Genomic DNA, 51,430 nt, shown 5'->3' on the forward strand with positions numbered 1-51,430 from the left:
TTTTGGCACGCTGTTGAGTTCTCAAGGAACGGACGCTTCCTTTGTACTCACCCTCTCGGGCTTTCCTCCGGGCGCTTCCCTTCGGTCCTGCTGTTCTACTGTTGTGCTTGTCTCGCTGTCTTGCGTTTCCCACTCTATCAGACCGTTTCCGGTTCCGATTTCCTCGGTGCTTTCCAGGTTTTCGCTTTCGCGTTTTCCTTTCCGGCGAGTCCGACTCTACCAGACCCTTTCAGGCCCGATTCCCAGTCGAAGTGGGGGTTGTCTTCCCGGCTGTTGGGCCGTTCCGACGAGTGAGACTTTAGCGGAATCCCGGCCCCCGAGCTAATCGGGGTTGCGCTCTCTCGAACGCGGATTCCTCATTTCGCAAACACGCATGAAAACGAGCCGACGACGGATCGTCGATCGCTGTGTGCTTGTTGCGGAATGGCTGTCCGGGGACCAACCAAGGTCGGCGCTCACGTCGGACAACTCGGAGAACACTACGGAGCGGGCAGGGGCCTGTCAACTCGGGTACGGGGACCACCCCTGAGGCGTAGCCTCGGTCCCATGACTACGCACGCGTGCACCCAGCTGTGGTGGGCCGCCTGACGGCGGCCGTACATACGCGTGTACTCAACGGCCGCCTCCCCGGCGGCCGTTTTTGTGTCTCCTACCTGGAGCGCCGGCCGGCGGTGGTGGCGGCCTCCACCAGGAGGTAGCGGGATGAAGCGGGTCTTCAGCGGGATCAAGCCGACCGGGCATCTGACGTTGGGCAACTACCTGGGGGCGATGCGGCGCTGGAGCGAGGTCGACCAGCACGAGGCCGACGCGTTGTTCTGTGTCGTCGACCTGCACGCGCTGACCGTGGACCACGATCCGGGCCGGGTGCGCAGGCTGAGTCGGCAGGCGGCCACCCTGCTGCTGGCCGCGGGGCTCGATCCCCGGCTGTGCACCGTCTTCGTACAGAGTCATGTGGATGAACACGCGCGGCTGTCGTATCTGCTGGAGTGCGTGGCCACGGACGGCGAGATGCGCCGGATGATCCAGTACAAGGAGAAGGCGGCGGCCGAGCGGGCGCGGGGCGGGAGTGTGCGGCTGTCGCTGCTCACGTATCCCGTGCTGATGGCGGCGGACATCCTTGCGTACGGGACCGACGAGGTGCCGGTGGGGGACGACCAGACCCAGCACGTGGAGCTGACGCGGGATGTCGCGGTGCGGTTCAACCAGCGGTACGGGCGGACGTTCGTCGTACCGCGGACCACGCATCCGGAGGTGGCGGCCCGGGTCATGAACCTGCAAGATCCCACGTCGAAGATGGGGAAGTCCGACGACGTGGGGCCGGGGGTCGTCTATCTGCTCGACGAGCCCGAGGCCGTGCGGAAGAAGATCATGCGGGCCGTGACGGACAGCGGGAGCGAGGTCGTCCACGACCGGGAGGCCCGGCCCGGCGTCTCGAATCTGCTGGAGATCCTCGCGGCCTGTGAAGGTGGGAACCCAAAGGACCTGGCCGGTGTATATGAGACGTACGGATCTTTGAAGAAGGACACCGCCGAGGCCGTGGTCGAACTCCTCAGGCCCGTACAGCAGAAGCACAAGGAGTTGTGCGCCGATCCTGCGTACGTGGAAGGGGTGTTGCGTGAGGGTGCGGAGAAGGCCAGGGAGATGGCGCGGCCGAGGGTGGACGCGGCGTACCGGGCGATCGGGCTGCTGCCTGCCGGGTGACTCTGGGCGGTAGCGGAGCCGTGGGGGCCGGTGGTGGGACCGGCCCCGGGGTTCCTGCGGGGTGCGGCTAGCTGTTGCCGGAGGCCAGTGCGCGGCTGCGGTCGCGGGCTGCTTCGAGGGCCGCGATGAGGGCGGCCCGTACGCCGTGGTTCTCCAGTTCGCGGATGGCGTTGATCGTGGTGCCCGCGGGGGACGTGACGTTCTCGCGGAGCTTCACGGGGTGCTCGCCGCTGTCGCGGAGCATCACGGCAGCGCCGATCGCGGACTGGACGATGAGGTCGTGCGCCTTGTCGCGGGGCAGGCCGAGCAGGATGCCGGCGTCCGTCATGGCCTCGACCAGGTAGAAGAAGTACGCCGGGCCCGAGCCGGAGAGGGCGGTGCAGGCGTCCTGCTGGGACTCGGGGACGCGGAGCGTCTTGCCGACGGCGCCGAAGATCTCCTCGGCGTGCGCGAGGTGGGCGGCGGTGGCGTGGCTGCCGGCGGAGATGACGGACATGGCCTCGTCGACGAGGGCGGGGGTGTTCGTCATGACACGGACGACGGGGGTGCGCTGGGCCAGGCGCTCCTCGAAGAAGGAGGTGGGGATGCCCGCGGCGCCGCTGATGACCAGGCGGTCGGCGGGGACGTGCGGGGCGAGTTCGTCGAGGAGGGTGCCCATGTCCTGGGGCTTGACCGTGAGGATCAGCGTGTCCGCCGTCTTGGCGGCCTCCTGGTTGGTGACCGGGGTGACGCCGTGGCGTTCCTGGAGTTCCTGGGCGCGCTCGGGGCGGCGGGCCGTGACCAGGAGGTCGGCGGGGGCCCAGCCGGCTCGGATCATTCCGCTGAGCAGGGCCTCGCCGATCTTGCCGGTGCCGAGCACTGCGACTTTCTGGGTCATGTTCGGTTGCCCTCCGGGGGTGCGTCGTCCGGGGCCCATCCTCGCACCGGGGGCCCGGGTGCGGGCCGCGCCGTCCGCTGGGCGGGACGCGGTCAGGGGGTGCGGCGGCGGAGGGTCGCCGCGCCGAGTGTCAGTACGAGGAGGGCGCAGGCCGCGACGATCAGGGCGTCGCGGACGAAGGCGGCGGTGACGTCGGTGTGCTTCAGGACTTCGTTCATGCCGTCGACCGCGTAGGACATGGGGAGGACGTCGGAGATTCCTTCCAGTACGGGGTGCATGTCGGAGCGCGGGGTGAACAGGCCGCAGAGGAGGAGCTGGGGGAAGATCACGGCCGGCATGAACTGGACGGCCTGGAACTCGGAGGACGCGAACGCCGAGACGAAGAGGCCGAGAGCGGTGCCGAGCAGCGCGTCGAGGAGGGCGACCAGGAGAAGCAGCCAGGCCGAGCCGGTGACGTCGAGACCGAGGGCCCAGACGGCGAGGCCGGTGGCGAGGACGGACTGGGCGACGGCGACCGCCCCGAAGGCGAGGGCGTAGCCGGCGATGAGGTCGCCTTTGCCGAGGGGCATGGCGAGGAGGCGTTCGAGGGTGCCGGAGGTGCGTTCGCGGAGGGTGGCGATGGAGGTCACCAGGAACATCGTGATGAGGGGGAAGATGCCGAGCAGTGAGGCGCCGATGGAGTCGAAGGTGCGCGGGCTGCCGTCGAAGACATAGCGGAGCAGCAGAAGCATCAGGCACGGGATGAGGATCATCAGCGCGATCGTGCGCGGGTCGTGGCGGAGCTGGCGCAGGACCCGGGTCGCGGTGGCGGTGGTGCGGGCGAGGTTGATCGCGCGCGGCTCGGGGAGCGCGGTCGGGCTCGTGCGCGGGGCGGCGGTCGTGGTCATCGGACGGACTCCTTGCGGGGCTGGCCGGGCTGGCGGGGCTGGTTGCCGGCGGCGGCGATCGTCTCGTCGACCAGGTGGAGGAAGGCCTCCTCGACGGTGTCGGTGCCGGTCCGGGTGCGCAGGGCGTCCGGAGTGTCGTCGGCGAGGATCTCGCCCTCGCGCATCAGGAGCAGGCGGTGACAGCGCTCCGCCTCGTCCATGACGTGGGAGGAGACGAGGAGGGTGGCGCCCCGGTCGGCGGCGATGGTGTGGAAGAGCTGCCACAGGTCGCGGCGGAGTACGGGGTCGAGGCCGACCGTGGGTTCGTCGAGGACGAGGAGTTCCGGGGTGCCGAGGAGGGCCACGGCGAGGGAGACGCGGCTGCGCTGGCCGCCGGAGAGGTTGCCCGCGAGGGCGTCGGCGTGGGAGGCGAGGTCCACGTCGGAGATGGCGTGCTCGACGTTCTCGCGGCGGCGGTCGGCGGCGGCGCGGCCGGGGTCGAGGATCGCGGCGAAGTAGTCCAGGTTCTGGCGGACCGACAGGTCGTCGTAGACGGAGGGGGCTTGGGTGACGTAACCGATACGGGAGCGGAGGGCGGCGTGGCCCGCGGGGAGGCCGAGGACGTCCAGGGTGCCGGTGACCTTGGCCTGGGTACCGGCGATCGACCTCATCAGGGTGGACTTGCCGCACCCTGACGGGCCGAGCAGACCGGTGATGCGGCCGCGGGGGACGTCGAAGTCGAGTCCGCGCAGGACCTGGCGGGGGCCTCGGACGACGGTGAGGCCGGCGGCGTGGACCGCCGGGTGGTCGGGAGGTGGGGGCGTGGGGCCAGGGGCGTCGGACGCATTATTCATCATGTGATGAATAATGCGCCTGTGCGGGGACCTCGTCAAGCAGCCGGGGCGACGATCAGGACGACCTCGTAGCTCTCCTCCACCTGGCCGCCCGGGAAGGTCTTCAGGACGTGGGCGCGCTCTTCGGTCAAGAAAGCGGCCTTCTCCTCGTCCCTCAGCACCAGGAAGACCGAATGGCTGCTGATGTTGGCCAGGTGGGTGTCCAGGGGGACGGTTCGGCTCCAGCGGATTTCATGACGGGTGCACGCGGGGAGGTACGGGGCGCGGGCGAAGACGTCCTCCGTGCGGGCCCGGCGGCCGGAGCCGCGCTTCTCGGCGACGTCACCGCCGATGAACTCCTCCACGCGCCGGTTCTGCTCCGCCTGCCAGGGGACGTCCAGGGCGGGGTTGTTCCACCAGAGGGCCAGGGCTCCGGAGGGGCGCAGGACGCGCATGGCTTCGGGGAAGGAGCGGGCGGGGTTCGTCCAGTGCCAGGACTGGGCGTAGGTGAGGAAGTCGACGGAGGCGGTGGCCAGGGGCAGTGCGTCGCCGTCACCCCGGACGACCGGGGTGACGGGGAGGGAGCGGCGGAACTGGGACGCCATGCCGTCGCCCGGTTCGACCGCGATCACGTCGGCGCCGCGGGCTCGTAGGAGGGCCGTGGCTATGCCCGTGCCTGCGCCCACGTCCGCGATGCGGGCGCCCTTGAGCGGGCGGGCGGCTGTCTGCTCGATCGTGTCGAGGACGGTGGGGGGATAGGAGGGGCGGTTCGCTGCGTACTGGGGTGCGGCGGTGTTGAAGGAGAGGGCGTAGTTGGGGGTCATGGGTACATCGTGGGTGGGGTGGTGCGCCGCCGGGCCGGTTCGGTTGTCGGGTGCGGGTCCGGTGGGGGCCGTTCGCGCAGTTCCCCGCGCCCCTGACAGACGGGGCTGCGCCCCAGCCCGCCACTCGTCCGCGGGCCCGGTGGGGGTGAGCGGCGCAGTTCCCCGCGCCCCTGACAAGCGGGGCTACGCCCCTGCCCGATGCCTGTCTGCGGGTTCGGTGGGGGTTGGCCGCGCCGTTCCTCGGGCCCCTGACACGCGGGGCTGCGCCCCTGCCCGCCACTCGTCCGCGGGCCCGGTGGGGGTTGGCCGCGCAGTTCCCCGCGCCCCCGAAGAGCGGGGCTGCGCCCCGGCTCGACACTCGTCCGCGCGCCCCTGACCGGGCAAAAGCTGGGGCGTAGCCCCGTTTTTAGGGGCGCGGGGAACTGCGCGAACGGGCCCCACCGGGGCCGCAGACGGGCGTGGTCCTAGTTGCGGTTGTTGGGGGATGTCGTTTCGTACTCCGTGCGGTGGAGGGTTTCGCCCGGGGCTTCCGTCAGGGAGCGGAAGAAGTACGCGGCGAGCGTGCCGACGAAGCCGATCGTCAGCAGACCCCGCAGCGCGGACTGGCTGTCCGGGGCCTGACGTTCCGTATAGCCCGCCCAGGCATGGCGGAACGCCAGAGCGCTGCAGACGGTGAACATCACCACGACCAGGCCGGTGACGAAGCCGCCCACGGCCGCGATCTCCAACCCCTCGTACGCGAACCGCAGGACCAGGCAGCTGACCGCGATCGCGACGAGCGAGCCGACGGTCACGGCCGCACGGCGGAGCGCGTAACCGCCGTCGTGGTCCACCCAGGTCAGCCCGAAGAAGCGGATCGGTTCGGGACGGGGGCCTGCGCGGCCTGCGGAAGTCGTGCCTGGTTTGTCGCTCACCGCTCGATTATCGCCTCGGCCGGCCGGTCGGCGGGCCGAGGCGGTACTCGGCGGCGAAGGCGTCAGGCGCAGCGCGATGCCACGTACCCGTCGCTCCCCGTGTGCACGTACGCGTCGGACACGTACTCCCCGACCTCGATGTTGTCCCAGATCTTCGTCGTCCCGTAGGGGCCGCTGATCGTCTCCCCCGGGCGCTGGCAGAAGATCGGGACCCTGGAGCCCGGCGCCAGCGTGCGGATCAGGCGGTACTGGGTGCCGGGGCCGCTGCGGACGTTCAGGGTGTAGCCGGGTGCGATGGAGTAGAGCGTCTGTGCGGCGACCGCCGCCGCTGCCTCGGCGCCGGCCGACGCGCTCGCGGTCACCGCGGCCCCGTCGGCCACTTCTGCGGCTTCGGCAGCTTCGGCCACCTCTGCCGTTTCGACCGCTTCGGCTTCTCTGACCTCTTCAACAGCCATGTGTGTCTCCCCGTTGGATGTGGTGCACGCGTTGTCTCGAATGTGGTGTCTCGAAACGCTGTCTTTGTTTTGGCACGCGGAGGCTAGCAAGCCGCGTGGGACTCGCACGAACCATCGACTAGGCTCCGTGCGTCGCGCGTGCGTACGCAATTCACGGGGGTGGACGATGCCGCCAAGACGCATCGCCGGATCGGATGCCGAAGCGGAACTTCCCGAGTACGCAGGGCAGTACCGCCTTGAGTCACGTCTCGGCTCCGGTGGCATGGGCGTGGTCCATCTGGCCCGCTCGACGTCGGGGCTGCGGCTCGCGGTGAAGGTCATCAACGTCGAGTTCGCCAGGGACCCCGAGTTCAGGGGGCGTTTCAAGCAGGAGGTGGCGGCCGCACGGCGGGTCAGCGGTGCGTTCACCGCGCCGGTGGTGGACGCCGACCCCGAGGCGGACCGGCCCTGGATGGCCACCCTGTTCATCCCGGGGCCGACGCTCGCGGAGCATGTGAAGCGGAACGGTTCGCTGTCGTCCGCGCAGTTGCGTCAGGTGATGGCCGGGCTCGCCGAGGCGCTGCGCGACATCCACCGTGCCGGTGTGGTGCACCGCGACCTCAAGCCCAGCAACGTCCTGCTCGCCGAGGACGGTCCCAAGGTCATCGACTTCGGTATCTCGCGGCCGTCGGACAGCGAACTGCGCACGGAGACGGGCAAATTGATCGGCACTCCGCCCTTCATGGCCCCCGAGCAGTTCCGCCGCCCGCGCGAGGTGGGACCGGCCGCCGACATCTTCGCGCTCGGGTCCGTGCTGGTGCACGCCGCGACCGGGCGTGGCCCCTTCGACTCCGACAGCCCCTATGTCGTGGCCTACCAGGTCGTGCATGACGAACCCGACCTGACGGACGTACCCGACGACCTGGCTCCGCTGATCGCCCGCTGCCTCGCCAAGGAACCCGACGAACGGCCCACACCCGACGAGTTGATGGCCGAGCTCCGGCATGTCTCGTCCCTCTACGACACGCAGTTGTTCATACCGGCGCAGCGCGCGGCGGAGGCGGCGGATCCGTCGGCGGGAGCACCGACGGGATCGGCGGGAGCCGTGGCCGACTCGCGCGACCGTACGACTCACGTGCGCGGCAAGCGGCGTACGCCCGCGGGGTCCGACGGCGATGCCGGCTCCCACGACTCGGAATCAGACGCAGGTGCAGGCGCAGGCGCAGATGCGGATGTAGTTGCGGATGCGGGTGCTCGTGCGGGTTCTTCCTCCGTGCGTTCGCGGCGCCGGGGGCTGCTCACCGTCGCGCTCGGTGGCGTGGCCGTGCTCGCGGTCGGCGGTGCGTTGCTGGCCGGGCTGCCGGGCGACGACGGTTCCGGACGGCGGCCGGGCTCAGGATCGGGTGGCGCACGCGGGTCCGCCGGTGAGGCGTTCCGGCCGTGGGTCACGAAGGTGGGCACGGGCGGGGAGGGCATGGCCAAGTGCGCGTACGGCGGTGGAGCCCTGCTCTGTGCCGGTCCCGGTGTGCTCGCCGGCGCCCTCGGCCCGCGCGACGGAAAGGTGCGGTGGACGCGCTCGGCGAAGAGCGGGGAGGACGGTTCGGTCTCCGCGCCCGTCCTGTCCGGGGGCCTGGTGCACACGGTCACCGCGGCCGGCGGGCAGCTGGTCGCACTCGATCCGGACACGGGCAGGACCCGCTGGAAGCTGGACACCTCGGTGTACGGGGGCGGTGCGCGGTACGCGGGCGACACCGTTCTGCTGACCTCGGGCGACGGCACGGTCACCGGCATCGACGGGAGGACCGGGAAGCGGCTCTGGCAGGGCCGCCCGGCCGGCGGGGCCCAGCCGGCCTTCGCGTACTTCGGCGGCGAACTCGCGTACGCGACGACGCTGACGTCGGACGGTACGGGCACGCAGGTGATCGCGGTGGACCCGCGGACCGGGGACGTGCGCTGGCGGCACCGCCTCGACGGGCTGCTCACTCCGGTCGGCACCCGGAAGGGCACTCTCTGGCTCACCGCCGAGAACGCGTCCCAGGAGACCCGGAGCATCGTCGGCTACACGCCGGGCGGTGCGTCCGGCCGTGCATCAGGCAGCGCATCCGGGAGTGCGTCGGACGGGGACAAGGAGCAGCGGATCGCGCTCGACCTCCCGCTGCCGTCCGCCACGGCCGCCCTGCACGGCGACGCGGTCTATTTACTGGCCGCGGGAGGTGCGCTGGTGGCCGTCGACATCGAGGCCGGCAAGCAGCGCTGGCATCGTGAGACCTCGGTCAGCAGGGCCTCGGCGCCCACCGCCGACGACCGGTACGTGTACGTCAGCGCCCCCGACGGCCGGCTGCTCGCGGCCGACGTCCGCACCGGCAAGCTCGTGGGCCAGACGCCCACGCGGCTCGGCGAGGACGGCGAACGGGTCGTGGCCGAGGTGCTGCCGCCCATGGTCGTGGGCGACCGGGTCTACGCGAGCGCGCCCGACGGCAGTGTCTTCGGCGTGGACGCCCGCGAGCCCGCCGACTGGTGAGTCCCAGGGACGAGGAACCAGCCCGGTGAACGGCGAACCCGCCCGGTCATGAGGACCGGGCGGGTTCGGGTGCGTCCGGAGACGGAGAACCAGAGACGGCGTCGGACAGGCCCTAGCCGAGCAGCGTGACGTCCCGGACGGCGCCCCTGTCCGCGCTGGTCGCCATCGCGGCGTACGCGCGCAGGGCGGCCGAGACCTTGCGCTCACGGGCGACCGGGGCGTACACGCCCTTGAGGGCCTCGCGGCGCTCGGCCAACTCCTCGTCGGGGACCAGGAGTTCGATGCTGCGGTTCGGGATGTCGATGCGGATGCGGTCGCCGTCGCGGACGAGGGCGATCGTGCCGCCGGACGCCGCCTCGGGCGAGGCGTGGCCGATGGACAGGCCCGAGGTGCCGCCGGAGAAGCGGCCGTCGGTGATCAGGGCGCAGGTCTTGCCGAGGCCGCGGCCCTTCAGGAACGACGTCGGGTAGAGCATCTCCTGCATGCCGGGGCCGCCCTTGGGACCCTCGTAGCGGATGACGACGACGTCGCCGTGCGTGATCTCCTTCTTGAGGATCTTGTCGACGGCCTCCTCCTGCGACTCGCAGACGACCGCCGGGCCCTCGAAGGTCCAGATCGACTCGTCCACGCCGGCCGTCTTCACGACGCAGCCGTCGACGGCGAGGTTGCCCTTGAGGACCGCGAGGCCGCCGTCCTTGGAGTACGCGTGCTCGGCGGAGCGGATGCAGCCGCCCTCCGCGTCCTCGTCGAGGGCCGCCCACCGCTCGGACTGGGAGAAGGCCGTGGACGAGCGGACGCCGCCGGGCGCCGCGAACCACAGTTCCAGTGCCTCCGGGGAGGGGGAGCCGCCGCGGACGTCCCAGGTCTTGAGCCAGTCCGCGAGGGACGGGCTGTGCACCGAGTGGACGTCCTCGTTCAGGAGGCCGGCGCGGTGGAGTTCGCCGAGCAGGGCGGGGATGCCGCCGGCCCGGTGCACGTCCTCCATGTAGTACGTGCGGTCCTTCGCCACGTTCGGGGCGACCTTGGCGAGGCACGGCACGCGGCGCGAGACCGCGTTGATCTCGTCCAGGCCGAACGGGACGCCCGCCTCCTCGGCGGCGGCCAGCAGGTGCAGGATCGTGTTGGTCGAGCCGCCCATGGCGATGTCGAGGGCCATGGCGTTCTCGAAGGCGGCCATGGTGGCGACGTTGCGGGGCAGGACCGACTCGTCGTCCTGCTCGTAGTAGCGCCGGGTGACGTCCATGACCGTGCGCGCCGCGTCCTCGTACAGGCCCTTGCGGGCCGTGTGCGTGGCGAGGACCGAGCCGTTGCCGGGGAGGGAGAGGCCGATGGCCTCGGTCAGGCAGTTCATGGAGTTGGCCGTGAACATGCCGGAACACGAGCCGCAGGTCGGACAGGCGTTCTCCTCGATACGGAGGATGTCCTCGTCCGAGATCTTGTCGTTCACGGCGTCGGAGATCGCGTCGACCAGGTCGAGCGTACGGACCGAGCCGTCGACCAGCGTGGCGCGGCCGGACTCCATGGGGCCGCCGGAGACGAAGACCGTCGGGATGTTGAGGCGCAGGGCCGCCATCAGCATGCCGGGCGTGATCTTGTCGCAGTTCGAGATGCAGATCAGGGCGTCGGCGCAGTGGGCCTCGACCATGTACTCCACGCTGTCCGCGATCAGGTCGCGGGAGGGGAGGCTGTAGAGCATGCCTCCGTGGCCCATCGCGATGCCGTCGTCGACGGCGATCGTGTTGAACTCGCGCGGGATGCCTCCGGCGGCGGTGATGGCCTCGCTCACGATGCGGCCGACCGGCTGGAGGTGGGTGTGGCCGGGCACGAACTCCGTGAAGGAGTTGGCGACCGCGATGATCGGCTTGCGGCCGATGTCCGCGCCCGGTACACCGGAGGCGCGCATAAGGGCGCGGGCGCCCGCCATGTTGCGTCCGTGGGTGACTGTGCGGGACCTCAGCTCGGGCATGGCCGGTCGCTCCTTCGGAGAGTGTTGACTGCTGTCGAGCGTACGCCCGGTATCCAGGGTTTGGACGTGGTGTCCGGTATGCGGGATTGCTGTCTCGGGTTTTGAGGGTGGGGCGGCATGTGTGCGGGACTCTGAGCGGGTGGGGCGGGTGGGGTGCTTGGGGTCGGGTGTCGGGTGCCGGCCGTTGGGGGCTGGGCGCGCAGTTCCCCGCGCCCCTCGGAGCGGGGCTGCGCCCCTGCTCAGGGGGCTGTCAGGTGGGACTGGATCACTGGGGCGACCCGGTTGATGATCTGTTCCGGGTCCGCCGAGGCCAGCGGCTCGACCTTGATCACGTAACGCAGCATCGCGATGCCCACGAGTTGCGCGGCGGCCAGTTCCGCGCGCAGTTCGGCGTCCGGGAGGTCCAGCTGGAGGGCGACGCGGCGCAGCAGCTGGGTGGAGATCAGCCGGCGGAAGACGCCGGCCGCGGTCTCGTTGTTCACCGCCGAGCGGACGATGGCGAGGAGGGCCTTGCGGGTGGCCGGGTTCTCCCAGACGCCGAAGAAGAAGCGGGCCAGCCGTTCGCCCACGCCGTCGAGGGGGCCCTCCCCGACCGAGCCGGGCGCGCTCAGCAGGGGGCCGATGGCGACCTCGATGGACGCCTCGAAAACCTGCTCCTTCGTACCGAAGTAGTGATGTACGAGTGCCGAGTCCACGTCCGCCGCCTTCGCGATGGCACGCATGGAGGTCTTCTCGAAGCCCCGTTCCGCGAACTCCTCGCGGGCCGCCGACAGGATGCGGTCGCGGGCCGCGGGGATGTCCTGCGAGTCCGTACGGGAGGGGCGTCCCCGGCGGCGCGGGGTGGCGGCGGTCATGTTCGCGGGACCCGGACCGCCGAGGCCAGGTGGAGGCGGGTGAAGGCGAGGGCTTCCGCGAGATCGGCCTCGCGCTCGGCGCTCGACATGGCGCGGCGGGTGTTGACCTCGATGACGACGTGGCCGTCGTAGCCGGACAGGGCCAGCCGTTCGAGCAGTTCGGCGCAGGGCTGGGTGCCGCGGCCGGGGACCAGGTGCTCGTCCTTGATGGAGCCGCTGCCGTCGGCGAGGTGGACGTGACCAAGACGGTCGCTCATGCGGTCGATCATCTGGAGCGCGTCCGTGCGGGCCGTCGCGGTGTGGCTCAGATCGATCGTGAAGTGCCGGTAGTCGTCCTTCGTCACGTCCCAGTCGGGTGCGTACGCGAGCATCTCGCGATCGCGGTAGCGCCAGGGGTACATGTTTTCGACGGCGAATCGTACGTCCGTCTCATTGGCCATCTGCCAGATTCCGGTGACGAAGTCACGGGAGTACTGGCGCTGCCAGCGGAACGGGGGGTGTACGACGACCGTGCTCGCGCCGAGCTTCTCGGCTGCCGCCCGGGCGCGCTGGAGTTTGATCCACGGGTCGGTGGACCAGACGCGCTGGGTGATGAGCAGGCACGGGGCGTGTACGGCGAGGATCGGCATCCGGTGGTAGTCGCTGAGGCGGCGCAGGGCTTCGATGTCCTGGCTGACCGGGTCGGTCCACACCATGACCTCTACGCCGTCGTAGCCGAGGCGTGCGGCGATCTCGAAGGCCGTCGCTGTCGACTCCGGATAGACGGAGGCCGTGGACAGGGCGACCTTCGCATCCGGGATGCGCACGACTGGTTCTGCCACGGGGACAGGTTACGGGGTGGGTTCGCCGGGTGTGGCGGGGTGGGGTTGTTTGGCCGGGGGCCGACCCCTCCCGGGGGGGGTGGGCAGGTTCGGTGCGTGGGCTTGGGCTTGGGCTTGGTGGGTGGGTGCGGGTCCGGTGGGGGCTTGTCGCGCAGTTCCCCGCGCCCCTTAGGGGGTGGGGGTGGGGCTGTGTGTCGGCTGACCGTTGGCGGTGGTTGCTCGCGCCGTTCCCCGCGCCCCTCAGGGGGTGGGGGTGCGGCTGCGTGGTGTCTGACCGTTGGCGGTGGTTGCTCGCGCCGTTCCCCGCGCCCCCTCGGGGTCGTCCCCTCGGGGCGGACTTGTGGGGGCTTGGAGGGTTACTGGGGGGTCATCTGGTCCAGGGTTCGGAGGATTACTCCCTCTCGGAGTGCCCAGGGGCAGATATCTACGGTTTCCACTCCGAAGAGGTCCATCGCGCCCTCCGCCACCACCGCACCGGCGAGGAGCTGGGCGGCGCGGCCCTCGGAGACTCCGGGGAGTTCCGCGCGTTCGGCGGTCGTCATGGAGGCCAGGCGCGGGACCCAGTCCTCCAGGGACCGGCGCTTGAGCTCGCGCTGGACGTACAGGCCGTCGACCGAGCGGGCGGCACCCGCGAGCCGGGCGAGCTGCTTGAAGGTCTTGGAGGTGGCGACCACGTGGTCCGGAGCGCCGAACCGGCTGAACTCCCCGACCGTACGGGCGATCTGGGCCCGCACATGGCGGCGCAGGGCCCTTATGTCCGCCGGGTCCGCCGGGTCGGTCGGCAGCCAGCCCGCGGTGAGTCGGCCCGCGCCCAGCGGCAGCGAGGCAGCCGCGTCGGGCTCCTCGTCGATGCCGTACGCGATCTCCAGCGAACCGCCGCCGATGTCCAGGACGAGCAGTTTCCCGGCCGACCAGCCGAACCAGCGGCGGGCGGCGAGGAAGGTGAGCCGGGCCTCCTCCGCGCCGGTGAGGACCTGGAGCTCCACACCGGTCTCCTCGCGCACCCGGGCCAGCACCTCGTCGGCGTTGCTGGCCTCCCGCACCGCGGAGGTCGCGAACGGCAGCAGATCCTCGACGCCCTTGTCCTCGGCGGCCTCCAGCGCCTCCTGGATGACGGCGATCAGTTTGTCGACGCCCACGGAGTCGATCGCGCCGCTGTCGTCCAGAAGTTGGGCGAGCCGTAGCTCCGCCTTGTGCGAATGCGCGGGCAGCGGGCGCGCGCCGGGGTGTGCATCCACCACCAGCAGGTGCACCGTGTTCGAACCCACGTCCAGGACACCGAGTCTCATGTACGGCACGCTACTGCGCCCGGGCCCCTCGGCCGTCCCCAGAGTGGTCGTGAGCGACTTACTCTGGTCTGGTGCCAAAGACGAAAAAGGCGAAGAGCGACAAATCGGCCAAGGATTCCGCCGCAGGGCCCGCGAAGGACGAGCTTCGGGTGAAGCCGTCCAAGCCCGGAAAGCTTCCGAAAGCCCCGAAGGGCGACGAGAAGGGGCTCGACTTCGCACGTGCGTGGGTGGAGTTCCCCGATCCGGCCGACGACGAGCAGATCTTCCGCTGCGATCTGACATGGCTGACCTCTCGCTGGAACTGCATCTTCGGGAGCGGCTGCCAGGGGATCCAGGCGGGCCGCGCGGACGACGGATGCTGCACGCTGGGTGCCCACTTCTCGGACGAGGACGACGAGAAGCGCGTGGCCGGTCACGTGGCGAGGCTCACGCCGGACATCTGGCAGCACCACGACGTGGGGACCGCGACCGGCTGGGTCTCGCAGGACGAGGACGGGGACCGGCAGACGCGCCCGTACGAGGGGTCCTGCATCTTCCAGAACCGCCCCGGTTTCGCCGGCGGGATGGGCTGTTCGCTGCACATCCTGGCCGTCAAGGAGGGCCGGGAGCCCCTGGAGACCAAGCCGGACGTCTGCTGGCAGCTGCCGGTCCGGCGGACGTACGAGTGGATCGACCGGCCCGACGACACGCGGGTGCTGCAGGTCTCGATCGGCGAGTACGACCGCCGCGGGTGGGGTCCTGGCGGGCACGACCTGCACTGGTGGTGCACGTCGGCGACGTCCGCCCATGGCGCGGGCGACCCGGTCTACGTCTCGTACCGCCCGGAACTGATCGAACTGATGGGCAAGTCGGGCTACGACCAGCTGGTGAACCTCTGCGAGGAACGCCTGGCCTCCCAACTCCCCCTCCTGGCCCCCCACCCGGCGGACCCACCCCACCACGGATAGGGGCCGCCCCCCGGCCCCGTAAGGGGCGCGGGGAACTGCGCGACCAGCCACGACGCTCCCGCAGCCGACCTCCGACCCGCGGGAGCGTGTCAACTCCCCGATGGGCTCGGCTCACCACTGCCACCGGGCCCACCGGACGTCGGCTCACCCTCTCCGGGGGAGCCCGGCGGAGGCTCCGGCTCCGGATCCGACGGCCCCGGCCCGGACGGCGAAGGCTCCGGACCGGGATCGGACGGCCCCGGATCGGACGGCGAAGGCCCGGACGGCGTCGGCTCGGGCCCGGGATCCGAGGGCCCGGGGCCAGGTCCGGGCCCAGGCCCAGGCCCCGACGGCCCTGGCCCACTCGGCGAAGGCGAATCCGGCCGGGGCCCCGGCCCCGCCGTCCCGTACCCGCCGATCGTGACCACCGCCCCCGCAGGCCCGACCGCCACCCGCGCGCTCCACGCCCCATTGGGCTCCCGCAGATGATCGACGTACACCTTGATCGTCAGGGACTCCCCCGGTTCCAGCGTCCCGGACGACTGGCTCAGGTAGAGCCAGGACGCTCCGGCCTGCGCGGACCAGCGGACCGCCGAATCGGCGGTCGCCGTGAGGGTGATGAGTGTCGTGCCACCGTCGGAACGGGCCGCCACGGAGAGCCCGCTCCGCTGCCCCGGGGCGACGCTGACGACCTCCACGGAGACGTCGGACGAGCCGCTGCGCGGGGTGAAGCGGGAGCCGGGCCGTGTCCTGGCGTTGCCCGCGTTCTCGTAGCCGGACGCCTCGCCGCCGAGTTCCTCGGAGCCCTGCGCCTCGTTCGCGGTGACCGGCCGGCCGTCGGAGCCCTCGCCGATGAGGGGTGCCCCCCGGTAGGCCGCCCACAGGGCGAGGACGGGGGCCGCCACGACGGTGGCGACGACCGTGGTCGTGACGGCACGCGCGCGCAGCCGGTCGCGACGGGCCGCGTGGTCCTTGGGGTCCATCGGAAAACCGCGCCGGTCGAAGCGCGGACCGGCGCCCCGCGCGCGCGGGAGGCGCGTCATCGCCTTGTGGAGGGCCGCGCGCGGGGCTTCGAGCACGGGCAGCGCGGCGGGGGTGACGCTGGTGCCCGGCCAGGAGCCGGGGCCCGCGCGCTCGGCGGTCCGGCGGCAGCGCGGGCAGTCGTCGACGTGCCGGACCAGTTCGCGGCGCAGGGCCGCGCTGAGGACGAGGTGGTTGTCGCCGGTGAGCCGGGTCACGCCCGGACAGGTACCGGTCTCGACGACGGCCAGGGCCGCGCGCGTGCGCTCGACCTCGCAGGCGCCCGCCGCGAGGAGTTCCCGGGCGGCCACCGGGTCGGTGCCGAGGACGGCGGCGACCTCGTGGGCGGCGAGCTGGTGGCGCACGGCGAGTTCGAGCGCCTCGCGCTGCTCGGGCGTCGTACCGGCGGCCTCCGGCCAGGCCAGCAGGGCGAGTTCGCGACGGCGCCGGTCCTTCTCGGCGTCGGCGAGAAGTTCGGCGTTCCGGTCGCCGCCCCGCTCGCCGCCTCGCTCGCCATCCCGTTCACCGACGTGGGCGGCGGCTCGTTCAGCAATGTGGGCGGCGGCTCGGGCGTCCGCGGAGCGGGCCTCCGGATGCGAGCCTCCGGTGCCGCCCTCGGACCGGCCCGACGCAGGGGCGCCGGCGCCATGACGCTTCTGCCTGGCCTCGGCGAGCTTGCGCAGACAGGACCAGCGGGCGAGCGCGTACAGCCAGGCCCTGCGGTCGTCGGGCGTCTCGCGGCCTCGATGGCCGCGGCGCTCGGCGAGGGCGAGGACGTCTCCCAGGGCGGCGGTCGCCGTGTCGTGGTCGCAGAGCACGGACAGGCAGTAGGTGAACAGGCCGTCCAGGTAGGGCTCGTAACGGGTCGGCGGGCACTGCGCCACCGTGCGCGCCGCGGCCCGGTCGCGCGCCTCGCGGTGCGCCCGGTGTGCGCCGGTGGTGCGGGTCGAGGTCTCGGGACTGCTGCTCATCACCCGTGCGACCGTAGGTGCCTTGTGGTGGGCCCTTCTCCCTGCTTGAGCACATTTAATCCATACGGGTGAAACGATCCCTCAAATGAGGGCAGCGGTCCGGTATTCCGTGTCGTGTCCCTGCCGCACCCACACGGAAAAGCGGCCGGTTTGCGCAGGCTGTCCCGTTATCGGTACCGCCCATCGAACAGGCCGTCACGGCTCTGTCAGTGGCGGCGGTTACGGTTCGTGTCATGGCTGCCCGTACGAAGACCGCGAAGGACCGGCCGTCCTACCGCTGCACCGAGTGCGGCTGGCAGACGGCCAAGTGGCTCGGCCGCTGCTCCGAGTGCCAGGCCTGGGGGACGGTCGAGGAGTACGGCGCGCCCGCGGTGCGTACGACGGCTCCCGGCCGCGTCACCACGAACGCGCTGCCCATCGGCCAGGTCGACGGCCGCCAGGCGACCGCCCGCTCGACCGGCGTGCCCGAGCTGGACCGCGTGCTCGGCGGCGGACTCGTACCGGGCGCGGTGGTGCTCGTCGCGGGCGAGCCGGGCGTCGGCAAGTCCACGCTGCTGCTGGACGTGGCGGCCAAGGCGGCGAGCGACGAACACCGCACGCTCTACATCACGGGTGAGGAGTCGGCGAGCCAGGTCCGGCTGCGCGCCGACCGCATCAAGGCGATCGACGACAACCTGTTCCTGGCGGCGGAGACCGACCTGTCGGCGGTCCTCGGCCACCTGGACGCGGTGAAGCCGTCCCTGCTCATCGTCGACTCCGTACAGACGGTGGCCTCTCCGGAGATCGACGGCGCCCCCGGGGGCATGTCCCAGGTCCGCGAGGTGGCCGGGGCCCTGATCCGCGCCTCCAAGGAACGCGGCATGGCCACCCTCCTCGTCGGCCACGTCACCAAGGACGGCGCCATCGCGGGACCACGTCTTCTGGAGCACCTGGTGGACGTCGTCCTGAGCTTCGAGGGCGACCGGCACGCGCGACTGCGTCTCGTACGAGGCGTCAAGAACCGGTACGGGACCACGGACGAGGTCGGCTGCTTCGAACTGCACGACGAGGGGATCACCGGGCTCACCGACCCCTCCGGTCTCTTCCTCACCCGTCGGGCCGAACCCGTCCCCGGCACCTGCCTGACCGTCACCCTCGAAGGCCGCCGCCCGCTGGTGGCCGAGGTGCAGGCGCTCACCGTGGACACCCAGATCCCCACTCCGCGGCGTACGACGTCCGGTCTGGAGACCTCCCGCGTCCAGATGATGCTCGCCGTCCTGGAGCAGCGCGGCCGGATCAGCGCCCTCGGGAAGCGGGACATCTACACCGCGACGGTCGGTGGCGTGAAACTGTCCGAGCCCGCCGCGGACCTCGCGATCGCGCTCGCGCTGGCCAGTGCGGCGAGCGACACCCCGCTCCCGCAGAACCTCGTCGCGATCGGTGAGGTGGGGCTCGCGGGCGAGGTCAGACGGGTCACGGGGGTCCAGCGCAGACTCGCCGAAGCACACCGTCTGGGCTTCACCCACGCCCTTGTTCCGAGCGACCCCGGCAAGATCCCTGCCGGTATGAAGGTCCTGGAAGTCGCCGACATGGGGGACGCGCTCCGGGTCCTCCCGAGGTCGCGTCGGCGAGACGCCCCACGGGACGAGGAAGAGCGCCGGTAGACTTTGCCCAGGTCTCGCCCGTCCGTACGAACCGAGGGCGCCCTCAAAAAGCCTGCGACCGGAGGAGTGCAGTGGCAGCCAACGACCGGGCAGCAGTTCCCGGCAAGTCCGGCGGGAGTTCCGGCACCGATGGCCTGATGCGCACGGCTCTCAGCGCTGTGGCACCCGGCACCGGGCTGCGCGACGGCCTGGAGCGCATCCTCCGCGGCAACACCGGCGGGCTCATCGTGCTCGGCTGGGACAAGACCGTCGAGGCGATGTGCAGCGGCGGATTCGTGCTGGACGTCGAGTTCACCGCGACGCGGCTGCGCGAGCTGTGCAAGCTCGACGGCGGCATCGTGCTGGACAAGGACATCACCAAAATCCTGCGGGCCGGCGTGCAGCTGGTCCCCGACCCGACCATTCCCACCGAGGAGACGGGCACGCGGCACCGCACCGCGGACCGGGTGAGCAAGCAGGTCGGCTTCCCCGTCGTCTCCGTCTCCCAGTCCATGCGCCTGATCGCGCTGTACGTGGACGGGCAGCGGCGGGTCCTGGAGGACTCGGCCGCGATCCTGTCCCGCGCGAACCAGGCGCTGGCCACGCTGGAGCGGTACAAGCTGCGGCTCGACGAGGTCGCGGGCACGCTGTCCGCGCTGGAGATCGAGGACCTGGTCACCGTCCGGGACGTGTCCGCGGTGGCCCAGCGCCTGGAGATGGTGCGCCGGATCGCCACGGAGATCGCCGAGTACGTGGTGGAGCTGGGCACGGACGGGCGACTGCTCTCCCTCCAGCTGGACGAACTGATCGCCGGGGTCGAACCCGAGCGGGAACTCGTCGTACGGGACTATGTGCCCGAGCCGACGGCCAAGCGGTCCCGCACGGTGGACGAGGCGCTGTTCGAGCTGAACGCGCTGAGCCATGCCGAGCTGCTCGAAATGCCCACCGTGGCGCGGGCGTTGGGATACACCGGGTCGCCCGAGGCGCTCGACTCCGCGGTGTCGCCCCGCGGGTTCCGGCTGCTGGCGAAGGTGCCGCGGCTGCCGGGCGCGATCATCGACCGGCTGGTCGAGCACTTCGGCGGGCTGCAGAAGCTTCTCGCCGCGAGCGTGGACGATCTGCAGACCGTGGACGGGGTCGGGGAGGCGCGGGCGCGGAGCGTGCGGGAGGGGCTTTCGCGGTTGGCGGAGTCTTCGATCCTCGAACGCTACGTGTAGCCGTCCGGCGGTTTGGCGTGGCCCCCTGGCTGGGCCGGGCTCGACTTTCGGGTGCGGCCGGGTGGGGGCCGGTCGCGCCGTTCCCCGCGCCCCTAAAAGCAGGGGCCGGGCTCGGCTTTCGGGTGCGGGCCGGTGGGGGCTGGGCTCGGGTTTTGGGTGCGGCCCGGTCGCGCCGTTCCTCGCGTCCCTGGAGGCGAAAGGCATGGGGGGGGTGGCGAACTGCGTTGCCGCGCGCCCCGCTGTTTTAGGGGCGCGGGGAACTGCGCGGCACGCCCCCACCGGGCCCGCACCCGAATGTCGAGCCCAGCCGATCCGCGCCGCAGGCGCCCGCGCTAGTCCTTCTTCAGGACGAAAGACGTCTGCGACTTCGGCAGGCCCGCCGGCTTCGCTTCGACCAGGTACGTGCCCGGCGCAGCCGAAAGCGCCGGCGGCGTCGCGCACTGCGGCGCACTCGCCTTGCGGTTCCATTCGACCGTGCGGATGACCTGATCGTTCGCCGGGATGCGGAACAGAACACTCGCCGCGCCCGTCGGGCAGTCCGCCGAGGACCAGATCTGGTCGTCACCCTTCGCCTGAGTGATCGTCAGCACCGCGCTTTTCGGACCGAGATCGAGCTTGCAGTCACTGCCCGAGGAATTCTTCGCGATCAGCTCGAAGGTGGGCTTCTCGTCGGGCGTGTACGAGTTGTGGACGCTGCGCAGCGTCAACTTCACCGAGCCGGGCGTGCAGTTGGGGATGCTCGACCCGGCCGGAACCGTGTCGCCCGAGCCACCGCCACCCTCACCGTCGTCCGCGCCGCCACCCCCGGAGCCGGAGCCGGAACCCGAACCGGCCCCGCCCGCGCCGGAATCGCCCGACCCGCCGGAGCCCCCGGACCCGCCGGAGCCGCCCGAGCCCTCGGAACCGCCGTCGCTCGACTCGTCGCGCCCGCCCGGCGCTTGGCTGATCGCGGACTCCGAGTCCGAGGGGCCGGGAGTGATCGACGCGGTGGGGTTCTTGCCGTTGGACCCGTCGGCGTCGTTCTTGCCGCCGCCTCCTCCGTCGGAGGTCACCACCCAGGTGACCAACAGGGCCATCACGGCGAACATGGACGCCAGAATGGCCCTCCGTCGCCAGTAGATGGAGGAGGGAAGCGGCCCGACCGGATTGCGCAGTGATCCCACGGCGCAAACTGTACGAGAGATCGGGGAGTTCACTGGCCTCACCCGCCGTCAACGGCCCCAACTTTTTCCGATCATCAGCCCGGGGGCGGCTTCGAGGCCCCCTGGGGCTGCCCCCGGGGGCAGCTTTCAGGGGCGCGGGGAACTGCGCGACAAGCCCCCACCGCCCCGCACCCAACACACGACGCACCCCCGACCAAACCTCCCCGCACACCCCCGCATGGAAGAATCGCCGTGCCATGACTGCGCCCACGAAACCCACGCCCCCCGCCCAGGCCGACAGCCGCGGGCCCGTCGGCGACGAAACCGCCGGCGACGACCTCCACGCCCCCGTCATCGACTGGTTCGAGGAGCACGCACGCGACCTCCCCTGGCGGCGGCCCGACGCGGGTCCGTGGGGAGTGATGGTCAGCGAGTTCATGCTGCAGCAGACACCGGTGAGCCGCGTGCTCCCGGTGTACGAGCAGTGGATGGCCCGCTGGCCGCGCCCCGCCGATCTCGCCGAGGACGCGCCGGGCGAGGCCGTCCGCGCCTGGGGCCGCCTCGGCTACCCCCGCCGCGCCCTGCGTCTGCACGGCGCCGCGGTCGCCATAACGGAGCGGCACGACGGCGACGTACCCACGGAGCACGCGCAGCTGCTCGCGCTGCCCGGCATCGGCGAGTACACGGCGGCGGCGGTGGCCTCGTTCGCGTACGGACAGCGGCACGCCGTCCTCGACACGAACGTGCGGCGGGTGTTCGCGCGGGCCGTCACCGGCGTCCAGTACCCGCCGAACGCGACGACCGCCGCCGAGCGCAAGCTCGCCCGCACGCTGCTGCCCGACGACGAGCGCACGGCCGCGCTCTGGGCCGCCGCGTCCATGGAGCTCGGCGCGCTCGTCTGCACGGCGAAGAACGAGACGTGCGTACGCTGCCCGATCGCCGCCCTGTGCGCCTGGCGGCTGGCCGGGAAGCCCGCGCACGACGGACCGCCGCGGCGCGGCCAGACCTACGCGGGTACGGACCGGCAGGTGCGCGGCCGGCTGCTCGCCGTACTGCGCGAGGCGGTCACCCCCGTACCCCAGTCGGCTCTCGACCGTGTCTGGGAGGAGCCGGTGCAGCGGGCCCGCGCCCTGGACGGCCTGGTCTCCGACGGACTGGTCGAACCGCTCGCCGGCGGTCTGTACCGGCTCCCGCAGAGCTGACCCACAGGCTTCACCGAGCTCGGTGACAGAGCCGCGGCGGGCAAAACGCCTCGTACCCGCCCCAGTCGGCATCTCGTCTTACCCAGGCCCTACTTCCGTTACACAACCTATGGACAGCCGAGCGCTCGTCGCATGCTCGCTCGGACAACCCCGTGACAACAGCTCCGTAACTTCAGTGCTGTACCGCGGACCAGCGGTACGGCAGGCAACGGACACCCGGCAGCAACCAGGTCGGAACGGGGACGGAGGCGGTTGAAATGGCGCACGGCGAGGTGCTCGAATTCGAAGAGTACGTACGCACCCGGCAGGACGCGCTGCTGCGCAGCGCACGCCGCCTGGTCCCCGACCCCGTCGACGCCCAGGACCTCCTGCAGACCGCGCTGGTGCGGACGTACGGACGCTGGGACGGCATCGCGGACAAGCGCCTCGCCGACGCCTATCTGCGCCGCGTCATGATCAACACGCGTACGGAGTGGTGGCGGGCCCGCAAGCTGGAGGAGGTCCCCACCGAGCAGCTGCCGGACGCGAGCGTGGACGACTCCACCGAGCAGCACGCGGACCGCGCGCTCCTGATGGACATCATGAAGGTGCTCGCTCCCAAGCAGCGCAGCGTCGTCGTGCTGCGACACTGGGAGCAGATGTCCACGGAGGAGACGGCCGCCGCCCTCGGCATGTCGGCCGGCACGGTCAAGAGCACCCTGCACCGGGCGCTGGCCCGGCTCCGCGAGGAGCTGGAGCGCCGGGCGTCCGACGAGAACGACGAGCTCGGCGTACGCGTGCCGGAGCGTGAGGAGCGGGAGCGTTGCGCGGCCTAGACCCTGAGGCTCCGCGGGCCCGTGAGGTCCGGAAGGCGGTGATCACGGCAGCGGCCGTGCTCGCCGCCCTCGGCCTTTCCGTGTCCGCCTGCGGTACGGGCGGCACCGGCGCCCGGGACGAGGGCCCGGCCCTCTCCGACTCGGCCGCCGGAAGCGCCCGGGACGCGGCCCCCTCCGCCTCGCTCCCGGCCCCGGCCCCGGCCACTCCCGACCGGGTGGACGCGGTCCGTATGGTCAGGGCCGACCCCGGGGTCAGTACGGCGGTCAAGCGCGACCTGAAGCCGTGCGTCGGCGACGAGTACCCGGTCGACGTGTCATACGGCAACCTCACCGGCGGTTCCGCAGCGGACGTCGTGATCAACGTGATGACCTGCGGGGACGCGGTCGGCGTCGGCTCGTACGTGTACCGCGAGGACGGCGACGGGTACAAGAACGTCTTCCGCGCCGAGGAGCCCCCGGTGTACGCGGAGATCGACCGCGGCGACCTGGTGATCACCCAGCAGGTGTACGAGAAGGACGACTCGGTGACGTATCCGTCCGGCGAGGAAGTGATCACGTACCACTGGACGGCGACCCGGTTCACCGAGCGGGCCAGGACGCACAACGACTACAGCAAGGTGGTGGGCGGCGAGTCCGCGGCCCCCACCGATCAGTAGCCCCGCACCGCGCCATCGCACAACCACGCAACCGTGCAACCGCACACCGCACAACCGCACAAGCAAGTCGCAATGGACCGACAGACCGAGAAGACGAGAGCACCCGGATGGCAGAGCAGACCCATGTCCTGTTCGTGGAGGACGACGACGTCATCCGCGAGGCCACCCAACTCGCGCTGGAACGCGACGGCTTCGTGGTCACCGCCATGCCCGACGGGCTGTCGGGACTTGAGGCGTTCCGGGCCGACCGGCCCGACATCGCACTCCTCGACGTGATGGTGCCGGGCCTCGACGGGGTGTCGCTGTGCCGCCGGATCCGCGACGAGTCGACCGTCCCCGTGATCATGCTGTCGGCCCGCGCCGACTCCATCGACGTCGTCCTGGGCCTGGAGGCGGGCGCCGACGACTACGTGACCAAGCCCTTCGACGGGGCCGTGCTGGTCGCGCGCATCCGGGCCGTGCTGCGGCGCTTCGGACACGCGAGCGGGCCGCGCGCCACCGACGGCGGCGACGGTGCGTCGGCCGAGCACGGCAGCGGTGTGCTGACCTTCGGCACGGGCTCCGGCTCCGGCGAGCTGGAGATCGACACGGAGGGCATGGAGGTGCGCAGGGGCGGCGCCCCGGTGTCGCTGACGCCCACCGAGATGCGGCTGCTCCTGGAGTTCTCGTCGTCACCCGGTACGGTCCTGTCGCGCGACAAGCTGCTGGAGCGGGTGTGGGACTACGGCTGGGGCGGGGACACCCGCGTCGTCGACGTCCATGTGCAGCGGCTGCGTACGAAGATCGGCCAGGACCGGATCGAGACGGTCCGCGGCTTCGGCTACAAGTTGAAGGCCTGAGCGGAGCGGACGATGCGGGGGACGAGCGGCAACCCGGCCGACGGGCAGGGCGAGTTCGGCGAGGACGGTCACGAGCACGGGCACGGGCACGGGCACGGGCATGATGGGCGGGGCGTGGACGCAGAAGTGCACAGGCGGGCAGGTGCGGCCGGGCGGCGCGAGAGACTCGGGCGCCTGATGCCGCGTACGGGGATCCGCTGGAAGCTGAGCGCCGCCATCGCGGCGGTCGGAGCGCTGGTCGCCGTCGCGCTGAGCCTGGTCGTGCACAACGCCGCCCGGGTCTCCATGCTCGACAACGCGCGCGACCTCGCCGACGAACGCGTCCAGATCGCGCAGCGGAACTACGAGGCCTCCGGGCGGCCGAACTTCCCCGGCGTCCGGATCGACGACCCCGCCCTGCCGAAGGACCTGCTGGCGAAGGCGACGGCCGGACGACGGGCGACCTATGTGACGGAGCACTCCGACGGCGTGCCCGACATCTGGGCGGCCGTACCGCTCAAGGACGGCCGCATCCTGTCCCTGCACACGAACTTCACCGACCGCAGCACGACCGTCCTCAAGGATCTCGACGAGGCCCTGCTCATCGGTTCGATCGCGGTCGTCTTCGGCGGCTGCGCGCTCGGCGTCCTCATCGGCGGCCAGCTCTCACGGCGGCTGCGCAAGGCGGCCACGGCGGCCCGGCGGGTCGCGCAGGGCGAACCGGACGTGCGCGTACGGGACTCCATCGGCGGGGTCGTACGCGACGAGACCGACGACCTCGCGCGGGCCGTGGACGCGATGGCGGACGCGTTGCAGCAGCGCATCGAGGCGGAACGGCGGGTGACCGCGGACATCGCGCACGAGCTGCGCACCCCGGTGACCGGACTGCTCACCGCGGCGGAACTCCTGCCGCCGGGACGCCCCACCGAGCTCGTACGGGACCGGGCGCAGGCCATGCGGCAACTGGTCGAGGACGTGCTGGAGGTGGCCCGGCTGGACAGCGCGTCCGAGCGAGCCGAGTTGCAGGACATCCTGCTGGGCGAGTTCGTGACCCGGCGGGTGATCGCGCGGGACCCGGAGATCCTTGTCCGCGTGGTCCACGAGTCGGCGGTGACGACCGACCCGCGCCGCCTGGAACGGGTCCTCATCAACCTGCTGGTCAACGCCGCCAAGCACGGCAAGCCGCCCATCGAGGTCACCGTCGAGGGCCGGGTCATCCGGGTCCGCGACCACGGGCCCGGCTTCCCCGACGCGCTCCTGGCCGACGGCCCCAGCCGATTCCGCACCGGCAGCAGCGACCGGGCGGGGCACGGGCACGGGCTCGGGCTCACGATCGCGGCCGGGCAGGCGCGGGTGCTGGGGGCGCGGCTCACGTTTCGCAACGTGCGGGCGGTGGGGGCGCCTGAGGGGGTGCCGGCGGAGGGGGCGGTCGCGGTGCTCTGGCTCCCGGAACACGCCCCGACGAACACGGGCAGCTACCCCATGCTGCCGGAGTGACCTTCCCGGGGGCTGCCGCCGCCCGTCCCCCTCTTTGTCCTCAAACGCCGGACGGGCTGAGAGACGGGATCGGCCTTCGTCTGCGGGCCGGTGGGGGCCGGCCGCGCTTGCACCGCTGACGCGCTTGTCCTCAAACGCCGGACGGGCTCAGGGGTGTCCGGCCTCGGCTGCGGCCCGGTGGGGGCCGGCCGCGCAGTTCCCCGCGCCCCTGAAAATGGGGCTGCGCCCCGATTTTCAGGCCGGCCGCGCGCCTTGGCATCCAGCCTCTGCCCACCCTCCGCTCCTACCCAGCCCCTCCAGCACCCACCCCCCAGCCCCTCCGGCGTTTGAGGAACGGGGGTTCGGGGGCGGAGCCCCTGAGTTTGTGACGGGAACGGGTAGGGGCGGCGGGGGCGAAGGAAAAGGCCCCCAGCCCCGGACACCGTCCGGAACCAGGGGCCGTCAGGCCGGCGTCGAGTCCCCAGGACTCAGACCGTCTCCACAGACTTCTCCCCGCCGGAGGCACCCGCACCGGCCCCCCGAAGCGGCACCTCCTTCACGAACACGGCCCCCACCAGCGCGACCACCGCGATGACCGCCCCGAGGAGGAACGCGGAATGCGTCCCGGACGCGACAGCGTGCTGGTACGCCTCCCGCGCGGCCACCGGCAGCTTCGCCAGGCTCGCCGCGTCCAGCTGCGCGGACTGCTCGGTCACCTTGGACCCGAGCGCCCCGGCCCGCTCGGCCATCACGTCCTGGACGCGGTGGTTGAAGAGCGCGCCCATGATGGCGACGCCGAAGGACGAGCCGAGCGTGCGGAACAGCGTGGTGCTGGACGACGCGACGCCCATGTCCTTCATCTCGACGCTGTTCTGCGACACGAGCATGGTGATCTGCATCAGACAGCCCATGCCCGCACCGACCACGGCCATGTACACACCGGACGTCAGCCGCGACGTGTCGGTGTCCATGAGCGACAGCAGGTAGAGGCCGACCACCATCAGCGCACTGCCGACGATCGGGAAGGCCTTGTACCGCCCGGTGCTGGTGGTCACCCGTCCGGCGACCATCGAGGTCACGAGCATCGCGCCGAGCATGGGCAGGAGCAGCAGTCCGGAGTTGGTCGCGGACGCGCCCTGGACCGACTGCTGGTACAGCGGCAGGAACAGCACGGCGCCGAACATCACGAACCCGGCGACGAATCCGACGACGGACATCAGCGTGAAGTTGCGGCTGCGGAAGATGTGCAGCGGCATGATCGGCGCGGCGGCCTTGGTCTGCACGAACAGGAAGCCGATGAGCGCGGCGACCCCGATGCCGATCAGTTCCATGATCCGCGCGGAGTCCCAGGCGTACTCGGTCCCGCCCCAGGTGGTGACGAGCACGATCGAGGTGATGCCCACGGTGAGCAGCCCGGCGCCCAGGTAGTCGATGCGCGCGTCCACCCGCTTCTTGGGCAGATGCAGTACGGCGCTGATGGCGATCAGGGCTATGACGCCGAGCGGCAGGTTGATGTAGAAGGACCAGCGCCAGCCCCAGTTGTCGGTGATGGTGCCGCCGATCAGCGGGCCGCCGATCATGGCGAGGGCCATCACTCCGGCCATCATGCCCTGGTACTTGCCCCGTTCACGCGGGGGGATCAGGTCGCCGATGATCGCCATGACGCCGACCATCAGGCCGCCCGCGCCGAGTCCCTGGACCGCGCGGAACCCGATGAGCTGGCCCATGTCCTGGGCCATTCCGCTGAGCGCCGATCCGATCAGGAAGAGCACGATGGACGTCATGAAGACGCCCTTGCGCCCGTACATGTCGCCGAGCTTGCCCCAGATCGGGGTGGAGGCGGCGGTCGCGAGCGTGTAGGCGGTGACGACCCAGGAGAGGTGTTCCAGGCCGCCGAGCTCGCCCACGATGGTCGGCATCGCGGTGCCGATGATCATGTTGTCGAGCATCGCGAGCATCATCGCGATCATCAGCGCCATCAGGACGACGCGTACGCTCCTGGGCTGCTTGCCCTGATCCGCGCCGCTCACGGCACCCACGGCGTCCGCCGTCGCCGCCGCTGCCGACGCCTGGGACGCCGCCGCGGACTTCGCCGGCGCTCCCCCCTGCTCGGCCGGCTTCGCCGACCCGGCCGACTTGGCGGGCTTCGCCGCCTTCATCGGTTTGATCGGCCTACGCGGCCTGCGCGGCCTCTCCGACCCGTTCGGAGCCGGAGCCGAAGCCGGAGCCGACCCCGGCACCGCGTCCGCCGGCTCCGCCTCATCCGCTGCTCCGGCCGCTCCGGCCGTCCTGGTGTCCGCCACTCTGCCCACTCCCCTGGGTACCGCACTTCATTGCCACTTACTTGCCGACCGGCAAGTTGACTACACTGGGGAAAGTAGACCCGTAACTAGCCGGGCGTCAAGTAAGTTTTTCTTTACCCACGCTGCGGCGTGCGACCAGGACGAGGGGCGGCCACGATGGGCGGCAGCAGGCAGCGGCGGCGCGGAGACACCCGCCAGCGCATCCAGGACGTGGCTGTCGAACTGTTCGCCGAGCAGGGCTACGAGAAGACGTCCCTGCGCGAGATCGCCGAACGGCTGGACGTCACCAAGGCCGCGCTCTACTACCACTTCAAGACCAAGGAAGACATCCTCATCAGCCTCTTCGAGGATCTGACGAGGCCGATGGACGAGATGATCGAGTGGGGCAAGAGCCAGCCCCGCTCCCTGGACACCAAGCAGGAACTCCTGCGCCGGTACAGCCAGGCCCTGACCGACGCGGCCCCCCTCTTCCGCTTCATGCAGGAGAACCAGGCGACGGTCCGCGAGCTGAGCATCGGCGAGTCGTTCAAGGACCGCATGGTCAAGATGCTGGACATCATCAGGGAGCCCGAGGCCCCGCTGACGGACCAGGTCCGCTGCGTGAGCGCGCTGTTCACCATGCACGCCGGGATGTTCGCCCTCAAGGACATGGAAGGCGACCCCGAGGACAAGCGCAAAGCCGTCCTGGAGGTCGCCATCGAACTGGTCACACGGGCACACTCGGGCCCGCACGACTCCTGAGGTCCGTCAGAGGCTGAGCCCCTTGGAGCGCAGGAAGGCGACCGGGTCGACCGCCGAGCCGTAGTTGGCGGTCGTACGGATCTCGAAGTGCAGGTGCGGCCCGCTGGAGTTGCCGGTGTTGCCGGACAGGGCGATCCGCTGGCCGGTCTTGACGACCTGGCCGGGCTTCACGTCGACACGGGACAGGTGCGCGTACTGCGAGTACGTACCGTTGCTGTGCTTGATCACGACGGCGTTGCCGTACGCGGGCCCGTCGCCGGCACCGTTGCCGCCGGTCTTCACGACGGTGCCGCCGTGGGCGGCGACGACCTGGGTGCCGGAGGAGACGGCGAAGTCCTGGCCGGAGTGGGTGGACGACCACAGGTTGCCGGCCTGGGCGAAGCTCGCGGAAAGCTTGTACTTCTTGACGGGGTCGACCCAGGAGGAGGCCGTCTTCGCGGCGGCGGGCTTGGCCGCGGCCTTCTTGGCCTGCGCCTTCTCGGCGGCGGCCTTGCTCTTGGCCTGAGCGGCCTTCGCCTGGGCGGCGGCCTGCTCCTGCACGGAGGCGGCTGCCGCGCTCGACAGGGAGACCGCGCTCGGCTTGGCGTCCGCGGCGACCGCGACCCCGGCTCCGACTGCGGTCGACACTCCCAGGCCGAGGGCCAGGACGGCCGCCCGGGTACGGAGCTGGGACGTGCCGGGTATGCGGGACGTGATGCGCTGCGACATGGGGACTACCTCCGGGGAGACGGGCAACGACACACCCGGCGCGCTGTCGGTGCGCCGGGCGGGGGTCATCCCTTGGTAACCCGTACTCCCGCGATCCCCCAAAACCCTCTTCTACGACCTCAAGTCGTACTTGACCCCGGAACTTCCGACTCCTTGACAGAAGCACCGGCGAATACGAAAACCTCCCGGTTTTCTGTCGGAAGTCTGGTTTACCCCCACTTCAGACCGGCCCCTCGCGGCCCCGACCCCGCACCGCCGCCCGCACCGCCCACCCGTAAGGACCTCGGACCCACCCCCAGGGCCAAAGGTCCTTTTTGTCCACCTCGCACCCGCCACTACCGTCCCTAGTAGGGCGCGAAACGCCTGTGCGTCATGTCACCGGGCGGCCCCGCCCGGCGCCCCCGGATGTGACGGCGACTACAGCCCCTCCCCCCTCAGACCCCCGGTTCGAGCAGCGGCAACGCCCCGAAGACGTGCTCCCGCCACAGCTCCCGGGAGACCTCCTCCGGGTACGCCGTCACGGTCGGCCGCGTGTCGAAGAGCCGTACCGGCCGCCGATCGACGTCGTACGCCGGCCACCCGGGCCCCTCCCCCGCCGCGAAGCCCGTCCACGCGGCCCGGAACAGCGCCGACAGCTCCTCCGCCGCGTCGGGCGGCGCCTCCCCGAACAGCACCGCGGGCAGCCCGCCGCGCAGGTTCCCGAAGACCAGCGGCACATCGAGCCCGTGGCAGGCCCCGAGCAGCCCGCCCATGCCCGGCGCCTCCCAGACCAGTTCGTAGACGTGGGCACGGCCGCCGCCCGCGAGCTGGGCCTCGGCCAGATGCAGTGTCGGCATCCGGAAGAGCCAGTCGGAGTGGACCAGCTCGTACAGCCCCGCCGCGTCGAGCCCCGGAAAGGCCTTCCGGTACGCCTCCTCGCCACCCGAGCCACCGGAGCCGCCCTCGCCGCCCGAGCCGCCCGTTCCGGGCGAGAACGTCCGCAGTGCCGCCGTCGCCCGGTCCTCCGTCAGTCCCTCGCCGAGCGTTCCGTCGAGTGCCATGAAGAGCCGGTACTCGTCCCGCGTATGCCCGGCCACCAGCTCGACGTCACGCGCGGCTCCGGCCGCGAGCGCCTCCCAGGGCGCGCGGGGCAGCACGTCTCCGTCCACCACGGGCGCCAGCGGGATCGCCGTGTGCGCCAGCACTCCCCACCGGTGCGTGTACCGCTCCATCCGCGCCCCGACCGCGTCCGCGGCCGCGGGCAGCAGCCCGGGAGCGACCGTGGCCAGGTCGTCCGCGGTCGGCCGCAGCCCCAGCTCCGCCGCGAACTCCCCGGCGATGTCCGCGGCGAGCGGGGCGGAGAGGAACGGGCCGGGCACGCTCTGTGTGACGGCCCGCCGGAAGAGCCCGGCCGCGCGCGGCATCGAGAGCAGCGCGGCGAGCGACCCCGCGCCCGCCGACTCGCCGAAGACCGTGACACGGTCCGGGTCACCGCCGAAGGCACGGATGTTGTCCCGCACCCATGCGAGCGCGGCGACCTGGTCGAGCAGCCCGCGGTTGGCGGGCGCGCCCTCGATCTGGGCGAACCCCTCGATACCGAGGCGGTAGTTGAGCGTCACCAGCACGACGCCCTCCGCCGCCAGCCGCCCGCCGTCGTACTCGGGCAGGCCCGACATCCCGATGACGTACGCGCCCCCGAGCAGCCACACCATCACCGGCAGTCCGGCGCCGGGGCCGGGATCGGGCGTCCACACGTTCAGGGTCAGCCAGTCGCCGTCGTCGGTGTCCGGGGGCGCGAGCGCGTCCATGCCGAACGCCGCGGACTGCGGAGGCGGTGTCCCGAACGCGGTCGCCTCCCGTACGCCGTCCCAGCCGCGCGGCGGCCGAGGCGCCCCGAACCGCAGTGCGCCGACGGGCGGTTCGGCGAACGGGATCCCCCGGAACACCGCCGTACCCGCCTTCCCGGCCTCGCCCCTCAACACCCCGGCCTGCGTGCGGACTTCGGGTCGGTCGACATCCATGGCGGTTCCCTCCTCGAACGGTTCGGGACACCGCGCATCCTCCCGCCCCGCCACCCGGAACGGCCACCGCTTTTGTCACGCCAAGATCAGCGGTCCCGAGCCCCACGGACAGGGCACGCCCGGCGGTTACGCTGACAGCCGCCAACCACCCACCATGCCCTCGGGGGAGCGCCATGGAACCGGCAACCGTAGGCGTGCGGCTGGCGTCCAGCGTGGCCACGCCGCTCATCAGGAAACTCTTCGTGACGGAGGGGCCGGGCGCGGGCCTGGTCGACAAGCCCGTACGCATCTCGTCCCGCGTCTCCTTCAGGGGCGAGCAGCGCACACTGAGCGAGCGGGACGTGGGCCGGCTCGCGGCCGAACTGGTCTCGCAGGCGCTCAAGGACGCTGTGGAACGGCCCGTCCCCGCCGACGAGGAACAGCCCGTGGTCCATGCCCTCGCCGACACCCTGCACGCCCTCGGCGACCTCACCATGACGGACGTACAGGCCGTGGCGCTGGGCCACGCGGGTCTCGCCCTGCATCTGCGCCACACCGCGGGGAGCCCCGACCGGGACCTCGGCTTCGACGCCACGCTGTTCTACGAGCGGCTGCTCGACACGGCCTGTCTGCACATCCTGCACTTCTTCACCCAGCGCTCGACGTTCGTGGCGAGGACGCTCGTCGAGCAGACGCGCAGGCAGGCCGAACTGATCGCGAAGGTGGACGAGTTGATCGCCCGTACGCCGTTGCCCGGCGGGGGCGACGCGGCGTTCGAGCGGCGCTTCCTCGCGTACACGGCGACGAAGCACAGCCAGCTCACCATCTACGGCATCGACCTGGTGAACTCGCCCGACCGCTGGCCGCTGGACGCCGCCTACCTCACCCTCCAGGCCCTGCGCCCGGCCCCCGGCGACGAGGACGGCGGGGTCCCCGGCGCACCGGGTCTCCCGCTGTCCGCCGAAGAGGTGCTGGCCGAGCAGGACCTGGTGCTGCTGCGGGGCGTGGCCGGGTCGGGCAAGACGACGCTGGTGCAGTGGCTCGCCGTGACGGCCGCACGGGGCGAGCGCGGCGACCGGGTCCCCTTCGTCCTGCCGCTGCGCACGCTCGTCCGCCGCCCCGACGGGCTGCCCGCACCCGCCGACTTCCTCGCCGCCGCCCGCGTGCCCTTCCACGGCGCGGCGCCGGACGGCTGGCCCGACCGGGTGCTGGCGGCGGGCCGCGCACTGCTGCTCGTCGACGGCATCGACGAGATCCCCGAACCCGACCGTGAGCGGACCCGCCGCTGGCTGCGCGACCTGCTCGACGCCTACCCCGGCAACCAGTGGCTGGTCACCTCCCGCCCGTCGGCCGTACGCGAGAACTGGCTCGCCGCGGACGGCTTCACGGAACTCGCGCTCTCCCCGATGAGCCGCGCCGACGTCACGGCGTTCGTCGAGCGCTGGCACACCGCGGCCCGCGTCGACGCCCCGGACGCCGACCGCGACACCGAACGCCTCGCCGCGTACGAGACCTCGCTCCTCGACGCCGTCCGCACCAAGCCCGACCTCGGCCGGCTCGCCACCAACCCCCTGATGTGCGCCCTGATCTGCGCCCTGCACCGGGACCGGCGCGGCTATCTGCCGCACGGACGCCAGGAGTTGTACGACGCCGCCCTCTCGATGCTCCTCGCGCGCCGCGACCAGGAGCGGGACATGCTCCCGCACGACACCGTCCGGCTCACCGAACTGCCCCAGATCCAGCTCCTCCAGCGCCTGGCCTACTGGCTGATCCGCAACGGCCGGCTGGAGATGGACCGCGAACGGGCCGAGCGCCTCATCGCGGACGCCCTGCCCGCCCTGCCCGCCGTCGCGAGCCAGGGGGACGCCCCCACGATCTACCGCCACCTCCTCCTGCGCAGCGGACTGCTCCGCGAACCCTCCCTGGACACCGTGGAATTCGTCCACCGCACCTTCCAGGACTACCTCGGCGCGAAGGCCGCGGTGGAGGACGGCGACTTCGGGCTCCTCGTGCGCAACGCCGCCGACTCCCAGTGGTCGGACGTGATCCGCATGGCCGTCGCCCACGCCCGGCCCCGCGAACGCGCCGACTTCCTGACCCAGTTGCTGGCCGCCGCCGGAGAGGCCGGGCCCGCCGGGGGCACCCGCATCCGGCTGCTCGCCCTGGCCGGCCTGGAGCACGCGACGGAACTGGACCCGAAGGTCCGGGCCGCCGTGGAGGGGCAGGCGGCCACACTCATCCCACCGCGTACGGCGGAGGAGGCCCGCGAGCTGGCCGCGGTGGGCCCGCTCGTACTGGAACTCCTGCCCGGCCCCGAGGGGCTGTCCGAGGCGGAGGCCAGGGCGGTCGTCGTCACCGCGTCCCTCATCGGCACCGACGCGGCCGTCCCGGTCCTGGCCCGCTTCCGCACCCACCCGTCCCTGTCGGTCCGCTCCCAACTGACGTGGACGTGGCACCGCTTCGACGCGGAGCGGTACGCGGCGGACGTGATCGCACACCTGCCGGAGGAGGACCTGTACTTCACGGCACACTCGGCGGGGCATCTGCGGGCTCTTCGTTCCTTCGGCGGGCGTCCGCGTGTCCAGGTCATCGGCGACATCGAGGCGGCGGAGCTGACGGCCTGCCTCGGGGCGGACACCACACGGCTGCTCGTGATCCGGGACAACAGCCGGCTCCCCGACCTCACCGCCCTCGTCCCGCTGCGCCGGCTGCTGCGCCTGGACATCAGCCGCAGCGTCCATGTCGACGACCTCACCCCGCTCGCCGGTCTGCCGCTGGAACAACTGTCGCTGGACCACATGCCGGGCCTGGAAAAGCCGGAAGCGCTGGCACCGCTTTCGGCCTCGGCCACTCTGCGCGAACTCGACACGGGCGTACCGCTCCAGGGTGAATCCCTCGATGCCGCACTCCCCCGGCTTCCGCTGACCTCATTGCGATTCACCAAGAACGCCCTCCATTTCACCGGACTGCGCGGCCTGCGGCGTATGCGCTCGTTGAAGACGCTGGCTTTCGGGACCCTCGTCGAACCTCTCACTCCCGAGGACCACGAAGAGGTCGCACGGCTGCCCGGACTTGAGGAATTGAGCATCAAGTGGGCCACCCTTCCATGGGGTGAAAGCCCTGTTCTGCCCGGTATCAAGCGCCTCCACCTCCGGAAATTCACCGGATTCGAAGACCTTTCGGCAGTTCCGGCTCTGTTTCCCGGGCTGACCTCTGTCGCATTCGTCCTCACCCCGGAAGCGACGGCAGTGCCCGAACACACCCTTCGGCTCTTCCCGGGCATCCACACCGTCACCAAGACGTACACCGTCCTGTAGACCCCGGGCCTATCCCAACCCCACCTCGGCGCCCTACAGTTACCGCCAGTAATCTCGTGGCCCCCCTCCGGCCCCACACGCCCGTGAGCATGCACCACGAGCCATGTCCCGCAGCGCTCCCATGCGAGAGGAACCCCCCACCCATGACCGGAAGCAGCCTGCAGCGTCTGATCGGCGTGACCGTCGCGGCCACGGCCGCCACCGCGGCCCTGATGAGCCCGGCCGCCGCCGCCACCCCGGCCGCGTCGGCCACCACCGCGGTGACCGCCTCGGCCGCCGCCGACGTCGACCACGCCACCTGGCAGAACGACTGCCGGGCCGTCATGGCCGAGGCGCTGCCGTATCTGAAGGAACGTATCGCCGGGGCGGCGGCGGGCGAGAAGCAGGCCATCGTCTTCGACATCGACAACACCACGCTGGAGACCGACTTCGGCTTCAGCTATCCCTCGCCGGCCAACGCGCCCGTCCTCGACGTGGCCAGGTACGCGCAGGACCACGGCGTCGCCCTGTTCTTCGTCACGGCCCGCCCGGACATCATCAAGTCGGTGACGGACTACAACCTCAGGCACGTCGGCTACCAGGTCTCCGGCCTGTACGTACGCAGCTTCATCGACCTCTTCAAGGACGTGGCCGCCTACAAGACCGCGCAGCGCAAGGCCGTCGAGGCCAAGGGCTACACGATCATCGCGAACATCGGCAACAGCGCCACCGACCTGTCGGGCGGGCACGCCGAGAAGACGTACAAGCTGCCGGACTACGACGGCCAGCTGTCCTGACGGACGGGACACAGCGCGGCCGGGGCACCGGTCCCGGACACGCCGATGGGGCCGGTGCTCGAAAGCACCGGCCCCATCGGGCGTTCTCAGACGGACCCGGAGGTCACGCCTCCTTGCTCAGGTTGGGGCCTGCCCCACCGGCCGCCTGCTCGATCGGCGGAACGTCCGGCAGTGCGGACTTCTCCTCGCCGCGGAAGGTGAAGGTCTGGGTCTCACCCTCGCCCTCGGTGTCCACGACCACGATGTGACCGGGGCGCAGCTCGCCGAAGAGGATCTTCTCCGACAGGGTGTCCTCGACCTCGCGCTGGATCGTGCGACGCAGCGGACGCGCGCCCAGCACCGGGTCGTAACCCTTCTTGGACAGCAGCTCCTTGGCGGACTGGGAGAGCTCGATGCCCATGTCCCGGTCCTTGAGTCGCTCGTCGACCTTGCCGATCATCAGGTCGACGATCGTGAGGATGTCGTCCTGGGTGAGCTGCGGGAAGACGACCACGTCGTCGACGCGGTTGAGGAACTCGGGCCGGAAGTGCTGCTTGAGCTCGTCCGAGACCTTGTTCTTCATGCGCTCGTAGTTGGTCTTCTTGTCGCCCGAGGCCGCGAAGCCCAGGTTGAAGCCCTTGGAGATGTCCCGGGTGCCGAGGTTGGTCGTCATGATGATGACCGTGTTCTTGAAGTCCACGACCCGGCCCTGGGAGTCGGTCAGACGACCGTCCTCCAGGATCTGCAGCAGCGAGTTGAAGATGTCCGGGTGGGCCTTCTCGACCTCGTCGAAGAGGACCACGGAGAACGGCTTGCGGCGGACCTTCTCGGTCAGCTGCCCGCCCTCCTCGTAGCCCACGTAACCGGGAGGCGAACCGAAGAGACGCGAGACCGTGTGCTTCTCGCTGAACTCCGACATGTCGAGGGAGATCAGCGCGTCCTCGTCACCGAAGAGGAACTCCGCGAGTGCCTTGGACAGCTCGGTCTTACCGACACCGGACGGGCCAGCGAAGATGAACGAGCCACCGGGGCGCTTGGGGTCCTTCAGACCGGCGCGCGTACGGCGGATCGCCTTCGACAGCGCCTTGACGGCGTCGACCTGGCCGATGACCCGCTTGTGGAGCTCGTCCTCCATGCGCAGCAGACGCGACGACTCCTCCTCGGTCAGCTTGAAGACCGGGATGCCGGTGGCGGTCGCGAGGACCTCGGCGATCAGCTCGCCGTCGACCTCCGCGACGACGTCCATGTCGCCGGCCTTCCACTCCTTCTCGCGCTTGGCCTTGGCGGCCAGGAGCTGCTTCTCCTTGTCGCGCAGCGAGGCGGCCTTCTCGAAGTCCTGCGAGTCGATCGCGGACTCCTTGTCGCGGCGGACGCCGGCGATCTTCTCGTCGAACTCGCGGAGGTCCGGCGGCGCGGTCATCCGGCGGATGCGCATCCGGGAACCGGCCTCGTCGATCAGGTCGATCGCCTTGTCCGGCAGGAAGCGGTCCGAGATGTACCGGTCGGCGAGCGTCGCCGCCTGCACCAGGGCCTCGTCCGTGATGGACACGCGGTGGTGCGCCTCGTAGCGGTCCCGCAGGCCCTTGAGGATCTCGATGGTGTGCGGCAGCGACGGCTCCGCGACCTGGATGGGCTGGAAGCGGCGCTCGAGCGCGGCGTCCTTCTCCAGGTGCTTGCGGTACTCGTCGAGCGTCGTGGCACCGATGGTCTGCAGCTCACCACGGGCCAGCATCGGCTTCAGGATGCTCGCGGCGTCGATGGCGCCCTCGGCGGCACCCGCACCGACCAGCGTGTGCAGCTCGTCGATGAACAGGATGATGTCGCCGCGGGTGCGGATCTCCTTGAGGACCTTCTTCAGGCGCTCCTCGAAGTCACCGCGGTAGCGGGAGCCGGCGACCAGCGCGCCGAGGTCCAGGGTGTAGAGGTGCTTGTCCTTGAGGGTCTCGGGCACCTCGCCCTTGACGATGGCCTGCGCGAGGCCTTCGACGACGGCGGTCTTGCCGACGCCGGGCTCGCCGATGAGCACCGGGTTGTTCTTCGTACGGCGGGACAGCACCTGCATGACCCGCTCGATCTCCTTCTCGCGCCCGATGACCGGGTCGAGCTTGGACTCACGAGCGGCCTGGGTGAGGTTCCGGCCGAACTGGTCGAGGACCAGGGACGTCGAGGGCGTGCCCTCGGCAGGACCGCCACTGGCGCCGGCGGTCTCCTTGCCCTGGTAACCGGAGAGCAGCTGGATGACCTGCTGCCGCACCCGGTTGAGGTCGGCACCCAGCTTGACCAGGACCTGGGCGGCGACGCCCTCGCCCTCACGGATCAGGCCGAGCAGGATGTGCTCCGTGCCGATGTAGTTGTGACCCAGCTGAAGGGCCTCGCGGAGCGAGAGCTCCAGGACCTTCTTGGCACGAGGGGTGAAGGGAATGTGACCGGACGGAGCCTGCTGGCCCTGCCCGATGATCTCCTCCACCTGCTGACGGACCGCCTCAAGTGAAATCCCGAGGCTCTCCAGGGCCTTAGCGGCGACACCCTCACCCTCGTGGATCAGGCCCAGGAGGATGTGCTCGGTGCCGATGTAGTTGTGGTTGAGCATCCGGGCTTCTTCCTGAGCCAGGACGACAACCCGCCGCGCGCGGTCGGTGAACCTCTCGAACATCGTTAATCGCTCCTCAGAGCGGTCAGGCAGTAAGGGGACGCTCCCCTCCCTGTCCTTCCGCAGCTTAGTCCCGCAAGCGGGGACCGCTCATTCCAACTGCCGACACCGTCCTTGGCCTCCTGACCCCGAACGCCGACATCTGCTCCAACCTGATGGTGCGAGACGATGTTCCCGCAGGCCAGACAGATACCCCCACCATCAGTACGCCGATGGCGAACGCGAGATGCCCGATCCATGCGTGTCGCCCCTCCCACTAGGGATGTCTTACCCGTACGCACCGACACTCCATGCCGAGTGCACCGGTTCCCTCCGCTACGGGCGAACACCCTTGCGTCGCCGACCGCCTCCGGGCGCCCGCTTTCCGGGCACCCTTCGCACATGCCGGACCACCCAGCGTAACCCGGGCGCTCCCCTGGCGGTTGGCCTTGCATGGTCTCCACGGTCCCCTTTCCCCGTCGCCCGCCCGACGCGGTCCGTCCGGACGACACGGTCCGGCACTGGTACGAGAACGAACTGGGGTGGGCGACGGTGCCCGGCACCCCGCTCGACCTGCTGACGGGGCTGCGCTTCGACGTCCTGGAGGCGCCGGCGGAGGCGGGGTGGGCGGCGCTGCGGCATCTGGGGCCGGGCTCTCCGGTGGCCGTGCGGGCGGACCGGATGCGGCTGTTCGTCGCCGCGGGGAGCGCGGAGGAACTGCCGGGACTCCTCGACTGGCTGGAGTGGGGCTCTCTCGCGCTGGACCTCGGGGCGACCGGCTCGGGCGGGCGCGTGGAGGCGCCCCTGCCGCCGGGCTCGGCCCGCGGCGCGCACGGCGTCCCCGGCGAGGCCGGTGCCGGTACCAGTGCTGGTGCTGCTGCTCGTGGGGCGGCCGGGCCGGGCGGGGCGGATCAGGGCCGGGCCGCCGGCTCGCAGGGGGCCGCCGTGTGGCTGCGGCCCCCTGAGCCTGGCTGCGAGGTGGAGTCGTCGCTGCCGACGCTGTCGGCGCTTGGCGGGGGCGGTGGGGGCGCCCCCGATCTCGTACGACTCGTGGAGACGATGGCCTCGGAGTGCCATCGCATCCGGCTGCGCCGTGGCTGTACTCAGCCGTTGGCCTTCTCGTAGGCCTCGCGAATGGACGCCGGAACGCGGCCACGGTCATTGACCTCGTAACCGTTCTCCTTCGCCCAGGCACGGATCTGCGCGGTGTCCTGGCTGCCGCCCGAAGCGGCGCGCGCCTTTCCACGGCCACCCGAAGCACGGCCTCCGGTACGACGGCCGCCCTTGACGTACGGCTCAAGAAGTCCACGGAGCTTGTCCGCATTGGCAGTCGTGAGATCGATCTCGTACGTCTTGCCGTCCAACGCGAACGTCACGGTCTCGTCCGCCTCGCCGCCGTCGAGGTCATCGACAAGAAGGACCTGAACCTTCTGTGCCACCGGATTTCCTTTCATCGATATCTTCAGGGCCGAGGATCCACGGCAGCCGCCGCAGTTTCGTGTCCCCTGTTATATGCACTACTGCAGTACGTCGGAAAGCAAACCGCTTTTGATGGAAAAACACAAACCCCTGGGAGAGACCGACGAGACCCACGAAGACCGGAAACATGCGCGTTTCGGACATAGAGGCACCGGGCAAGGACCGACGGGCCGGGAGCGGAGGTATGTCCGGAGTATTACGCGGAGGCGATCACAGATGCAGAAGCATCCGGCTGTTGCCCAAGGTGTTCGGTTTCACTCGTTCGAGCCCCAGGAACTCGGCCACGCCCTCGTCATAGGAACGCAACAGCTCGGCGTAGACATCGGTGTCAACAGGCGTCTCACCGATCTCGACGAAGCCGTGCTTCGCGAAGAAGTCGACTTCGAAGGTCAGGCAGAATACGCGGCGAACACCGAGCCAGCGGGCGGTCTCCAGCAACTTCCCCAGCAACTGATGCCCCACGCCGGCGCCCTTCATCACGGGGTTCACCGCGAGAGTGCGCACTTCCGCGAGGTCTTCCCACATGACGTGGAGAGCGCCGCAGCCCACGACCTCCGAACTCGGACCGGTACCGCGTTCCGCGACCCAGAACTCCTGGATGTCCTCGTAAAGCGTGACCGTCGCTTTGTCGAGCAGGATGCGCCCGCGGACGTACGAGTCGAGGAGGCCGCGAACCGCCGGGACATCGCTGGTCCTGGCCCGGCGGACAGTGAGGGCATTAGTGCTGACTTCGGGCTGCTCTGCTGGCATGAACCGGACGCTATCCCCCGGTCGCGCCCTCTGCGGCGGCGGGGTTCTCGGTGGCGGGGTTCTCGGTGGCCGGGTTCTGCGCCACGGTGTTCTCCGCGGCCGTGTTCTCCGCGGCCGTGTTCTCCGCGGCCGTGTTCTCCGCGGCGGGCGTTTCCGGCCCTTGGACGATACGCACGGCATCGCGCAGTGCTTCGCGCTGTTGCGGGGACATCATGCCGAAGAAGGCGACGAGAGCGGCGGCCGGGTTGTCGCTCTGCGTCCAGGCGTCGTTCATGAGTGCGGCAGAGTAGGCGGCACGGGTGGAGACCGCCTCATATCGATAGGCCCGGCCTTCCGCCTCCCGGCGCACCCAGCCCTTCTGATGGAGATTGTCCAAAACGGTCATCACCGTGGTGTAGGCGATGGACCGCTCCTGCTGAAGGTCTTCCAGGACTTCTCGTACGGTCACCGGGCGGTTCCACTTCCACACCCGCGTCATGACCGAGTCTTCGAGTTCTCCCAATGGGCGAGGCACAGCCAGAACAATAGGGGGAGAGGTCACCGATCACGTGGTGGACGTGGCGTCGACCGACAAACAGCAACAAAAAGGGCGTACGACTCGAAAAACACATGAGTCGTACGCCGTGCCGTGAGCGTGAGCGGTGCGGGCCGGGGGCCGCGCTCAGACCTCGGTGTCGCGGTGGGTCTGACGGGCGTGCTCCGCGCGGGCGAGGACCGCGTCGACGACCGCGTCCTCCTTGGCCTTGTTGACACCGCCCTGGGTCTTCACGATCGTCACGATCAGACCGGTGAAGAACACGGCCATCACTACCGGGGGCACGAGCGCGGAGACGTATTCCATGCCGTCCAGAGTAGCCAGAGTCCCGGGCCGGGCGGGGCTCGGGGTCACGGACCCGCCCCGGACGTGCCCTAGACGGCGGCGAGCTGCCGCGGAGGGGTGTCGGGGCCCGGAGGCGGAGTCGACGGCTTGCGCCTCGGGGGGAAGACCTCGCCCGGGGTCGGGATGGGGCGGTCCCGGCGCGGCGGTTCCTGGGCGGGCCGCTCGGCGGGCTTCCCGCCGGGGATCGCCGTCAGCCGCGTACGGGTGCCGGAGCTGATGCCGGTGCCCGTGCCCGTGCGTGAGGCCGGTACCGAGCGGCGGGCCAGACGGGTGCGCACGTCCTGCTCCACGAGCGCCTCGCAGCGGTCGAGGAGGGCGGCCGCCACGGGGTTGCCGCGCAGGGCGCGCAGGGCGGCCATGTCGTCGGGGACCGGACGGTGACCGGCGCCGAGGGCCTCCTCCATGAGCGTCAGATAACCGGCCGCCGTCCCCGGCAGCGCGGCGCGGTAGCGGGCGAGGTCGGCCAGCAGGAAGGTGCGCAGACGGGCGCCCTCGCGGGTCGCCTCGTCGACGCTCTCCGCCAGGCGGAGGCAGTCCTGGACGTCCTGGGCCGAGGACGGGCCGGGGTGAAGGGCGAGAGCGAGCGCACGTCGGAGCACACGCAGCTCCTCCGTACCGAACGCCATGCCGCCGCGGGATCCGTGAGGCGTGGGCATGATCACGACGATACGCGCTAATCGGACAAAACCCGCAGATCACCGACGCCGTGGCGTGGCTCCGCCCCGGGGGTCGCCGCCGGGGGCGGGTGGATGCCTGCGGACCGACTGCGCAGTTCCCCGCGCCCCTGGGTGGGTGCCGCCGGGGGTAGGTGGGTCTCTGCGGGTCCGCTGCGGCCGGTCGCGCAGTTCCTCGCGCCCCTAGGGGGTGCCGCTGAGAGCGGGTGGGTGTCTGCGGGTCCGTCGTGGTCGGTCGCGCAGTTCCCCGCGCCCCTAGGGGTGGGGGCGGAGGTGAGTGGGTGGGTGCGGGTCCGATGCGCTTGGCCGCGCCGTTCCCCGCGCCCCTAGGGGGTGCCACCGGGGGCGGGTGGGTGTCTGCGGGTCCGCTGTGGCCGGTCGCGCAGTTCCTCGCGCCCCTGGGGTGAGTGGGGGCGCGGGTGAATCGGTGGGTGCGGGTCGGTTGTGGGCGGCCGCATGGGACGGACCGCTGACGACGCACATCCCCCGCCCCCACCCACCCAGGGGCGCGGGGAACGGCGCGGGCAACCACAACGGACCCGCACCCACCCCACGGACGGTCACCCCCACCCACTCAGGGGCGCGGGGAACTGCGCGGCCAGCCACAGCGAGCCCGCACCCACCCGACGGACGGTCACCCCCACTCACCCCAGGGGCGCGGGGAACGGCGCACCCATCCACCAACGGTCACCTACACACACGCACCCCAGCGGAGCGTCTACGTGCGGGAGACGTTTCGTTCGTAGACCAGCCTCAGACCGATCAGCGTCAGCCACGGCTCGTGTTCGTCGATCACCGACGCCTCACCGAGCACCATCGGCGCGAGCCCACCCGTCGCGATGACCGTGACGTCGTCCGGGTCCTCCGCGAGTTCGCGGGCCATGCGGTGGACGACACCGTCGACCTGCCCGGCGAACCCGTAGATGATGCCGGACTGCATGGCCTCGACGGTGTTCTTCCCGATGACCGTGCGCGGCCTGGCGATCTCGATCTTGCGGAGCTGCGCGCCCCGGACGCCGAGCGCCTCGACGGAGATCTCGATGCCGGGCGCGATGACTCCGCCGGCGTACTCCCCACGCGCGGACACCGCGTCGAACGTCGTCGCCGTACCGAAGTCGACGACGATGGCCGGCCCGCCGTACAGCTCGACCGCCGCGACCGCGTTGATGATGCGGTCGGCGCCGACCTCCTTGGGGTTGTCCATCAGGATCGGGACGCCCGTCTTGATGCCCGGTTCGACGAGGACGGCGGGTACGTCGCCGTAGTAGCGGCGGGTCACCTCGCGCAGCTCGTGCAGGACCGAGGGGACGGTCGAGCAGATCGCGATGCCGTCGATGCCGTCGCCCAGTTCGTCGCCGAGGAGCGGGTGCATGCCCATCAGGCCCTGGAGGAGGACGGCCAGTTCGTCCGCGGTGCGGCGCGCGTCCGTGGAGATGCGCCAGTGCTCGACGATGTCCTCGCCGTCGAACAGCCCGAGGACGGTGTGCGTGTTGCCGACGTCGATGGTGAGCAGCATGCCTACTCAGCCTCGCTCAAGGGCGCCTCGGGGGCGTCGCGCAGGTCGAGGCCGATGTCCAGGATGGGCGAGGAGTGCGTGAGGGCGCCCACCGCGAGGAAGTCGACGCCCGTACGCGCGTACGCGGCGGCGGTGTCCAGGGTGAGGCGGCCCGAGGCCTCCAGGAGCGCGCGCCCGCCCACGAGGGCCACGGCCTCCTCGCACTCGGTGGGCGTGAAGTTGTCCAGGAGGATGAGGTCGGCGCCCGCGTCCAGGACTTCGCGCAGCTGGTCCACGGTGTCGACCTCGACCTCGATCGGCAGCTCGGGGAACGTCTCCCGGACGGCCTTGAAGGCCTGGGCGACGCCGCCCGCGGCGACCACGTGGTTGTCCTTGACGAGCGCCGCGTCGGAGAGGGACATGCGGTGGTTGACTCCGCCGCCGCTGCGGACCGCGAACTTCTCCAGGGAGCGCAGCCCGGGCGTCGTCTTGCGGGTGTCCCGTACGCGCGCGCCGGTGCCCTCCAGGACGTCCGCCCACGCGCGCGTGGCCGTCGCGATGCCGGAGAGGCGGCACAGGAGGTTCAGCGCGCTGCGTTCGGCCGTCAGCAGGTCCCGGGTGCGGGTCGTGACGCTCAGGAGCCGCTGGCCGGCCTCGACGCGGTCGCCGTCGTGGACGTGCCGCTCGACCTCGAACTCGTCGGTGCACACGACGGAGACGACCGCCTCGGCGATCCGCAGACCCGCCACGACTCCGGCCTCGCGGGCGATGAAGTCGGCGGTGGAGACGGCCTCCTCGGGGATGGTCGCGACCGTGGTCACGTCCACGCCGTGGTCGAGGTCCTCCTCGATGGCCAGATGCGCGATGTCCTCGACCTCTACGGGGTCGAGCCCGGCGTCGGCGAGGAGCTGCGCGAGGGCGGGGTCGAGCCCGCACTCGGCGTACTCCGCGTCGTCGGCGCTGTACTCGCCGCAGCCGCAGCCGTCGCCGCAGCCACCGCCGTCGAGGAGGGGAAGGTCCGGGGTGCTCACTTCTGTCACTGCTCCTGGGGGCTGGGCGTGGGGGTTCCCCCGGTGCGCGCGAGGTCGCGGGCCCGGGGAAGTGTCGGGGGGAAGTCTGCGGTGTCGGTGGTGCGTACCGCGAGCGTCCTGTCGGGATTGAGCCGTACGACGATGTGGCGCCGCCAGTTGTCGTCGTCCCGTTCGCCCCGGTCCTCGCGCCAGTGGCAGCCGCGGGTCTCCTCGCGGAGGCGGGCGGCGGCCACCAGGACGCGGGCCACGCACAGGAGGTTGGTGGCCTCCCAGGTGTCGACGCCCGGCTCGGCGGTCTTGCCGTTCTCGTCGAGGGCGTCGCGGGCGTCGGCGTGCAGTTGCTGGAGGCGGTCGGCGGCGGTCTCCAGGGAGCCGGCCGAGCGCAGGACGCCGGCGCCGTCGGTCATGATCCGCTGGATCGCGAACCGGGCCTCGGCGGCGAGCAGCGGGTGGTCGGGCCTCTCCGGCCGGGCGCCGGACGAGGGCACGCGCGCGTGGGGGCGGTTCTCGTCCTGCGGGCCCTCTTCCTGAGGGGTCCCGTCCTGCCGTTCCTCTCCGGGAGGGTTCTCGTCGTGGCCGGCCGCGATGTCCGCCGCGATGCGCTCGGCGTAGACGAGGCCTTCCAGGAGGGAGTTGGAGGCAAGCCGGTTGGCGCCGTGGACGCCGGTGCAGGCGACCTCGCCGCACGCGTACAGGCCGGGCACGGTCGTACGGCCCCGGGAGTCGGTGCGCACCCCTCCGGAGGCGTAGTGCGCGGCCGGGGCGACCGGGATCGGCCCGGTGACCGGGTCGATGCCGTGGGCGCGGCAGGCGGCCAGGATCGTCGGGAAGCGGTGCTCCCACATGTGCGCCCCGAAGTGCCGGGCGTCCAGGTACATGTGCTCGGCGTCCTGCTCGTGCATGCGCCGGGTGATGCCCTTGGCGACGATGTCCCGGGGCGCCAGTTCGGCCAGTTCGTGCTGCCCCAGCATGAAGCGCTCGCCGTGCGCGTCGACGAGGTGGGCGCCCTCGCCGCGGACCGCCTCGGACACGAGCGGCTGCTGGCCCTCCGCGTCCGCGCCCAGGAACAGCACGGTGGGGTGGAACTGCACGAATTCGAGGTCGGAGACCTCGGCGCCCGCCCGCAGGGCCAGCGCCACGCCGTCGCCGGTGGACACCGACGGGTTGGTGGTCGCCGAGAAGACCTGACCCATGCCGCCGGTCGCGAGGACCACCGCGGGCGCGTGGACGGCTCCCACGCCGTCGTGCTGGCCCTCTCCCATGACGTGCAGGGTCACGCCCGCCGTACGTCCGCCGTCGTCCGTGACGAGGTCCAGGACGAGCGCGTTCTCGACCGTGCGCAGACCGCGCGCGCGGACCGCCTCGACGAGGGCCCGGGAGATCTCGGCGCCGGTCGCGTCGCCGCCCGCGTGGGCGATACGGCGGCGGTGGTGGCCGCCCTCGCGGGTCAGCTCCAGATCGCCCGCTTCGGACTCGTCGAAGTGGGCGCCGGTCTCGATCAGCCGGCGTACGGCGTCGGGGCCCTCGGTGACGAGGATGCGCACGGCGTCCTCGTCGCACAGGCCGGCGCCGGCCACCAGGGTGTCGTCGAGGTGCTGTTCGGGGGTGTCGCCCTCTCCCAGGGCCGCGGCTATGCCGCCCTGGGCCCAGCGGGTGGAGCCGTCGTCGAGGCGGGCCTTGGTGACGACGACGGTCCGCAGACCGGCGGCGTCGCAGCGCAACGCGGTGGTGAGTCCGGCGACTCCGGAGCCGACGACCACGACGTCGGCGGTGAGGGACCAGCCTGGTGCGGGCGCGTGCAGACGTATGCCTGTGCTGGTGCCTGTGCTGGTCACGAGGCGGCTCCGAAGGTCAGAGGAATGTTGTCGATCAGCCGGGTCGCCCCGACCCGGGCGGCGACGGCGAGGACCGCCTCACCGGTGTGGCCGTCCGGGATCTCGGTGAAGTCGGACGGATCGACCAGCGCCAGGTAGTCCAGGGCGAGCGGCGGGCTGAGCCGGGCCGCGTCGTCGAGGACCAGCCGGGCGGCGGCGCGGACCGCGGCGGGGCCCCCCGGGGCCGCCTTCGCGACGGCGTGCGTGTCGGCGGCGGCGCGGGACTCGCCGATGGCGCTGAGGGCCTCGGCACGCGCGTGCGTGGCGGGCACCTCGCGGGCCCGCGCGCACAGGGCCTCCTGGGCGGCGTGCCGGTCGCTGCCCGCGAACAGGGCCTGGGAGAGGGCGAGCGCGGTCCGGCGCTCACCGGCCGACAGGTAGCGGTTGCGGCTGGACAGGGCGAGGCCGTCCGCCTCGCGCACCGTCGGGACGCCGACGATCTCCATGCCGAAGTTCAGGTCGCGCACCATGCGGCGGATCAGGGCGAGCTGCTGGGCGTCCTTCTGCCCGAACAGCGCCACGTCGGGCGCGGTGAGGTGCAGCATCTTGGCGACGACGGTGAGCATGCCGTCGAAGTGCCCGGGCCGTGTCGCGCCCTCCAGGCGCTCCCCCATCGGTCCCGCGCTGATCCGGACCTGGGGTTCGCCGCCCGGGTAGACCTCGTCCACGGAAGGGGCGAACACGACGTCCGCGCCCGCCTGTTCGGCGATCTTGATGTCGGCGTCCAGGGTGCGCGGGTAGCGGTCGAGGTCCTCGCCCGCGCCGAACTGGAGGGGGTTCACGAAGACGGTGACGACGACCTCGCCGTCGCCGCCCGCGAGCTCCCTGGCGGTGCGGATCAGGGTGGCGTGGCCCTCGTGCAGGGCGCCCATCGTCATGGCGACGGCGCGGCGGCCCGTGCGTACGCGCGCGTGGAGCTCGTCGGCGGTGCTCAGCAGGACGGTGGTCATCGGGCTGCTCCGTTCCCGGCGGCCGGCGCCGTGCCTGCCCCGGTGTCCGAGTTCCGGGCGCCCGGGATTTCGGCGCCCGGGCCTGAACCCGCGCGCGTCATCGGACGTCTCCTTCGGGGACGTCCGGTCCGTCGGGGCCGTCGGCGAGTACGCCCAGGAGGTCCTCGGCGAGTTCCGGCTTGAGCAGGCCGTGGGCGAGGGCCCGGTCGGCCGTCGCGCGGGCCATCGCGAGGTAGCCGGCGACGGTCTGCGGGGCGTGCGCGCGCAGCTCGGTGATGTGCGCGGCGACCGTGCCCGCGTCGCCGCGCGCCACCGGTCCGGTGAGGGCCGCGTCGCCCGATCTGAGGGCGTTGTCCAGTGCGGCGCCCAGCAGCGGGCCCAGCATCCGGTCAGGGGCGTCGACGCCGGCCGTGCGCAGCAGGTCCGTGGACTCGGCGACCAGGGTCACCAGGTGGTTGGCGCCGAGTGCGAGGGCCGCGTGGTAGAGCGGCCGGGACTCCTCGGCGATCCACTCGGGCTCGCCGCCCATCTCGATGACCAGGGCCTCGGCGGCCAGTCGCAGTTCCTCGGGGGCGGTGACCCCGAAGGAGCATCCGGCGAGCCGCTGTACGTCCACGGGGGTGCCGCTGAACGTCATCGCGGGGTGCAGGGCGAGCGGCAGTGCCCCGGCGCGCAGGGCGGGGTCGAGGATCCTGGACCCGTACCGTCCGGAGGTGTGCACGAGGAGCTGGCCCGGCCGGATGGAACCGGTGTCGACGAGCCCTTCGACCAGGCCCGGCAGGGCGTCGTCGGGGACCGTCAGCAGGACCAGGTCGGCCCGCTCCAAGACCTGCTCGGGTGTCACCAGCGGCACGTCGGGCAGCAGTTGCGCGGCGCGGCGCCGGGAGGCGTCGGAGACCCCGGAAACGGCCACCGGGCGGTGCCCGGCGAGCTGCAGCGACGCGGCCAGCGCGGGGCCCACCCGCCCGGCGCCGACGACGCCGACGGTGAGGCGCGCGGGGCGGTCCTTGGGGTCTGCCTGGGGGAATGTACTCACTCGACGGCGGCCTTCCGTTCCAGTCCGCTCGGGGTACCGGACGCTTTCTCGTCATGTTAACGCGATCGGTCCGAGGCCGTTTTTCTGTCCACAGGTTCTTGTCCACAGCCTGTGGGAAATCCACGGGCCGTGACAGGAAGGCCACCGTCGAATTCGCGTGCTCCTCGTCCCGGCGTCCTGCATCATCCGGAGCATGAGCGATGCGGCACAGGGGTCGGAAGTGGCGGAGCAGACGCCCGAACAGCGGCGGGAGCGGCGCAGGGTCGCCTGGCGAGGGGCCCGGCGGGCGCTGTGGCGGCCCGGTTTCCGTGGCACGGTCGGTGAGCTGCTGACCGGGCTGACGGAAGCGGCGCCGGACGTGTACGACCTGGACCTGCCGGTGGACATGTACGGCAACGGGATCGTCGAGACCCTGGAGGAGCGGGTCGCCGCCCTGCTCGGCAAGGAGGCCGCCGCGTTCTTCCCGTCGGGGACCATGGCCCAGCAGGTGGCGCTGCGCTGCTGGGCGGGCCGTACGGGCAGTGCGACGGTGGCGATGCATCCCCTGTCGCACCCGGAGGTCCACGAGAGGCATTCCCTCAGCACCCTCAGCGGTCTGCGGACCGTGCATCCCACGCGCGAGCCGCGGATGCCCTCCGCCGGCGAGGTGCGCGACCTGGACGAGCCCTTCGGGGCACTGTTCCTCGAACTGCCTCTCCGGGAGGCCGGTTTCCTGCTGCCCTCCTGGGAGGAGCTGGTCGCCGTCACGGACGCGGCACGCGAACGCGACGCCGTGGTGCACTTCGACGGGGCCCGCCTGTGGGAGTGCACCAGCCATTTCGGCCGCTCCACGGCCGAGATCGCGGACCTCGCGGACAGCGTCTACGTGTCCTTCTACAAGTCGCTGGGCGGCTTCGGCGGCGCCGCGCTCGCGGGCCCGAGGACGCTCGTCGACGAGGCGAAGGCCTGGCGCCACCGGTACGGCGGCCAGATCCTCCAGCAGTTCCCCACCGCCCTGTCCGCGCTGATCGGCCTGGAGCGGGAACTGCCCCGGCTCCCGGAGTACGTGGCCCACGCGCGCGTGGTCGCCGCGGCGCTGCGGGAGGGGTTCGCCGCGGCGGGGCTCCCCTGGGCGCGGGTCCACCCGGAGGAGCCGCACACCCACCAGTTCCAGGTGTGGCTGCCGTACGAGGCCGACGACCTGACCGACGCCGGGACGCTGCAGGCGGAGGAGACGGGCGTGTCGCTCTTCCCGCAGGTCTGGGACCGGCGCGGGCCCGGCCTCGCGTACACCGAGGTCACGGTGGGCGCGCCGGGCCTGGAGTGGACGGCGGACGACGTACGGGCCGCCGTCTGGGAGTTCGCGGCGCGCATTCCCCGCTGATCACCGGGCCGGCCTGCCTGTTCGTACCGGCATTCCCACTCGGGCGGGCCTTCCCGGCCGGGCGGGCGAACAGGCGCGCCCAGGCCGCCCGTACCCGTGCACGGGACCGCCCCCGGGCGGGGCGGCCCGCCAGGACCGCGCGGAACCGCCGGTGGTCGGGCAGTTCGCGCATGACCTGCCAGTCGTGGGTGCCGGGCGCGGGCGGGGTCGGGTCGCCGTGCTGCCGGGCGCGATAGGTGTCCAGTAGGTACTGCTGCGTGATGCTCATGGCGGATCGCCTTCTCGGGACGGGTACGGACGTCTGCCGGGTCCGGTTCCGGCATCGCTTGCGACACCGGTTCCGGCTCCGGGCGTTCTCCGTGGGCCCCGCGGTGCCCCGGTGGACCCAGCGTGCGCCGGGTCCGCCCCCGCCGTCCCGTGGATTGACGGCGCTCGTCAATCGGGGGCCGCGTTGTCGGTGGCGGGGTGCACCATGAGGTCATGAGCGTGACCATCGACATCTCCGGGCTGCGCAGGGAGCGGGTGGCCGTCGTGCCCTCGCCCCTGGCCGAGTTGTGCATGGCACTGCACGCGCTGGCCGAGCCGGGCCACCACCCCGGCCTCCAGGGCTGGGCGACCGGTGTGACCGCCCGCCTCGATCCGCATCTGGCCGACCGGATGTGCGAGGCCGACTTCCTGTGGCGGACGACGTTCTCGGACCTGTTCCTGCCGTACGCGGGAGCGACGGGCGGCAACACGCTCCCCGGCGCCACCCTCGCCGAGGAACTGGACCTGCTCGACAAGCTCACGGACGAACAGTTCGTGGACGCGGCCCTGGAGTTCACCTGCGCGCTCCCGTACGACATGCAGGGCGCCGGTGCCCTGGCCGACCCCGTGTCCCGGCGGCGGGCACTGGAACTGGCCGCCGCGCGCGGGCCGCGGCCGGCGGACTTCACCGAGCGGCTGCTGGCCGACCCGCCGCGGATCCGGGCCTGGCTGCGGCAGTTCCTCGAAGACTGCGACGAGGCCTTCTTCGCCGACACCTGGTCCCGGCTGCGCCACCAGCTCGCGGCGGACGCCCGCCGCAAGACGGACCTGCTCGGCCGCCTGGGCCTTGGCGAGGCCCTGGCGTCCGTGTCGGCCGCGGTGACGCTCGACGAGGGCGCCGGCCGGATCGTCGTGGACAAGCTGGGCCACGGCCGTACGTCGATCCGGGCGGGCAGTCTCCTGCTGGTGCCGACGAGCCTGGGCTGGCCGCATCTCATGGTGCTGCACCGGTACGGGTGGCAGCCGGTGATCCACTATCCGGTCGGCTCACCGGAGCTGACGGTCCCGACCTCCGTCGAGCAGCTGACGCTGCGGATGACGGCCCTGTCCCATCCGATGCGGATGCGGCTGTGCCGGAGCCTGGCCCGCAGCGCGTTCACCACGAGCGAGCTGGCGCAGACGCACGGGATGACCGCTCCCGAGATATCGCGGCATCTGAGCGTGCTGAAGAAGGCGGGGCTGCTGACCACGCGCCGGCGCGGGCGGTACGTCCTGCACCAGCTGGACGTCACGATGGTGGCGCGCCTGGGCAGCGACTTCCTGGAGGGCATCCTCCGCTGACCGCTCCGCGGGGGCTGCCGGTTGTTTTCGGCTGCGGGCCGGTGGGGGCTGGTCGCGCAGTTCCCCGCGCCCCTCAAAAGCGGGGCTGCGCCCCTGCTTTTGCCCCTTTAGGGG

At 71.5% G+C, this 51,430-nt stretch carries 42 protein-coding genes and 1 pseudogene; 16 read left to right on the plus strand and 27 right to left on the minus strand.

Annotated features, from left to right (window positions below; translation table 11 throughout):
- Nucleotides 1–702: 702 nt before the first annotated feature.
- On the plus strand, nt 703–1,701 hold the full coding sequence (gene trpS / locus ACFVH5_RS23420; protein WP_385835605.1) for a tryptophan--tRNA ligase: 999 nt from the start codon (nt 703–705) through the stop codon (nt 1,699–1,701).
- A 67-nt stretch (nt 1,702–1,768) separates the two neighbouring features.
- Here trpS and proC read toward each other — a convergent pair whose 3' ends face one another.
- The 6 genes from proC to ACFVH5_RS23450 form a co-directional block, all read right to left on the minus strand.
- The gene (gene proC / locus ACFVH5_RS23425) at nt 1,769–2,578 is read right to left on the minus strand and encodes a pyrroline-5-carboxylate reductase (protein WP_210881848.1); all 810 of its coding nucleotides are present in this window, start codon (nt 2,576–2,578) and stop codon (nt 1,769–1,771) included.
- A gap of 92 nt (nt 2,579–2,670) precedes the next feature.
- Nucleotides 2,671–3,465, minus strand: coding sequence for an ABC transporter permease (locus ACFVH5_RS23430; RefSeq protein WP_385835606.1), 795 nt, complete (start codon nt 3,463–3,465; stop codon nt 2,671–2,673).
- Complete coding sequence (locus ACFVH5_RS23435) at nt 3,462–4,301, minus strand: ABC transporter ATP-binding protein (RefSeq protein ID WP_385835607.1); 840 nt, start codon at nt 4,299–4,301, stop codon at nt 3,462–3,464. The genes ACFVH5_RS23430 and ACFVH5_RS23435 overlap by 4 nt, the downstream gene beginning before the upstream one ends.
- 32 nt (nt 4,302–4,333) lie before the next feature.
- Nucleotides 4,334–5,101, minus strand: a complete 768-nt coding sequence (locus tag ACFVH5_RS23440) for a class I SAM-dependent methyltransferase (protein WP_385835608.1) — start codon at nt 5,099–5,101, stop codon at nt 4,334–4,336.
- Between the two features lie 464 nt (nt 5,102–5,565).
- Nucleotides 5,566–6,015 carry an EamA/RhaT family transporter gene (locus tag ACFVH5_RS23445; RefSeq protein ID WP_385835609.1) on the minus strand — a complete coding sequence of 150 codons (450 nt, stop codon included), beginning with the start codon at nt 6,013–6,015 and terminating at the stop codon, nt 5,566–5,568.
- A 62-nt stretch (nt 6,016–6,077) separates the two neighbouring features.
- On the minus strand, nt 6,078–6,470 hold the full coding sequence (locus tag ACFVH5_RS23450) for an SH3 domain-containing protein (RefSeq protein ID WP_385835610.1): 393 nt from the start codon (nt 6,468–6,470) through the stop codon (nt 6,078–6,080).
- A gap of 166 nt (nt 6,471–6,636) precedes the next feature.
- On the opposite strand from ACFVH5_RS23450, the gene ACFVH5_RS23455 reads away from it, so the two are divergent.
- Nucleotides 6,637–8,970: a serine/threonine-protein kinase gene (locus ACFVH5_RS23455; protein WP_385835611.1), complete on the plus strand. Its 2,334-nt coding sequence runs from the start codon at nt 6,637–6,639 to the stop codon at nt 8,968–8,970.
- Between the two features lie 112 nt (nt 8,971–9,082).
- Here ACFVH5_RS23455 and ilvD read toward each other — a convergent pair whose 3' ends face one another.
- From ilvD to ACFVH5_RS23475, 4 genes are all read right to left on the minus strand, one after another.
- Nucleotides 9,083–10,936 carry a dihydroxy-acid dehydratase gene (gene ilvD, locus ACFVH5_RS23460; protein ID WP_385835612.1) on the minus strand — a complete coding sequence of 618 codons (1,854 nt, stop codon included), beginning with the start codon at nt 10,934–10,936 and terminating at the stop codon, nt 9,083–9,085.
- A gap of 239 nt (nt 10,937–11,175) precedes the next feature.
- Nucleotides 11,176–11,790 (minus strand): TetR family transcriptional regulator, encoded by a 615-nt coding sequence (locus ACFVH5_RS23465; RefSeq protein ID WP_385835613.1) that lies wholly within the window; start codon nt 11,788–11,790, stop codon nt 11,176–11,178.
- Complete coding sequence (locus ACFVH5_RS23470; RefSeq protein ID WP_384801738.1) at nt 11,787–12,611, minus strand: sugar phosphate isomerase/epimerase family protein; 825 nt, start codon at nt 12,609–12,611, stop codon at nt 11,787–11,789. Before ACFVH5_RS23470 ends, ACFVH5_RS23465 begins: the two co-directional genes overlap by 4 nt.
- Nucleotides 12,612–12,967: 356 nt before the next feature.
- Complete coding sequence (locus ACFVH5_RS23475; protein ID WP_384801735.1) at nt 12,968–13,900, minus strand: Ppx/GppA family phosphatase; 933 nt, start codon at nt 13,898–13,900, stop codon at nt 12,968–12,970.
- Between the two features lie 71 nt (nt 13,901–13,971).
- On the opposite strand from ACFVH5_RS23475, the gene ACFVH5_RS23480 reads away from it, so the two are divergent.
- Complete coding sequence (locus ACFVH5_RS23480) at nt 13,972–14,847, plus strand: hypothetical protein (RefSeq protein ID WP_385835614.1); 876 nt, start codon at nt 13,972–13,974, stop codon at nt 14,845–14,847.
- A gap of 89 nt (nt 14,848–14,936) precedes the next feature.
- Here ACFVH5_RS23480 and ACFVH5_RS23485 read toward each other — a convergent pair whose 3' ends face one another.
- Nucleotides 14,937–16,817, minus strand: a complete 1,881-nt coding sequence (locus tag ACFVH5_RS23485) for a hypothetical protein (protein WP_385835615.1) — start codon at nt 16,815–16,817, stop codon at nt 14,937–14,939.
- A gap of 233 nt (nt 16,818–17,050) precedes the next feature.
- Here ACFVH5_RS23485 and radA point away from each other — a divergent pair, with 233 nt between their 5' ends.
- Together radA and disA are read left to right on the plus strand one after the other, a co-directional pair.
- A complete protein-coding gene (gene radA / locus ACFVH5_RS23490) occupies nt 17,051–18,460 on the plus strand; it encodes a DNA repair protein RadA (protein WP_384801726.1) in 1,410 nt (469 codons plus the stop codon).
- Nucleotides 18,461–18,531: 71 nt separating this feature from the next.
- Nucleotides 18,532–19,656 carry a DNA integrity scanning diadenylate cyclase DisA gene (gene disA / locus ACFVH5_RS23495; RefSeq protein ID WP_107022362.1) on the plus strand — a complete coding sequence of 375 codons (1,125 nt, stop codon included), beginning with the start codon at nt 18,532–18,534 and terminating at the stop codon, nt 19,654–19,656.
- Nucleotides 19,657–19,988: 332 nt separating this feature from the next.
- Here disA and ACFVH5_RS23500 read toward each other — a convergent pair whose 3' ends face one another.
- Nucleotides 19,989–20,819 (minus strand): hypothetical protein, encoded by an 831-nt coding sequence (locus ACFVH5_RS23500; RefSeq protein WP_385835617.1) that lies wholly within the window; start codon nt 20,817–20,819, stop codon nt 19,989–19,991.
- A gap of 236 nt (nt 20,820–21,055) precedes the next feature.
- Between ACFVH5_RS23500 and ACFVH5_RS23505 the strand changes: the two genes are divergently transcribed.
- The 5 genes from ACFVH5_RS23505 to cseC all read left to right on the plus strand — a co-directional run bounded on the left by ACFVH5_RS23505 (nt 21,056) and on the right by cseC (nt 25,786).
- The gene (locus ACFVH5_RS23505; protein WP_385835618.1) at nt 21,056–22,000 is read left to right on the plus strand and encodes an A/G-specific adenine glycosylase; all 945 of its coding nucleotides are present in this window, start codon (nt 21,056–21,058) and stop codon (nt 21,998–22,000) included.
- Nucleotides 22,001–22,257: 257 nt separating this feature from the next.
- The gene (locus ACFVH5_RS23510; RefSeq protein ID WP_107022359.1) at nt 22,258–22,815 is read left to right on the plus strand and encodes a SigE family RNA polymerase sigma factor; all 558 of its coding nucleotides are present in this window, start codon (nt 22,258–22,260) and stop codon (nt 22,813–22,815) included.
- Nucleotides 22,803–23,471, plus strand: coding sequence for a hypothetical protein (locus ACFVH5_RS23515; RefSeq protein WP_384801715.1), 669 nt, complete (start codon nt 22,803–22,805; stop codon nt 23,469–23,471). The genes ACFVH5_RS23510 and ACFVH5_RS23515 overlap by 13 nt, the downstream gene beginning before the upstream one ends.
- Before the next feature lie 107 nt (nt 23,472–23,578).
- Nucleotides 23,579–24,310 carry a two-component system response regulator CseB gene (cseB, locus tag ACFVH5_RS23520; RefSeq protein WP_385835619.1) on the plus strand — a complete coding sequence of 244 codons (732 nt, stop codon included), beginning with the start codon at nt 23,579–23,581 and terminating at the stop codon, nt 24,308–24,310.
- Between the two features lie 177 nt (nt 24,311–24,487).
- The gene (cseC, locus tag ACFVH5_RS23525; RefSeq protein WP_385835641.1) at nt 24,488–25,786 is read left to right on the plus strand and encodes a two-component system sensor histidine kinase CseC; all 1,299 of its coding nucleotides are present in this window, start codon (nt 24,488–24,490) and stop codon (nt 25,784–25,786) included.
- A gap of 467 nt (nt 25,787–26,253) precedes the next feature.
- Here the strand turns inward: cseC and ACFVH5_RS23530 are convergent, their stop codons facing one another.
- Nucleotides 26,254–27,924 carry an MDR family MFS transporter gene (locus tag ACFVH5_RS23530; protein ID WP_385835620.1) on the minus strand — a complete coding sequence of 557 codons (1,671 nt, stop codon included), beginning with the start codon at nt 27,922–27,924 and terminating at the stop codon, nt 26,254–26,256.
- A 300-nt stretch (nt 27,925–28,224) separates the two neighbouring features.
- Here ACFVH5_RS23530 and ACFVH5_RS23535 point away from each other — a divergent pair, with 300 nt between their 5' ends.
- The gene (locus tag ACFVH5_RS23535; RefSeq protein WP_384801706.1) at nt 28,225–28,809 is read left to right on the plus strand and encodes a TetR/AcrR family transcriptional regulator; all 585 of its coding nucleotides are present in this window, start codon (nt 28,225–28,227) and stop codon (nt 28,807–28,809) included.
- A 6-nt stretch (nt 28,810–28,815) separates the two neighbouring features.
- On the opposite strand, the gene ACFVH5_RS23540 is transcribed toward ACFVH5_RS23535, so the two are convergent.
- Both ACFVH5_RS23540 and ACFVH5_RS23545 read right to left on the minus strand, forming a co-directional pair.
- Nucleotides 28,816–29,517 carry a M23 family metallopeptidase gene (locus ACFVH5_RS23540; protein ID WP_385835622.1) on the minus strand — a complete coding sequence of 234 codons (702 nt, stop codon included), beginning with the start codon at nt 29,515–29,517 and terminating at the stop codon, nt 28,816–28,818.
- Between the two features lie 434 nt (nt 29,518–29,951).
- Nucleotides 29,952–31,517, minus strand: a complete 1,566-nt coding sequence (locus ACFVH5_RS23545; protein WP_385835624.1) for a carboxylesterase/lipase family protein — start codon at nt 31,515–31,517, stop codon at nt 29,952–29,954.
- A 173-nt stretch (nt 31,518–31,690) separates the two neighbouring features.
- Between ACFVH5_RS23545 and ACFVH5_RS23550 the strand changes: the two genes are divergently transcribed.
- Both ACFVH5_RS23550 and ACFVH5_RS23555 read left to right on the plus strand, forming a co-directional pair.
- Nucleotides 31,691–34,813 carry an NACHT domain-containing protein gene (locus ACFVH5_RS23550; RefSeq protein WP_385835626.1) on the plus strand — a complete coding sequence of 1,041 codons (3,123 nt, stop codon included), beginning with the start codon at nt 31,691–31,693 and terminating at the stop codon, nt 34,811–34,813.
- A 143-nt stretch (nt 34,814–34,956) separates the two neighbouring features.
- Nucleotides 34,957–35,589, plus strand: a complete 633-nt coding sequence (locus tag ACFVH5_RS23555) for an HAD family acid phosphatase (RefSeq protein ID WP_385835628.1) — start codon at nt 34,957–34,959, stop codon at nt 35,587–35,589.
- 103 nt (nt 35,590–35,692) lie between these two features.
- Here ACFVH5_RS23555 and ACFVH5_RS23560 read toward each other — a convergent pair whose 3' ends face one another.
- Nucleotides 35,693–38,221 (minus strand): ATP-dependent Clp protease ATP-binding subunit, encoded by a 2,529-nt coding sequence (locus ACFVH5_RS23560; RefSeq protein ID WP_385835630.1) that lies wholly within the window; start codon nt 38,219–38,221, stop codon nt 35,693–35,695.
- A gap of 429 nt (nt 38,222–38,650) precedes the next feature.
- On the opposite strand from ACFVH5_RS23560, the gene ACFVH5_RS23565 reads away from it, so the two are divergent.
- Nucleotides 38,651–39,322, plus strand: a complete 672-nt coding sequence (locus ACFVH5_RS23565) for an SCO3374 family protein (RefSeq protein ID WP_385835633.1) — start codon at nt 38,651–38,653, stop codon at nt 39,320–39,322.
- Here ACFVH5_RS23565 and ACFVH5_RS23570 read toward each other — a convergent pair.
- From ACFVH5_RS23570 to ACFVH5_RS23615, 10 genes are all read right to left on the minus strand, one after another.
- Nucleotides 39,301–39,636: an Lsr2 family protein gene (locus ACFVH5_RS23570; RefSeq protein WP_030573823.1), complete on the minus strand. Its 336-nt coding sequence runs from the start codon at nt 39,634–39,636 to the stop codon at nt 39,301–39,303. The two genes, ACFVH5_RS23565 and ACFVH5_RS23570, sit on opposite strands and share 22 nt — an antisense overlap.
- A 250-nt stretch (nt 39,637–39,886) precedes the next feature.
- Nucleotides 39,887–40,426 (minus strand): amino-acid N-acetyltransferase, encoded by a 540-nt coding sequence (locus ACFVH5_RS23575; protein WP_189773262.1) that lies wholly within the window; start codon nt 40,424–40,426, stop codon nt 39,887–39,889.
- Between the two features lie 10 nt (nt 40,427–40,436).
- On the minus strand, nt 40,437–40,904 hold the full coding sequence (locus ACFVH5_RS23580; protein WP_385835642.1) for a BlaI/MecI/CopY family transcriptional regulator: 468 nt from the start codon (nt 40,902–40,904) through the stop codon (nt 40,437–40,439).
- 183 nt (nt 40,905–41,087) lie between these two features.
- Entirely contained in the window at nt 41,088–41,267 is a 180-nt protein-coding gene (locus ACFVH5_RS23585) for a hypothetical protein (protein ID WP_385835634.1), read from the minus strand.
- A gap of 68 nt (nt 41,268–41,335) precedes the next feature.
- Complete coding sequence (locus ACFVH5_RS23590) at nt 41,336–41,932, minus strand: hypothetical protein (protein WP_385835645.1); 597 nt, start codon at nt 41,930–41,932, stop codon at nt 41,336–41,338.
- Between the two features lie 766 nt (nt 41,933–42,698).
- Nucleotides 42,699–43,496 carry a type III pantothenate kinase gene (locus ACFVH5_RS23595; RefSeq protein WP_107022346.1) on the minus strand — a complete coding sequence of 266 codons (798 nt, stop codon included), beginning with the start codon at nt 43,494–43,496 and terminating at the stop codon, nt 42,699–42,701.
- Between the two features lie 2 nt (nt 43,497–43,498).
- The gene (gene nadC / locus ACFVH5_RS23600) at nt 43,499–44,506 is read right to left on the minus strand and encodes a carboxylating nicotinate-nucleotide diphosphorylase (protein ID WP_384801686.1); all 1,008 of its coding nucleotides are present in this window, start codon (nt 44,504–44,506) and stop codon (nt 43,499–43,501) included.
- Nucleotides 44,507–44,511: 5 nt separating this feature from the next.
- Complete coding sequence (locus ACFVH5_RS23605) at nt 44,512–46,341, minus strand: L-aspartate oxidase (protein WP_385835636.1); 1,830 nt, start codon at nt 46,339–46,341, stop codon at nt 44,512–44,514.
- On the minus strand, nt 46,338–47,330 hold the full coding sequence (gene panC, locus ACFVH5_RS23610; RefSeq protein ID WP_384801681.1) for a pantoate--beta-alanine ligase: 993 nt from the start codon (nt 47,328–47,330) through the stop codon (nt 46,338–46,340). Before panC ends, ACFVH5_RS23605 begins: the two co-directional genes overlap by 4 nt.
- A gap of 97 nt (nt 47,331–47,427) precedes the next feature.
- Nucleotides 47,428–48,366, minus strand: coding sequence for a Rossmann-like and DUF2520 domain-containing protein (locus ACFVH5_RS23615; protein ID WP_385835637.1), 939 nt, complete (start codon nt 48,364–48,366; stop codon nt 47,428–47,430).
- Between the two features lie 193 nt (nt 48,367–48,559).
- Here ACFVH5_RS23615 and ACFVH5_RS23620 point away from each other — a divergent pair, with 193 nt between their 5' ends.
- Nucleotides 48,560–49,729, plus strand: a complete 1,170-nt coding sequence (locus tag ACFVH5_RS23620; protein WP_385835638.1) for a threonine aldolase family protein — start codon at nt 48,560–48,562, stop codon at nt 49,727–49,729.
- An 88-nt stretch (nt 49,730–49,817) separates the two neighbouring features.
- On the opposite strand, the pseudogene ACFVH5_RS23625 reads toward ACFVH5_RS23620, so the two are convergent.
- Nucleotides 49,818–49,997 (minus strand): annotated as a pseudogene (locus ACFVH5_RS23625) (hypothetical protein); the annotation flags it as partial.
- Nucleotides 49,998–50,209: 212 nt separating this feature from the next.
- Between ACFVH5_RS23625 and ACFVH5_RS23630 the strand changes: the two are divergent.
- The gene (locus ACFVH5_RS23630) at nt 50,210–51,316 is read left to right on the plus strand and encodes a DUF5937 family protein (RefSeq protein WP_385835640.1); all 1,107 of its coding nucleotides are present in this window, start codon (nt 50,210–50,212) and stop codon (nt 51,314–51,316) included.
- Nucleotides 51,317–51,430: the final 114 nt, after the last annotated feature.

This window comes from Streptomyces sp. NPDC127119 (assembly GCF_042677425.1).
Lineage (GTDB): Bacteria > Actinomycetota > Actinomycetes > Streptomycetales > Streptomycetaceae > Streptomyces.

Bases quoted from the DNA above. Each gene is read 5' to 3' on its own strand.
- ACFVH5_RS23590 (WP_385835645.1), bottom strand. From the start codon at position 41,932: ATGGCGTTCGGTACGGAGGAGCTGCGTGTGCTCCGACGTGCGCTCGCT.
- cseB (WP_385835619.1), top strand. From the start codon at position 23,579: ATGGCAGAGCAGACCCATGTCCTGTTCGTGGAGGACGACGACGTCATC.
- ACFVH5_RS23535 (WP_384801706.1), top strand. From the start codon at position 28,225: ATGGGCGGCAGCAGGCAGCGGCGGCGCGGAGACACCCGCCAGCGCATC.
- ACFVH5_RS23485 (WP_385835615.1), bottom strand. From the start codon at position 16,817: ATGAGCAGCAGTCCCGAGACCTCGACCCGCACCACCGGCGCACACCGG.
- ilvD (WP_385835612.1), bottom strand. From the start codon at position 10,936: ATGCCCGAGCTGAGGTCCCGCACAGTCACCCACGGACGCAACATGGCG.
- ACFVH5_RS23455 (WP_385835611.1), top strand. From the start codon at position 6,637: ATGCCGCCAAGACGCATCGCCGGATCGGATGCCGAAGCGGAACTTCCC.
- radA (WP_384801726.1), top strand. From the start codon at position 17,051: ATGGCTGCCCGTACGAAGACCGCGAAGGACCGGCCGTCCTACCGCTGC.
- ACFVH5_RS23430 (WP_385835606.1), bottom strand. From the start codon at position 3,465: ATGACCACGACCGCCGCCCCGCGCACGAGCCCGACCGCGCTCCCCGAG.
- ACFVH5_RS23580 (WP_385835642.1), bottom strand. From the start codon at position 40,904: ATGACGCGGGTGTGGAAGTGGAACCGCCCGGTGACCGTACGAGAAGTC.
- ACFVH5_RS23530 (WP_385835620.1), bottom strand. From the start codon at position 27,924: ATGAAGGCGGCGAAGCCCGCCAAGTCGGCCGGGTCGGCGAAGCCGGCC.
- panC (WP_384801681.1), bottom strand. From the start codon at position 47,330: ATGACCACCGTCCTGCTGAGCACCGCCGACGAGCTCCACGCGCGCGTA.
- ACFVH5_RS23450 (WP_385835610.1), bottom strand. From the start codon at position 6,470: ATGGCTGTTGAAGAGGTCAGAGAAGCCGAAGCGGTCGAAACGGCAGAG.
- ACFVH5_RS23560 (WP_385835630.1), bottom strand. From the start codon at position 38,221: ATGTTCGAGAGGTTCACCGACCGCGCGCGGCGGGTTGTCGTCCTGGCT.
- ACFVH5_RS23555 (WP_385835628.1), top strand. From the start codon at position 34,957: ATGACCGGAAGCAGCCTGCAGCGTCTGATCGGCGTGACCGTCGCGGCC.
- proC (WP_210881848.1), bottom strand. From the start codon at position 2,578: ATGACCCAGAAAGTCGCAGTGCTCGGCACCGGCAAGATCGGCGAGGCC.
- ACFVH5_RS23575 (WP_189773262.1), bottom strand. From the start codon at position 40,426: ATGCCAGCAGAGCAGCCCGAAGTCAGCACTAATGCCCTCACTGTCCGC.
- ACFVH5_RS23505 (WP_385835618.1), top strand. From the start codon at position 21,056: ATGACTGCGCCCACGAAACCCACGCCCCCCGCCCAGGCCGACAGCCGC.
- ACFVH5_RS23565 (WP_385835633.1), top strand. From the start codon at position 38,651: ATGGTCTCCACGGTCCCCTTTCCCCGTCGCCCGCCCGACGCGGTCCGT.
- ACFVH5_RS23585 (WP_385835634.1), bottom strand. From the start codon at position 41,267: ATGGAATACGTCTCCGCGCTCGTGCCCCCGGTAGTGATGGCCGTGTTC.
- ACFVH5_RS23630 (WP_385835640.1), top strand. From the start codon at position 50,210: ATGAGCGTGACCATCGACATCTCCGGGCTGCGCAGGGAGCGGGTGGCC.
- ACFVH5_RS23440 (WP_385835608.1), bottom strand. From the start codon at position 5,101: ATGACCCCCAACTACGCCCTCTCCTTCAACACCGCCGCACCCCAGTAC.
- cseC (WP_385835641.1), top strand. From the start codon at position 24,488: ATGCCGCGTACGGGGATCCGCTGGAAGCTGAGCGCCGCCATCGCGGCG.
- ACFVH5_RS23465 (WP_385835613.1), bottom strand. From the start codon at position 11,790: ATGACCGCCGCCACCCCGCGCCGCCGGGGACGCCCCTCCCGTACGGAC.
- ACFVH5_RS23595 (WP_107022346.1), bottom strand. From the start codon at position 43,496: ATGCTGCTCACCATCGACGTCGGCAACACGCACACCGTCCTCGGGCTG.
- ACFVH5_RS23510 (WP_107022359.1), top strand. From the start codon at position 22,258: ATGGCGCACGGCGAGGTGCTCGAATTCGAAGAGTACGTACGCACCCGG.
- trpS (WP_385835605.1), top strand. From the start codon at position 703: ATGAAGCGGGTCTTCAGCGGGATCAAGCCGACCGGGCATCTGACGTTG.
- ACFVH5_RS23545 (WP_385835624.1), bottom strand. From the start codon at position 31,517: ATGGATGTCGACCGACCCGAAGTCCGCACGCAGGCCGGGGTGTTGAGG.
- ACFVH5_RS23475 (WP_384801735.1), bottom strand. From the start codon at position 13,900: ATGAGACTCGGTGTCCTGGACGTGGGTTCGAACACGGTGCACCTGCTG.
- ACFVH5_RS23435 (WP_385835607.1), bottom strand. From the start codon at position 4,301: ATGATGAATAATGCGTCCGACGCCCCTGGCCCCACGCCCCCACCTCCC.
- ACFVH5_RS23550 (WP_385835626.1), top strand. From the start codon at position 31,691: ATGGAACCGGCAACCGTAGGCGTGCGGCTGGCGTCCAGCGTGGCCACG.
- ACFVH5_RS23620 (WP_385835638.1), top strand. From the start codon at position 48,560: ATGAGCGATGCGGCACAGGGGTCGGAAGTGGCGGAGCAGACGCCCGAA.
- ACFVH5_RS23540 (WP_385835622.1), bottom strand. From the start codon at position 29,517: ATGTCGCAGCGCATCACGTCCCGCATACCCGGCACGTCCCAGCTCCGT.